The 49768-nt window shown below is 40.6% G+C and carries 64 protein-coding genes; 56 read left to right on the top strand and 8 right to left on the bottom strand.

Translation table 11 applies throughout. The annotated features are described in order from the left end of the window. The 33 genes from KHM83_RS16205 to rplQ all read left to right on the top strand — a co-directional run. Nucleotides 1-131: EF-Tu C-terminal domain-related protein (locus KHM83_RS16205; protein WP_459251412.1), on the top strand; the 131-nt coding region annotated here is incomplete at its 5' end. A 325-nt stretch (nt 132-456) separates the two neighbouring features. After that, nucleotides 457-768 carry a 30S ribosomal protein S10 gene (gene rpsJ, locus KHM83_RS16200; RefSeq protein ID WP_213238091.1) on the top strand — a complete coding sequence of 104 codons (312 nt, stop codon included), beginning with the start codon at nt 457-459 and terminating at the stop codon, nt 766-768. Between the two features lie 98 nt (nt 769-866). Continuing rightward, on the top strand, nt 867-1499 hold the full coding sequence (rplC, locus tag KHM83_RS16195; RefSeq protein ID WP_213238090.1) for a 50S ribosomal protein L3: 633 nt from the start codon (nt 867-869) through the stop codon (nt 1497-1499). A gap of 24 nt (nt 1500-1523) precedes the next feature. Then, nucleotides 1524-2150 (top strand): 50S ribosomal protein L4, encoded by a 627-nt coding sequence (rplD, locus tag KHM83_RS16190; protein ID WP_213238089.1) that lies wholly within the window; start codon nt 1524-1526, stop codon nt 2148-2150. Beyond that, entirely contained in the window at nt 2150-2440 is a 291-nt protein-coding gene (gene rplW / locus KHM83_RS16185; protein WP_213238088.1) for a 50S ribosomal protein L23, read from the top strand. Before rplD ends, rplW begins: the two co-directional genes overlap by 1 nt. Nucleotides 2441-2465: 25 nt before the next feature. Next, nucleotides 2466-3296 (top strand): 50S ribosomal protein L2, encoded by an 831-nt coding sequence (gene rplB / locus KHM83_RS16180; protein WP_213238087.1) that lies wholly within the window; start codon nt 2466-2468, stop codon nt 3294-3296. 32 nt (nt 3297-3328) lie between these two features. Continuing rightward, the gene (gene rpsS / locus KHM83_RS16175) at nt 3329-3601 is read left to right on the top strand and encodes a 30S ribosomal protein S19 (RefSeq protein WP_213238086.1); all 273 of its coding nucleotides are present in this window, start codon (nt 3329-3331) and stop codon (nt 3599-3601) included. 33 nt (nt 3602-3634) lie between these two features. Further along, nucleotides 3635-3970, top strand: a complete 336-nt coding sequence (gene rplV, locus KHM83_RS16170) for a 50S ribosomal protein L22 (protein ID WP_213238085.1) — start codon at nt 3635-3637, stop codon at nt 3968-3970. A 15-nt stretch (nt 3971-3985) separates the two neighbouring features. Further along, complete coding sequence (gene rpsC / locus KHM83_RS16165; protein WP_213238084.1) at nt 3986-4750, top strand: 30S ribosomal protein S3; 765 nt, start codon at nt 3986-3988, stop codon at nt 4748-4750. Nucleotides 4751-4776: 26 nt separating this feature from the next. After that, the gene (gene rplP / locus KHM83_RS16160) at nt 4777-5208 is read left to right on the top strand and encodes a 50S ribosomal protein L16 (protein ID WP_213238083.1); all 432 of its coding nucleotides are present in this window, start codon (nt 4777-4779) and stop codon (nt 5206-5208) included. Nucleotide 5209: 1 nt separating this feature from the next. Further along, nucleotides 5210-5404 (top strand): 50S ribosomal protein L29, encoded by a 195-nt coding sequence (rpmC, locus tag KHM83_RS16155; protein WP_213238082.1) that lies wholly within the window; start codon nt 5210-5212, stop codon nt 5402-5404. A 17-nt stretch (nt 5405-5421) separates the two neighbouring features. Next, nucleotides 5422-5676 carry a 30S ribosomal protein S17 gene (gene rpsQ, locus KHM83_RS16150; protein WP_213238081.1) on the top strand — a complete coding sequence of 85 codons (255 nt, stop codon included), beginning with the start codon at nt 5422-5424 and terminating at the stop codon, nt 5674-5676. A 25-nt stretch (nt 5677-5701) separates the two neighbouring features. After that, nucleotides 5702-6070, top strand: coding sequence for a 50S ribosomal protein L14 (gene rplN, locus KHM83_RS16145; RefSeq protein ID WP_213238080.1), 369 nt, complete (start codon nt 5702-5704; stop codon nt 6068-6070). Between the two features lie 17 nt (nt 6071-6087). Continuing rightward, entirely contained in the window at nt 6088-6399 is a 312-nt protein-coding gene (rplX, locus tag KHM83_RS16140; protein ID WP_213238079.1) for a 50S ribosomal protein L24, read from the top strand. 26 nt (nt 6400-6425) lie between these two features. Further along, on the top strand, nt 6426-6965 hold the full coding sequence (gene rplE / locus KHM83_RS16135) for a 50S ribosomal protein L5 (RefSeq protein ID WP_213238078.1): 540 nt from the start codon (nt 6426-6428) through the stop codon (nt 6963-6965). A 12-nt stretch (nt 6966-6977) separates the two neighbouring features. Then, nucleotides 6978-7163, top strand: a complete 186-nt coding sequence (locus KHM83_RS16130) for a type Z 30S ribosomal protein S14 (protein WP_213238077.1) — start codon at nt 6978-6980, stop codon at nt 7161-7163. A gap of 23 nt (nt 7164-7186) precedes the next feature. Next, nucleotides 7187-7585, top strand: coding sequence for a 30S ribosomal protein S8 (gene rpsH, locus KHM83_RS16125; RefSeq protein ID WP_213238076.1), 399 nt, complete (start codon nt 7187-7189; stop codon nt 7583-7585). Between the two features lie 25 nt (nt 7586-7610). Next, a complete protein-coding gene (gene rplF / locus KHM83_RS16120; RefSeq protein WP_213238075.1) occupies nt 7611-8156 on the top strand; it encodes a 50S ribosomal protein L6 in 546 nt (181 codons plus the stop codon). A 19-nt stretch (nt 8157-8175) separates the two neighbouring features. Further along, the gene (gene rplR, locus KHM83_RS16115; protein WP_213238074.1) at nt 8176-8535 is read left to right on the top strand and encodes a 50S ribosomal protein L18; all 360 of its coding nucleotides are present in this window, start codon (nt 8176-8178) and stop codon (nt 8533-8535) included. 16 nt (nt 8536-8551) lie between these two features. Continuing rightward, nucleotides 8552-9058, top strand: a complete 507-nt coding sequence (gene rpsE, locus KHM83_RS16110) for a 30S ribosomal protein S5 (protein ID WP_213238073.1) — start codon at nt 8552-8554, stop codon at nt 9056-9058. A gap of 12 nt (nt 9059-9070) precedes the next feature. Continuing rightward, complete coding sequence (gene rpmD, locus KHM83_RS16105; RefSeq protein WP_213238072.1) at nt 9071-9247, top strand: 50S ribosomal protein L30; 177 nt, start codon at nt 9071-9073, stop codon at nt 9245-9247. Nucleotides 9248-9266: 19 nt separating this feature from the next. Next, nucleotides 9267-9707: a 50S ribosomal protein L15 gene (gene rplO, locus KHM83_RS16100; RefSeq protein WP_213238071.1), complete on the top strand. Its 441-nt coding sequence runs from the start codon at nt 9267-9269 to the stop codon at nt 9705-9707. Then, nucleotides 9708-10973, top strand: a complete 1266-nt coding sequence (gene secY, locus KHM83_RS16095; RefSeq protein ID WP_213238070.1) for a preprotein translocase subunit SecY — start codon at nt 9708-9710, stop codon at nt 10971-10973. Nucleotides 10974-10984: 11 nt separating this feature from the next. Next, entirely contained in the window at nt 10985-11629 is a 645-nt protein-coding gene (locus KHM83_RS16090) for an adenylate kinase (protein WP_213238069.1), read from the top strand. Between the two features lie 3 nt (nt 11630-11632). Continuing rightward, the gene (gene map / locus KHM83_RS16085; protein ID WP_213238068.1) at nt 11633-12394 is read left to right on the top strand and encodes a type I methionyl aminopeptidase; all 762 of its coding nucleotides are present in this window, start codon (nt 11633-11635) and stop codon (nt 12392-12394) included. Nucleotide 12395: 1 nt separating this feature from the next. Next, nucleotides 12396-12677, top strand: a complete 282-nt coding sequence (locus KHM83_RS16080; RefSeq protein WP_213238067.1) for a KOW domain-containing RNA-binding protein — start codon at nt 12396-12398, stop codon at nt 12675-12677. Nucleotides 12678-12695: 18 nt separating this feature from the next. After that, nucleotides 12696-12917, top strand: a complete 222-nt coding sequence (infA, locus tag KHM83_RS16075; protein WP_213238066.1) for a translation initiation factor IF-1 — start codon at nt 12696-12698, stop codon at nt 12915-12917. Nucleotides 12918-12929: 12 nt separating this feature from the next. Beyond that, nucleotides 12930-13043, top strand: coding sequence for a 50S ribosomal protein L36 (gene rpmJ, locus KHM83_RS16070; protein ID WP_213238065.1), 114 nt, complete (start codon nt 12930-12932; stop codon nt 13041-13043). Nucleotides 13044-13144: 101 nt separating this feature from the next. Beyond that, entirely contained in the window at nt 13145-13516 is a 372-nt protein-coding gene (gene rpsM, locus KHM83_RS16065) for a 30S ribosomal protein S13 (RefSeq protein WP_213238064.1), read from the top strand. Nucleotides 13517-13535: 19 nt separating this feature from the next. Beyond that, nucleotides 13536-13934 (top strand): 30S ribosomal protein S11, encoded by a 399-nt coding sequence (gene rpsK, locus KHM83_RS16060; protein WP_213238063.1) that lies wholly within the window; start codon nt 13536-13538, stop codon nt 13932-13934. A gap of 27 nt (nt 13935-13961) precedes the next feature. Further along, nucleotides 13962-14582: a 30S ribosomal protein S4 gene (gene rpsD, locus KHM83_RS16055; protein WP_213238062.1), complete on the top strand. Its 621-nt coding sequence runs from the start codon at nt 13962-13964 to the stop codon at nt 14580-14582. A 72-nt stretch (nt 14583-14654) separates the two neighbouring features. Next, a complete protein-coding gene (locus tag KHM83_RS16050) occupies nt 14655-15605 on the top strand; it encodes a DNA-directed RNA polymerase subunit alpha (protein WP_213238061.1) in 951 nt (316 codons plus the stop codon). Between the two features lie 12 nt (nt 15606-15617). Continuing rightward, on the top strand, nt 15618-15959 hold the full coding sequence (rplQ, locus tag KHM83_RS16045) for a 50S ribosomal protein L17 (RefSeq protein WP_213238060.1): 342 nt from the start codon (nt 15618-15620) through the stop codon (nt 15957-15959). 147 nt (nt 15960-16106) lie between these two features. On the opposite strand, the gene KHM83_RS16040 is transcribed toward rplQ, so the two are convergent. The 4 genes from KHM83_RS16040 to KHM83_RS16025 form a co-directional block, all read right to left on the bottom strand. After that, nucleotides 16107-16598 (bottom strand): LeuD/DmdB family oxidoreductase small subunit, encoded by a 492-nt coding sequence (locus tag KHM83_RS16040; protein ID WP_213238059.1) that lies wholly within the window; start codon nt 16596-16598, stop codon nt 16107-16109. Further along, the gene (locus tag KHM83_RS16035; RefSeq protein WP_213238058.1) at nt 16591-17874 is read right to left on the bottom strand and encodes a 3-isopropylmalate dehydratase large subunit; all 1284 of its coding nucleotides are present in this window, start codon (nt 17872-17874) and stop codon (nt 16591-16593) included. The genes KHM83_RS16040 and KHM83_RS16035 overlap by 8 nt, the downstream gene beginning before the upstream one ends. 117 nt (nt 17875-17991) lie before the next feature. Beyond that, a complete protein-coding gene (locus tag KHM83_RS16030) occupies nt 17992-19245 on the bottom strand; it encodes an SLC13 family permease (protein WP_213238057.1) in 1254 nt (417 codons plus the stop codon). Between the two features lie 191 nt (nt 19246-19436). Beyond that, nucleotides 19437-21389, bottom strand: a complete 1953-nt coding sequence (locus tag KHM83_RS16025; protein ID WP_213238056.1) for a sigma 54-interacting transcriptional regulator — start codon at nt 21387-21389, stop codon at nt 19437-19439. Between the two features lie 298 nt (nt 21390-21687). On the opposite strand from KHM83_RS16025, the gene KHM83_RS16020 reads away from it, so the two are divergent. The 12 genes from KHM83_RS16020 (at nt 21688) to KHM83_RS15965 (ending at nt 31031) form a co-directional block, all read left to right on the top strand. Further along, entirely contained in the window at nt 21688-22518 is an 831-nt protein-coding gene (locus KHM83_RS16020; RefSeq protein ID WP_213238055.1) for an energy-coupling factor transporter ATPase, read from the top strand. Then, on the top strand, nt 22503-23408 hold the full coding sequence (locus tag KHM83_RS16015) for an energy-coupling factor transporter ATPase (protein ID WP_213238054.1): 906 nt from the start codon (nt 22503-22505) through the stop codon (nt 23406-23408). The genes KHM83_RS16020 and KHM83_RS16015 overlap by 16 nt, the downstream gene beginning before the upstream one ends. Next, nucleotides 23408-24196 carry an energy-coupling factor transporter transmembrane component T family protein gene (locus tag KHM83_RS16010; protein ID WP_213238053.1) on the top strand — a complete coding sequence of 263 codons (789 nt, stop codon included), beginning with the start codon at nt 23408-23410 and terminating at the stop codon, nt 24194-24196. The genes KHM83_RS16015 and KHM83_RS16010 overlap by 1 nt, the downstream gene beginning before the upstream one ends. 185 nt (nt 24197-24381) lie before the next feature. Beyond that, entirely contained in the window at nt 24382-25119 is a 738-nt protein-coding gene (truA, locus tag KHM83_RS16005; protein WP_213238052.1) for a tRNA pseudouridine(38-40) synthase TruA, read from the top strand. Nucleotides 25120-25266: 147 nt separating this feature from the next. After that, complete coding sequence (gene rplM / locus KHM83_RS16000) at nt 25267-25701, top strand: 50S ribosomal protein L13 (RefSeq protein ID WP_213238051.1); 435 nt, start codon at nt 25267-25269, stop codon at nt 25699-25701. A gap of 12 nt (nt 25702-25713) precedes the next feature. Continuing rightward, nucleotides 25714-26109 carry a 30S ribosomal protein S9 gene (gene rpsI, locus KHM83_RS15995; RefSeq protein ID WP_213238050.1) on the top strand — a complete coding sequence of 132 codons (396 nt, stop codon included), beginning with the start codon at nt 25714-25716 and terminating at the stop codon, nt 26107-26109. A gap of 225 nt (nt 26110-26334) precedes the next feature. Continuing rightward, nucleotides 26335-26787 carry a MarR family winged helix-turn-helix transcriptional regulator gene (locus KHM83_RS15990; protein WP_213238049.1) on the top strand — a complete coding sequence of 151 codons (453 nt, stop codon included), beginning with the start codon at nt 26335-26337 and terminating at the stop codon, nt 26785-26787. Between the two features lie 6 nt (nt 26788-26793). Beyond that, a complete protein-coding gene (locus KHM83_RS15985; protein ID WP_213238048.1) occupies nt 26794-28296 on the top strand; it encodes an IMP dehydrogenase in 1503 nt (500 codons plus the stop codon). A 550-nt stretch (nt 28297-28846) separates the two neighbouring features. Beyond that, nucleotides 28847-29113 (top strand): CD3324 family protein, encoded by a 267-nt coding sequence (locus KHM83_RS15980; RefSeq protein ID WP_213238047.1) that lies wholly within the window; start codon nt 28847-28849, stop codon nt 29111-29113. Between the two features lie 238 nt (nt 29114-29351). Beyond that, nucleotides 29352-29954, top strand: a complete 603-nt coding sequence (locus KHM83_RS15975; protein WP_213238046.1) for a DUF1062 domain-containing protein — start codon at nt 29352-29354, stop codon at nt 29952-29954. A gap of 236 nt (nt 29955-30190) precedes the next feature. Then, entirely contained in the window at nt 30191-30517 is a 327-nt protein-coding gene (locus tag KHM83_RS15970; protein ID WP_213238093.1) for a PadR family transcriptional regulator, read from the top strand. Continuing rightward, on the top strand, nt 30510-31031 hold the full coding sequence (locus KHM83_RS15965) for a DUF2812 domain-containing protein (protein WP_213238045.1): 522 nt from the start codon (nt 30510-30512) through the stop codon (nt 31029-31031). The genes KHM83_RS15970 and KHM83_RS15965 overlap by 8 nt, the downstream gene beginning before the upstream one ends. Before the next feature lie 210 nt (nt 31032-31241). Here KHM83_RS15965 and KHM83_RS15960 read toward each other — a convergent pair whose 3' ends face one another. Together KHM83_RS15960 and KHM83_RS15955 are read right to left on the bottom strand one after the other, a co-directional pair. Continuing rightward, nucleotides 31242-32438 (bottom strand): mandelate racemase/muconate lactonizing enzyme family protein, encoded by a 1197-nt coding sequence (locus KHM83_RS15960; RefSeq protein ID WP_213238044.1) that lies wholly within the window; start codon nt 32436-32438, stop codon nt 31242-31244. 15 nt (nt 32439-32453) lie between these two features. Next, nucleotides 32454-33629 (bottom strand): mandelate racemase/muconate lactonizing enzyme family protein, encoded by a 1176-nt coding sequence (locus KHM83_RS15955; protein ID WP_213238043.1) that lies wholly within the window; start codon nt 33627-33629, stop codon nt 32454-32456. Nucleotides 33630-33973: 344 nt separating this feature from the next. On the opposite strand from KHM83_RS15955, the gene KHM83_RS15950 reads away from it, so the two are divergent. The 7 genes from KHM83_RS15950 (at nt 33974) to KHM83_RS15920 (ending at nt 42575) form a co-directional block, all read left to right on the top strand. Beyond that, the gene (locus KHM83_RS15950; RefSeq protein WP_213238042.1) at nt 33974-35320 is read left to right on the top strand and encodes an APC family permease; all 1347 of its coding nucleotides are present in this window, start codon (nt 33974-33976) and stop codon (nt 35318-35320) included. A gap of 59 nt (nt 35321-35379) precedes the next feature. Continuing rightward, complete coding sequence (locus tag KHM83_RS15945) at nt 35380-36183, top strand: DUF169 domain-containing protein (RefSeq protein ID WP_213238041.1); 804 nt, start codon at nt 35380-35382, stop codon at nt 36181-36183. A gap of 153 nt (nt 36184-36336) precedes the next feature. Continuing rightward, nucleotides 36337-37062 (top strand): FadR/GntR family transcriptional regulator, encoded by a 726-nt coding sequence (locus KHM83_RS15940; RefSeq protein ID WP_213238040.1) that lies wholly within the window; start codon nt 36337-36339, stop codon nt 37060-37062. A gap of 200 nt (nt 37063-37262) precedes the next feature. After that, a complete protein-coding gene (gene amrB, locus KHM83_RS15935) occupies nt 37263-38708 on the top strand; it encodes an AmmeMemoRadiSam system protein B (protein WP_213238039.1) in 1446 nt (481 codons plus the stop codon). 187 nt (nt 38709-38895) lie between these two features. Continuing rightward, entirely contained in the window at nt 38896-40641 is a 1746-nt protein-coding gene (locus tag KHM83_RS15930; protein ID WP_213238038.1) for a glycosyl hydrolase family 18 protein, read from the top strand. A 36-nt stretch (nt 40642-40677) separates the two neighbouring features. Then, nucleotides 40678-40902: a hypothetical protein gene (locus tag KHM83_RS15925; RefSeq protein WP_213238037.1), complete on the top strand. Its 225-nt coding sequence runs from the start codon at nt 40678-40680 to the stop codon at nt 40900-40902. Then, nucleotides 40899-42575, top strand: a complete 1677-nt coding sequence (locus KHM83_RS15920) for an NAD(P)/FAD-dependent oxidoreductase (protein ID WP_213238036.1) — start codon at nt 40899-40901, stop codon at nt 42573-42575. The genes KHM83_RS15925 and KHM83_RS15920 overlap by 4 nt, the downstream gene beginning before the upstream one ends. Nucleotides 42576-42660: 85 nt before the next feature. On the opposite strand, the gene KHM83_RS15915 is transcribed toward KHM83_RS15920, so the two are convergent. Together KHM83_RS15915 and pyrB are read right to left on the bottom strand one after the other, a co-directional pair. Then, nucleotides 42661-43089, bottom strand: a complete 429-nt coding sequence (locus tag KHM83_RS15915; RefSeq protein WP_213238035.1) for an aspartate carbamoyltransferase regulatory subunit — start codon at nt 43087-43089, stop codon at nt 42661-42663. Further along, nucleotides 43076-44005, bottom strand: a complete 930-nt coding sequence (pyrB, locus tag KHM83_RS15910; protein WP_213238034.1) for an aspartate carbamoyltransferase — start codon at nt 44003-44005, stop codon at nt 43076-43078. The genes KHM83_RS15915 and pyrB overlap by 14 nt, the downstream gene beginning before the upstream one ends. 658 nt (nt 44006-44663) lie before the next feature. Here pyrB and KHM83_RS15905 point away from each other — a divergent pair. From KHM83_RS15905 to KHM83_RS15890, 4 genes are all read left to right on the top strand, one after another. After that, on the top strand, nt 44664-45920 hold the full coding sequence (locus tag KHM83_RS15905; RefSeq protein WP_213238033.1) for a dihydroorotase: 1257 nt from the start codon (nt 44664-44666) through the stop codon (nt 45918-45920). A 1-nt stretch (nt 45921) separates the two neighbouring features. Further along, nucleotides 45922-46854: an orotidine-5'-phosphate decarboxylase gene (pyrF, locus tag KHM83_RS15900; protein WP_246543156.1), complete on the top strand. Its 933-nt coding sequence runs from the start codon at nt 45922-45924 to the stop codon at nt 46852-46854. Nucleotides 46855-46997: 143 nt separating this feature from the next. Further along, nucleotides 46998-47780 (top strand): dihydroorotate dehydrogenase electron transfer subunit, encoded by a 783-nt coding sequence (locus KHM83_RS15895; RefSeq protein WP_213238032.1) that lies wholly within the window; start codon nt 46998-47000, stop codon nt 47778-47780. Next, a complete protein-coding gene (locus KHM83_RS15890) occupies nt 47773-48690 on the top strand; it encodes a dihydroorotate dehydrogenase (RefSeq protein ID WP_213238031.1) in 918 nt (305 codons plus the stop codon). Before KHM83_RS15895 ends, KHM83_RS15890 begins: the two co-directional genes overlap by 8 nt. Nucleotides 48691-49768 lie beyond the last annotated feature (1078 nt).

Genomic DNA, 49768 nt, shown 5'->3' with positions numbered 1-49768 from the left:
TGCCTGGTGATAACGTTGAAATGGACATTGAGCTTATTTCACCAATCGCGATAGAAGAGGGCTTAAGATTTTCAATTCGTGAAGGCGGCAGAACTGTTGGCGCTGGTTCCGTTATCAAAATTACTGAATAATTAAAACCATTGAGGTTAATTGTTACAGTATAAATTTAAGAATAGCAGGACGTCTTTTGACGTCCTGTTTCTTATGAAAAAAGTTTGATTTCATGAAAATAATCCCTTGCATATTGTAAGGGGCTATTATATAATGTATTGGTGCACTAATGCGATGACGTGGAAAGTTACTTAGCTGTGAGAGAATTTCCACTGAGAATTGTCCGCACAAGATGTGGGCGACGAGTTTTTGCGTCCGTCAAACTATGAAACACACGGCGTAGTGGACGACATGCTCGGTCGTATGATCGCAGTCAACGTACGATAAAAAAAGGAGGTTAGACAAATGGCTAACAAGCAAAAAATTAGAATCAGATTAAAGTCTTTTGATCACAAAATTCTAGACAATACTGCAACAAAGATTGTTGAAGCAGCTAAATTGACAGGTGCCGATGTTGCAGGTCCGATTCCACTTCCTACTAAAAAGGAAGTTGTTACGATCTTAAGAGCGGTACACAAGTACAAAGACTCGAGAGAGCAATTTGAAATCAGAACACACAAACGTTTAATTGACATCCTTAACCCAGGTCAAAAAACGGTTGATGCGTTGATGAAGCTTGAACTCCCTGCTGGTGTAGATGTAGAAATCAAGCTCTAAGAACAGAAAACTAAGATTTCGGTTTAAATAGATAAACCTGATTTTTTAGGATGATTACGTAGGTAATCCGCTGTAAGAATATTAGGAGGTGCAAAGGCATGATCGGAATTATCGGTAAAAAAATCGGTATGACCCAAGTATTTAACGAAGCTGGTATCGTAACGCCGGTTACAGTTGTTGAAGTAGCGCCAATGATCGTTACACAAATTAAAACAATTGAAACTGACGGCTACAATGCAATCCAAGTTGCAACTGGCGAAGTAAAAGAAAAGCACGTCAACAAGCCTGTTAAAGGTCACTTTGACAAAGCTGGTGTTGCGTACAAGAAAACACTTAAAGAGTTTAGAGTTGAAAATCCTTCAGAATTTACAATTGGCCAAGAAATTACAGCTGATATTTTGTCAGAAGGACAAAAAATTGATGTAATTGGCACGTCAAAAGGTAAAGGAACTGCTGGTACAATCAAACGTTACAACAACTCCAGAGGACCAGAAACACATGGTTCTAAATATCATAGAGGCGCTGGTTCACTCGGTGGTGCTTCATATCCTGCACGCGTCATTAAAGGGATGCAAATGGCAGGTAAAATGGGTAATGAGCAAGTGACGGTACTTAACCTGGAAGTCGTTCGAGTTGACCTCGAAAGAAGCTTCATATTAGTAAAGGGTGCAGTGCCAGGTCCTAAAGGTGGCCAAATCGTAATTAGAGAAGCCGTTAAGGCGACAAACTAATAGCGGACGAAAGGAGGAAGCACAGTGCCTAAATTAGAAGTATTGAACGTTTCGGGACAAAAAGTCAGTGAAATAGAATTAAATGAAAGCATTTTTGGCATCGAGCCAAATGTACCGGTTATGCACGAAGTTGTTAAAAATTATTTAGCAAACCAGCGTCAAGGTACACAATCAGCTAAAACGAGATCCGAAGTTAGAGGCGGTGGTAGAAAACCGTTTCGTCAAAAGGGAACTGGTAACGCAAGACAAGGTTCCATCAGAGCGCCTCATTATGTAGGTGGCGGTATCAGCTTTGCGCCAAAACCAAGAAGCTACCGTTATTCTCTGCCTAAAAAAGTTAAGAGATTAGCGTTTAAATCAGCGCTTAGTGCAAAAGTTAGAGACAATGAAATCATCGTATTGGATGAACTTGCATTAGATACACCAAAGACAAAAGATATGATTAAAATCTTAACCAACATCAATGTCTACGGCAAGAAAACAATTGTTGTTACAGGTGATAAAAACGAGAATGTCGTCATTGCATCTGGCAATATCAAAGGTGTGAGTACTTCTTTTGTTGGTGAAGTCAATGTTTATGAACTCTTAAACCATGACTATTGCATTATGACAAAAAATGCAATTGAGAAATTAGAGGAGGTATACGCGTAATGAAAACCTCTTATGATATTATTATCAAACCGATCGTTACGGAAAACTCAATGATGCAGTCTGCGGACAAAAAGTACACTTTCGAAGTGCACAAGGACGCAAACAAATCACAAATTAAAACAGCTATTGAAGAAATCTTTGGCGTAAAAGTTGAAAAAGTAAACACTTTAAATGTCAAAGGCAAACTTAAAAGAATGGGTAGAACTTCTGGCTATACGAGAAGCTGGAAAAAAGCTGTCGTTAAATTAACGGCGGACAGCAAAACTATCGAATTCTTTGAAGGTATGTAATTAAAAACTCGAAGGAGGTAAGATCATGGGTATCAGAGGCTATAAACCGACTTCACCTGCTCTCAGACAAATGACAGTGTCTACTTTTGAAGAAGTTACCAAGAAACAGCCAGAGAAGTCGTTAGTCGTTACTATAAAGAAAAATTCTGGTCGAAACAACCAAGGTAGAATCACTGTACGTCATAGAGGTGGCGGTGCTACAAAAAAATATAGAATCATCGACTTCAAACGTTTGAAGGACGATGTACCGGCAAAAGTTGTTGCCGTAGAATACGATCCAAACAGATCGGCGAACATCGCACTTTTGGCATATGCTGATGGTGAGAAGAGATACATTCTTCATCCAAATGGCTTAAAAGTCGGTGATGTGGTCACATCTGGCACACAAGTCGATATTAAAGTAGGCAATGCAATGCCGCTTATGAATATGCCGGTTGGTACAATTGTACACAACATTGAAATGAAGCCAGGCAAAGGTGCTCAGCTTGTAAGATCTGCTGGTAACTCGGCGCAGCTCATGGCAAAAGAAGGTAAACATGCGCTTCTTAGATTGCCATCAGGCGAAACGAGACTCGTCAGAAAAGAGTGCCGTGCCACTGTAGGTCAAGTTGGCAATATTGATCACGAAAACATTACAATTGGTAAAGCTGGCCGTAAACGCCATATGGGTATCCGACCAACTGTCAGAGGCTCGGTTATGAACCCTAACGATCACCCTCATGGTGGTGGTGAAGGTCGTTCGCCAGTAGGTCGTCCAAGTCCAATGACACCTTGGGGCAAACCTGCACTTGGTTACAAAACAAGAAAGAAAAATAAACATTCTGATAAGTATATTGTTTCTAAGAGAAAGAAATAATAAGTTCTGAGATTTGGAAGGAGGACAATTAAATGGGAAGATCTCTTAAAAAAGGGCCTTTCGTCCACGAAGGACTATTGAAAAAAATTGAAGAGATGAATGCCAACAATGAAAAGAAAGTCATTAAAGTTTGGTCAAGATCATCTACAATATTCCCTCAAATGGTTGGTCATACGATCGCCGTTCACGATGGTAGAAAACATGTTCCTGTCTATATTACAGAAGACATGATCGGTCATAAACTAGGAGAATTTTCGCCGACGAGAACTTTTAGAGGTCACGCAGGCGATAAGAAGAGCAAGTAATTCGATTAATCAATCCGAAAGGAGGCGCTGAGAATGCAAGCGAAAGCGGAAGCTAAACACATGCGAATCTCACCAAGAAAGATGAAGCCGATAGCTGATTTGGTAAGAGGTAAAAACGTCAAAGAAGCGCAGGCAATATTAAAATTCACACCGAGAAAAGGTGCAGAAATATTTCTTAAAGTTTTGAACTCAGCTGTAGCAAATGCTGAAAATAACCATCACCTTGATGTAGAGAGCCTTTACGTAAAAGAGATTTACGCAAACCAAGGCCCTACAATGAAAAGATGGAATGCCGGTTCCATGGGGAGAGCAAACCCTGTGCTAAAAAGATCAAGCCATGTTGGCGTAGTCGTAGCTGAGAGAGAGTAAAGGAGGGTGCACTGAATGGGTCAAAAAGTTAGCCCACACGGACTCAGAGTTGGAGTAATCAAAGATTGGGACTCGAAGTGGTATGCAAATAAGAAAAATTTCTCTGATTTATTGATTGAAGATCATGACATTAGAAAATATGTTAAGAAAAGACTTTTTACAGCAGGCATCTCAAGAATTTACATTGACAGAGCTGCAAATGACAGAGTACACATCAATATCTTCACTGCTAAACCAGGTATGGTTGTTGGTAAAGGCGGCGAAAATATCAAAGTATTAAGAGAAGAACTTGAAAAAATGACAAAAAAGTCCATTCAATTGGATATTTCTGAAGTCGACAATATTGATTTAGACGCACAACTCGTTGCCGAAAACGTTGCATTTTCATTAGAACGCAGAATTTCATTCCGTAGAGCCATGAAACAAGTCATTGGCCGCACGATGAAATCTGGTGCCGAAGGGATTAAAGTGCAAACTTCAGGTCGTTTGGGCGGTGCCGAAATGGCGAGAACAGAAGGCTATTCAGAAGGTAATGTGCCACTTTCTACACTCAGAGCTGATATTGATTACGGTTTTGCAGAAGCAGATACAACATACGGCAAAATCGGCGTGAAAGTCTGGATCAATAAAGGCGAAGTATTGCCAAGTGTCAGTGAAGAAACGAGACTTAAAAGAAAAGAAGCTCGTAAAGCGCCAGAAAAGAGACCTTCAAGAAATAAAAGAAATGGTCAAGGCAATAACCGAGGCCCTAGAAGACCTAGAAATGCGAACAATCAATAAGAGTTTTGTGAAAGGAGGCAATTACGATGTTAATGCCTAAAAGAGTAAAACGCCGTAGAGTTCACAGAGGTAGAATGAGTGGTACAGCTCAAAAGGGTAATACCGTGACTTACGGAGATTACGGTTTAGTTGCTTTGGAACCGGCGTGGATTACTGCAAATCAAATTGAAGCAGCCAGGATTGCTATTAATAGAAGAATCAAAAGGGGCGGTAAAGTTTGGATTAAGATTTTCCCGCACAAACCTGTTACACAAAAACCTGCTGAAACACGTATGGGTGCTGGTAAAGGTTCACCTGAGTACTGGGTAGCCGTTGTAAAGCCAGGCAGAGTTATGTTTGAACTTTCAGGGGTTGATGAAGAGCTTGCAAGAGAAGCAATCAGGCTTGCAGCGAATAAGTTGCCAATCAAATGTAAATTTGTCAAGAAAGAAGACACTATCGAAAAGGGTGGTGAATAAGTTGAAAGCAAATAAGATGCAAGAAATGACATCTCAAGAACTGAACGAAAAAGTGGTTGAACTTAAGAATGAGCTCTTCAACTTAAGATTTCAATTAGCGACAGGGCAGTTAGATAACCCAATGAAAATTAAAGCGGTTAAGAAAGACATCGCACGTTGTAAAACGATCTTAAGAGATAAAGAGATCAAGGCATAAGCGGAGGAGGTTACGCTGTGGAAAGAGGCAATAGAAAGGTAAGAGTAGGCTTCGTCACTAGCGACAAGATGGACAAAACTATCGTCGTTAAAGTTGAAGACTTCGTACGTCATCCACTTTATGGAAAGCGCGTTAAACGTACAAAGAAATTTAAAGCACATGATGAAAACAACACATGTGGTATTGGTGATAGAGTAAGAATTATGGAAACTAGACCACTTAGTAGAGACAAGAGATGGAGACTAGTTGAAATCGTAGAGAAAGCTAAGTAATATTAGCCGAGAGGAGGAAAAAAGCATGATACAAAACGAAACCCGTTTAAAAGTTGCTGACAACTCTGGTGCGAAAGAAATACTTTGTATCCGCGTATTAGGTGGTTCTAAAAGAAAATACGGTAATATCGGAGATGTAATAGTCGCCAGCGTTAAAAATGCAACACCCGGTGGAGTTGTCAAGAAAGGCGATGTCGTTAAAGCGGTTATCGTAAGAAGCAACTATGGGATTAGAAGACCAGATGGCAGCTATTTGAAATTTGATGAAAACGCTGCTGTTATCATAAAAGATGATTTATCTCCAATCGGTACACGTATTTTTGGACCGGTTGCAAGAGAGTTAAGAGACAAGAAGTTCATGAAAATCGTATCTCTAGCTCCAGAAGTTCTCTAAGCTTAGGAGGTGTAGGAATGCATATTAAAAAAGGCGATACAGTAATCGTAATTGCTGGTAAAGATAAAGGTAAAAAAGGAAAAGTACTAAGCGTTGATCCTAAGGCGAACAGAGTCATTGTTGAAAACGTTAATATGGTGACAAAGCATCAAAAGCCATCTGTTAAGGTTCAACAAGGCGGCAGAGTCCATATGGAAGCGCCTGTAAATGCTTCAAATGTTCAGCTCTTTGATGCAAAAGCGAACGCGGGCACAAGAGTCAAAATGAAGACATTGGAAGATGGCAAAAAAGTAAGAGTATCCGTCAAAACAGGCGAGGTAGTGGATTAACATCAGTCTGAAAGGAGGTATAACGCATGGCGAGATTTAAAGATAAATACAAAAATGAAGCAGCAAAAGCTTTAATGGATAAATTCCAATATAAAAATGTAATGCAAATTCCAAAGATCGATAAGATCGTCATCAATATGGGTCTTGGCGACGCTAAAGACAATCCAAAGGCATTAAAAGTGGCCGTTGATGAATTGGCGATTATAGCCGGACAACAACCGGTGATTACAAAAGCAAAAAAATCAGTTGCAAACTTCAAGGTTAGAGCTGGTATGAACGTTGGTGCTAAAGTAACTCTGAGAGGCGATAAAATGTATGAATTTATGGATAGATTCATCACCATTGCGCTTCCAAGGGTAAGAGACTTTAGAGGTGTAAATGCAAATGCATTTGACGGAAGAGGCAACTATACCTTAGGTGTTAAAGAGCAATTGATCTTCCCTGAAATCAACATTGATAAAGTTGAGATCGTAAGAGGCATGGACATCACTTTCGTTACAACTGCTAAAACAGACGAAGAGGCAAGAGAACTGTTAAAATTAATGGGCATGCCATTTAGCAAGTAAGGAGGGATTACAGTGGCTAAAACATCTTTAAAGGTTAAACAATCTCGAAAACAAAAATATTCATCCCGTGAATACAATAGATGTAAAATCTGTGGAAGACCACATGCTTATTTGAGAAAATATGGTATTTGCCGTATTTGCTTTAGAGAATTGGCATACAAAGGTCAAATCCCAGGTGTTAGAAAAGCAAGCTGGTAGGATAACGAAAGGAGGTAATATTCATGGCAATGACAGATCCAATCGCTGATTTATTGACACGTGTTCGCAACGCCAATATGGTGAAACATACAAGTGTAGATGTACCGTCGTCAAATGTTAAGAAGAGAATCGTCGAGATTCTTTTAGGTGAAGGTTATATTAAAGGCTTCGATGTCATCGAAGATGGCAAGCAGGGCATCATTCGAATAGAACTTAAATACGGTGACAGTAAAGAACGTGTCATTACAGGTCTTAAGAGAATATCAAAACCAGGTTTAAGAGTATACGCAAAGAAAACAGATGTACCAAAAGTCCTTGGTGGTTTGGGAGTCGCAATTATCTCTACATCAAACGGCATCATCACTGACAAAGAAGCTAGAAAATTAGGCGTCGGTGGCGAAGTCATCTGTTACATTTGGTAATCATAGAAACTTAGGAGGTGTGACAATGTCAAGAGTAGGTAGATTGCCTATTACAATACCTCAAGGTGTGACTGTAAGCGTTTCTAATACAAATTTAGTAACGGTTAAGGGACCACTGGGAGAGTTGTCAGAGCAAATCGATAAAGACATTAAAGTAGAAATTGATGGAGAGACACTTACCGTGTTGAGACCATCAGATAATAAAAGACACAGAGCGTTACACGGTTTATCCAGAGCGCTTGTCAACAATATGGTCGTCGGCGTTACAAAAGGTTTTGAGAAAAAGCTTCAAATCGTAGGCGTCGGCTACAAAGCTGCAAAGAATGGCAAAAAATTAGAGCTTTCGCTAGGCCATTCGCATCCTGTCGTGATGGAAGATCCAGCTGGCATTACAACTGAAGTGCCAACGCAGACTGAAATCGTCGTCAAAGGGATTGATAAACAGCAAGTCGGCAACTATGCGTCTGTTATCAGAGACTGGAGACGTCCTGAACCTTATAAAGGTAAAGGTGTTCGCTACGTTGATGAATATGTAAGACGTAAAGAAGGTAAGACTGGTAAGAAAAAATAAGAAAGGAGTGGCATTATAAATGGCAAGTAGAGATGCAAGTAGAAAAGCGCGCCATATGAGAGTGCGTAAAAAAATATCTGGAACAGCTGCTAAGCCAAGACTTAACGTCTTTAGATCCAATACAAATGTCTATGCTCAAATCATCGACGATGTAACGGGTACGACGTTAGTTGCTGCTTCTAGCCTTGATAAAGATGTTAAAGAAAAATTCCCGAATGCTGGCAATAAAGCGGCTGCAAAATTTGTCGGCGAATTGGTTGCTAAAAAAGCAATTGAAAAGGGCATTGAAGATGTAGTTTTTGACAGAGGCGGTTACCTCTACCATGGCAGAGTGAAAGAACTTGCTGAGGGCGCTAGAGAAGCTGGCTTAAAATTCTAGATAGGGAGGTATGCAGATGAGTCGTCAATTAATTGATGCGAGTAAGTTAGACCTCAAAGAACAGGTTATTAATATAAATCGCGTTACGAAAGTTGTTAAGGGTGGTAGAAATTTCAGATTTAGCGCACTCGTTGTCGTCGGCGATGAGAACGGCCATGTCGGTATTGGTACCGGTAAAGCTAAAGAGGTGCCTGAAGCCATCTCAAAAGCAATTGAAGATGCGAAAAAAAGATTAATCTTTGTTCCGCGAGTTGGTACGTCAGTACCTCACAACATTGAAGGACGTTTTGGTTCAGGCTCTGTTAGAATTATGACAGCGCTCGAAGGTACTGGTGTCATCGCCGGCGGTCCTGTCCGCGCAGTCTTAGAACTCGCAGGCATCAAAGACGTCAGAGCGAAATCATTAGGCAGCAATAACCCAAGAAACATGGTTAATGCAACGTTGGATGGTCTTAAGAATCTTAAAACTGCTGAAAGTGTAGCAAAATTAAGAGGCAAGACTGTAGAAGAAATTTTAGGTTAGGGGGTATAAACCTTGGCTACAGTGAAAGTAAAACTCGTAAAAAGCACAATCGGCGCATTGCCGAAACATAGAAAAACGATTGAAGCATTAGGCCTCAAAAAAATTGGTCAAGTGGTTGAGAAACAGGATAATCCTCAAATGAGAGGCATGGTTAATCAAGTTTGTCATTTAGTAGAAATCGTAGAGTAATCTTTAAGGAGGTGTGACCATGAGACTTCATGATTTAAGACCGGCTGAAGGTTCTACCAAATCCAAAAAGAGAGTTGGTAGAGGTCCGGGTTCAGGTTTAGGCACAACAGCCGGAAGAGGTATGAATGGCCAAAATTCACGTTCAGGCGGCGGCGTAAGACCGGGCTTTGAAGGTGGTCAAATGCCATTGTTCAGACGTATCCCTAAACGTGGCTTTAATAATGTATTTAAAAAAGAATGGACAATCGTCAATGTCGAAGCACTTAACAGTTTCGAAGACGGTGTAGAAATAACGCCAGAACTCTTGTTAGAATCAGGTATCGTGAGCAAAATTAACTATGGAATTAAAATTTTAGGCGATGGAGAATTGAATAAAAAGCTTACCGTAAAAGCGAATAAGTTCACTCAGTCAGCGATCACGAAAATCGAAGCTGCTGGAGGAAAGGCAGAGGTGATTTAATTGTTTTCGACACTGAGTAACGCTTGGAAAATACCTGATCTGAAAAATCGTATTCTCTATACTTTTCTGATGATTGCAATTTTCAGACTGGGTTCTGCAGTACCTGTTCCCGGCATTAACAGTGAAGCGCTTGCAGCGGCTTTTAGTAATTCCGAGGATGGATTGTTGGGGCTCTTCAACTTAATGAGTGGTGGTAACTTTAAGACATTTACCATCTTTGCGCTCGGGATTAGCCCTTATATCACAGCATCAATCATTTTAAATCTACTGCAAATCGCTTTCCCGTCGCTAGAGGCACTTGCGAGAGAAGGCGAAGTTGGCAGAAAGAAAATCGTTCAGTATACACGTTATCTGACGGTTGCCTTAGCTTTAATTCAAGGTGTTGGATTTAGCTTGGGATATTTCCAGAGATTTTTTACAAACCCTGGTTTGTGGTCAACGGCATTAGCGGTTTTAACCCTTACTGCAGGCACGGCGTTCTTGATGTATCTAGGTGAGAAAATAACTGAAAACGGTATTGGCAATGGTATTTCACTGTTTATCTTTGCAGGGATTATTGCCAGAATACCATCAGCGACTTTTGCAACGATAACCAATCTGAGGATCGGTCAGGTGAATCCGATATCACTCATTATCTTTTGTGTGATTGCCGTGATTATCATCATGGGTGTTATCTTCATACAACAAGGACAGCGTAAGGTACCGGTACAATATGCGAAACGTATGGTTGGGCGTAAAATGTACGGCGGACAAACAACGCATATTCCGTTGAAAGTTAACCAAGCGGGTGTCATCCCAGTTATCTTTGCCATTTCAATTCTTATGTTTCCAATGACCATAGCACAGTTCTTCCCATCAAGCGGATTTGCAATTTTTATTGGGAAATGGTTAAGTTCAACATCTGTTGCATATAACGTACTCTATGCGTTGCTCATTATATTCTTTACTTACTTCTATACGAACATCACGTTTAATCCGATTGATGTTGCGGATAGACTTAAGACGAACGGCGGTTTTATACCCGGCATTAGACCTGGTAGACCAACAGCGGATTTTCTCAGAAAATCACTGAACCGCATTACCATTGTCGGTGCAATATTCCTTGCAGCAATTGCAATATTACCAAACTTTATGGGTGCACTGACAAACACCAACTTCAGTTTTGGTGGGACGTCATTACTGATCGTAGTCTCAGTATCGCTTGAAACGACAAAACAAATTGAAGCACAAATGATGATGAGACATTACGAAGGTTTTCTAAGCTAGGAGGTTGCACCATGAGATTAATCTTACTAGGCCCTCCGGGTGCTGGCAAGGGAACACAAGCAGAATTCATCGTTGAGAAGTATGGTATACCACACATCTCAACGGGGGATATCTTCCGTAAAAATATCAAAGAGGGAACTGAGCTCGGCAATCGTGCAAAAGCCTTTATGGACAAAGGAGAGCTCGTGCCTGATTCGTTGGTCGTCGAACTGGTTGCAGACCGATTAAACCAAGCGGATTGCAAAGCTGGTTTTCTCTTAGATGGTTTTCCAAGAACTGTTTTTCAAGCACAATCGCTTGACGGCATTCTTGAAAGGTTGAAAGTAACACTTAATGCAGTCATCAATATTAATGTCAATCCGAAAGTGCTGGTATCCAGAGCTGTCGGCAGACGCATCTGCAAAAACTGCGGTGCAACCTATCACGTTGAAAACAATAAACCAAAGGTTGACGGCGTTTGTGACAAATGCGGCGGCGAACTCTATCAAAGAAGCGACGACGTTGCAGAAACGGTTGAAAACCGCATTAGTGTCTATATGAATGAAACAATGCCATTGATTAATTATTATGATGCGCAAGATAAACTCGTCAACATTGAGGGCGAGCAAAATATTAATGACGTATTCTCTGACATTGTGGATGCTTTGAAGGGCTGACACATGATAAGCATAAAATCGAAGCATGAAATTGAGCTTATGCAAGAGTCGGGACGCATTGTTGCATTGGCTCACGAAAAAATTAAAGAAGCAATTAAGCCTGGCATAACGACAGGCGAACTTGATCAAATAGCGGAAGCACTTATCAAAGCGCAGGGTGCAATACCTTCCTTTAAAGGGTATGGCGGTTTTCCGGCCGCTATATGTACTTCGATTAATGATCAGGTTATTCACGGGATCCCAGGGACGACAGTGCTCAGGGATGGTGATATCATCAGCATAGATATTGGTGCCGTCAAAAATGGCTACCATGGTGATGCCGCCAGGACACACCCCGTTGGCAAAGTGAGCGAAGATGCTTTAAAACTTATCAAAATTACTGAAGAGAGCTTTTTTGAAGGGTTAAAATACTGTCGAGTCGGTTATCGACTGTCCGATGTTTCAAATGCGATCCAAAGATACGCTGAAGCGAGCGGCTACGGCGTTGTCCGGGATTACGTTGGACACGGCATTGGCAGAAAACTTCATGAAGCACCTCAAATTCCCAACTATGGTAAAGCGGGCAGAGGCCCTAGACTGACACCTGGGATGGTGTTGGCTATTGAGCCGATGATCAATGATGGTGATTTTGAAGTAAGAACATTGGAAGACAATTGGACTGTTGTTACCATTGACGGTGGAAACTCTGCACATTACGAACACACGGTTGTGATAACTGACAGTGATCCAATACTTCTAACGCATTTAGAGAATCGAGGTGACTGAGATGCTAATATCATCGAAGGAACTTGAAATCGGTCAATTTGTCAAATCAAAAGCAGGACGTGATAAGGATAGACTTTTTCTCGTCATTGCACATGTAGATGCGCAATATGTTCTCGTTGCAGACGGTGATCTTCGTAAAGTTGAGACACCCAAGCGAAAAAAAGTAAAACATCTGATGAAAATTAATCAAGTCAGTGAAGAAATACGAGAAAAAATTCTTACGGATAAAAAGGTATCCAATGCCTTGGTAAGAAAGACACTTGAAAAAGGAAACCTTATTTAGCTAGGAGGGATGAGTCGAATGGCGAAAAGTGATTCAATTGAAGTAGAAGGTGTTGTTGTTGAAGCATTGCCAAATGCAATGTTCAAAGTAAAACTCGAAAATGGGCACGTTGTTTTGGCACATATCTCAGGAAAGCTTAGAATGAACTTCATTCGAATTTTACCTGGCGATAAAGTGACGATGGAATTGTCACCATACGATCTCACAAGAGGCAGAATCGTATGGCGCGGAAAGTCATAAGGAGGGATAACAATGAAAGTTAGACCATCAGTGAAGCCTATGTGCGAAAAATGCAAAATCATCAAACGCAAAGGTAAAGTTATGGTGATTTGCGAAAATCCAAAGCATAAGCAAACACAAGGTTAATCAACTCAAAGGTTACAAATATAAAGCGCGGCTGAACTATCTTTGTATTTGTGATGATATAAAGACACATCATATTTATTACACATAGGAGGTGTGATTGAATGGCAAGAATTGCAGGTGTTGACTTGCCTAGAGAGAAGAGAGCTGTTATCGGCTTGACTTACATCTACGGAATAGGTAAACCAAGTTCACAAGCGTTGTTGGCAAAAGCTGGCATAAGCGAAGATACAAGAATCAAAGACCTCACTGAAGATGAAGTGAGTAAATTAAGAAATATTATTGAAGAAGAATACCTTGTTGAAGGTGATTTAAGAAGAGATATCGCGATGAACATCAAACGTCTCAAAGAAATCGGTTGCTTCAGAGGTATCCGCCATAGAAAAGGCCTTCCTGTTCGTGGTCAAAAGACGAAAACGAATGCAAGAACACGTAAGGGACCTAAGAAAACTGTAAGCCGTAAGAAGAAAAAATAGGTAACAAAGGAGGGTAAACATGGCTGCTGTTAAAAAAGCACGTAGAACGCGTAAAAGACGTGAACGTAAAAATGTGGAGCGTGGACAAGCACATATCCAAGCGACATTTAACAATACAATCGTAACTTTAACTGATCCAGATGGCAATGCACTCGCTTGGTCAAGTGCCGGAAGCTTGGGATTTAAAGGCTCCAGAAAGTCAACTCCTTATGCTGCCCAAATGGCTGCAGAAGCTGCTGCTAAAAGTGGCATGGAGCATGGTCTCAGATCAGTTGCGGTATTTGTCAAAGGCCCTGGTTCTGGTCGTGAAGCGGCTATCAGAGCATTGCAGGCATCAGGTCTTGAAATTACAGCGATTGCGGACGTAACACCAATCCCGCACAATGGCTGTAGACCGCCAAAGAGAAGAAGAGTATAATCGATCAGGAATTAGGAGGTGTTTTAATTGGCAAGATATACCGGACCATCTTGTAGAATTTGCCGTCGAGAAGGCCAAAAGCTTTATCTAAAAGGCGACAGATGCTATAGTGATAAATGTGCACTGACAAGAAGACAAAGTGCACCAGGACAACACGGCGCCAGAAAAGGCAAGCTTTCAGGCTATGGCGTTCAATTAAGAGAAAAACAAAAGGTTAAGCGTTACTATGGTCTTTTAGAAGGCCAATTCTATGCAACGTATGAACGTGCAGAGAATATGAAAGGTATCGCCGGCGAAAACCTGTTGCAATTATTAGAATTAAGATTAGACAACGTCGTTTACAGAGCTGGTTTTGCGAACTCAAGAAAAGAAGCAAGACAATTTGTAACACACGGTCACTTTACTTTAAATGGTCATAAGGCAGATATTCCTTCAATGACACTTAGCGTTGGTGATGTCATTACCTTAAAAGACAAAAGCAAAGCTTCAGAAAAATTCAAAGGCATTCAAGAAGTCGCTAAAAATGCACCAGGCTGGTTAGAAATCGACTTCGAAAAAATGGAAGGGAAGATTACAGCGTTGCCTGTGAGAGAAGATATTGATTTACCAATCGAAGAGCATCTTATTGTCGAGTTGTACTCTAAATAGATTAGGGAATGGTATTTTTTCTACCCTCATGTATGTGTGTATTGATTTTTGAGAGAAGGAGGGTCTTAAGTAGTGATTGAAATCGAAAAACCAACGATTGAATGTGCGGAACTCAGTGACGGTGGCAAGTACGGTAAATTCGTAGTCGAACCGCTGGAGCGAGGCTATGCAACAACATTGGGCAATAGTTTAAGAAGAATTCTATTGTCATCATTGCCAGGTACAGCGGTCAGATGGATCAAGATTGAAAACGTGCTGCATGAATTTTCAACAATTCCAGGCGTAAAAGAAGATGTTATCGAAATCATCTTAAATCTTAAAAATCTTTCGGCAAAAATTCACTCGGACGAAGACGCAAAGATTATTCGAATCGAGGCGACGGAAGCTGGTGAAATTACAGCGGGAGATATTATTGCCGACATGGATGTTGAAATTCTCAACACAGATCTTCACATTTGTACACTTGATGAAAATGCAAGGCTGTATATGGAAATTGCACTTGGACAAGGTCGTGGTTATATCACCGCGGAAAACAATAAAGAAGTTGGCTTGCCAATTGGCATTATTCCTGTTGACTCCATCTACACCCCTGTCCGTAAAGTTAACTTCGCAGTGGATAAGACAAGAGTTGGTAAAGTTGCTGATTATGACAAGCTGACTCTTGAAGTGTGGACAGATGGCACCATCAAGGCTGATGAAGCGACTTCACTTGGTGCAAAGATCATGTCGGAACACCTTAACCTGTTCATTGATATGACGGACAGCGTTAACGGTGTTGAAATCATGGTTGAAAAAGAGGAAGACATCAAAGAGAAAGTCCTTGAAATGACCATCGAAGAGCTCGATTTATCCGTTAGATCTTATAACTGTTTAAAACGCGCTGGCATCAATACTGTAGAAGAACTTACGAATAGAAGTGAAGAAGATATGATGAAGGTGAGAAACCTTGGTAAGAAGTCGCTTGACGAAGTGAAGCAAAAGCTTGCCGAGCTCGACCTTGGACTTAGATCAGAAGACGAGTAAAGGAGGTAAAAGATGGCAGGTTACCGTAAACTAGGACGTCCAACATCTCATAGAAACCTTATGCTTAGAAACCAAGTGACATCACTGTTAAAGCATGGACGTATAGAGACGACTGTCACCAGAGCAAAAGAAACGAGAAAGCTCGCTGAAAAAATGATTACACTCGGCAAACGAGGCGATCTTCATGCGAGAAGACAAGTGCTGGCGTTCGTGACAGAAGAAACTGTGGTCAAAAAATTATTTGATGAAATCGCTCCATCTTATAAAGAGAGAGAAGGCGGTTATACAAGATTAATTCAAACTGGTCCTCGTAGAGGCGATGCAGCTCCTATGTGCAAATTGGAATTAGTATAATTGAAAATCATTATGACCATAAAAAGGCGTCCATTCACTGGACGCCTTTTAGATTGCTCAAAAATTTATACTGCTAAAGTAAGATGTGATGTTGTCTGTACGTATGGCATTTTAGGTGATGACCTCATTTCAAGAGATCATGTGCGCTTAAGTCGTTTTTAGTTCAACATCTTTAAGGTATTGAATTAAACCGCCATGATTGATAATCGCCATAATATGCTCCGGTATTTTATGACAGCTATAGTGTGCCTTAGTCGTTTGATTGTATATCATACCATTAAGATAATCAACTTCAATGACATCATCCTGACGGATCTTATCTGTTGATGCACATTCAATTGCCAAGATGCCAATATTGATGCAGTTGCGATAAAAGATTCTGGCAAAGTCTTTGGCAATCACAGTGCGAACACCAAGTGCCTTTAACATCAACGGTGCGGTTTCACGGCTGGAGCCTGAACCTAAATTGTGTTCAGCGACAAAGAGATCACCAATTTGATATGCCTTTGCAAAGTTTGGATCAATCGGTGCCATGGTGTACTGAGCGGCATCTTTAATAGAAAGTTCTAAATATGCCGGTGGTGAGATAATGTCCGTGTTAATATTATCGCCGTATTTCCATACTTTTCCCTTAATCATTGATGCCTCCTGAAATTGCATTTGGGTCCGTGATATAACCAGTTACAGCGGAAGCTGCAACTGTTAATGGCGATGCAAGGTAGACTTCCGAAGATTTGCTGCCCATTCTACCGAGAAAATTACGATTGGTTGTGGAGATGCAGACTTCACCGCTTGCCAGCGTACCGGAATGTATGCCGAGACACGCACCGCAGCTTGAGGCCAGTATTGTGGCACCTGCATCGGCAAGGATGGTTAAAATCCCTTCTTTTAAACAACGATCATAAACTTCTTTAGAAGCAGGTGAGACGAGCAGGCGAATGCCCTTTGCAATGGTCTTTCCCTCTAAGAGTGTGGCCGCCGCGAGTAAATCGTTGTATCGACCACCGGTACAAGAACCGATATAGGCCTGATGAATGGCCACATGACTGACATCTGAAACTGCTTTAACATTGTCGACTTCATGAGGACAGGCAACTTGTGGGACGAGTTCTTGTGCATCAAATGAGAGGACTGTTTCATAATTTGCATCCTCATCAGGATTGATATGCTCAAAAGTCTCCGTAACGCCAAATTTTTCAAGGTATGCTGCAGTGATCGCGTCATAGCGGATGAGACCGGCTTTAGCACCTGCCTCAACCGCCATATTGGATAGGCAAAGGCGTTCGTCCATTATGAGACTGTCAATCGTTTCGCCGCAGTACTCAATGGTTTTGTAAGTGGCGCCTGCATGTCCCAAAACACTAATCGTTTTCAAAGAAATATCTTTAGCCATGACCATAGCGTTTAGGTCACCGTGCCACTGCGCTTTTATGGTTCTTGGTACCTTCATCCAAGTTATTCCGGTTGCAAGCACACCGGCCATCTCAGTAGAGCCGACACCTGTACCAAGTGCGGCAAGTGCGCCGTAAGTACATGTATGCGAATCTGTTCCAACAATAATCTCACCCGGCAGCACATGTCCTTTTTCAACCATTACCTGATGGCAGGGGCCTGCAAATTCATAATAATGATCTACTTGATGCGTATTCGCCCAGTCCCTCGTAAATTTTACGATATCCGCCTGATTGACATTTGCAGGCGGTGTATAATGATCTGAAATAATGACAACGCGGTCCTTATCCCAGATAGAAGCATTTAGGTCAGTCAAAATATCATCTATTTCAAGTCTTGGACCAAGGACATCATCCATCATGGCTTTGCTTATACGAACCCAGATGATGTCATCAGCATGAACATTGATACCATCATTGGCAGAAGCCATTGCCATAATTTTTTCTGACATAGTAAATCCCATTGTGATCTCCTTCATTTTTTGATTTTTACGCAGTGAATGCGCATAACGAAAACTTAATGATTGAGGATAATCAGTGTAATCAGTGATTATCCTACGGAAAGCGTTTCAAAGAAACGTTTATAGAAAAACCGTATAAATGCCGGTCATACCTAAGAGCGCAATCGTGATAACACCGCCAATTGAAACCATAAAAAGTTCAATAAAGAGTTTTGATCGTTCCTCTTCTGTAGGGTTTGCAATTTGTGAATAAGCGGATAAGCCCATCGAACCGCCCGTTGATATTGGGCTCATGCCGGCGGCACTTGCAGTATTTGTGATAGCTGAAATCAGTGCGACAACTGAAACGCCGCCAACGTTAGTTGCAACATCTGAGACAGTAGGAATCAGGGTCGGCATAACGACACCTGAGGTAGAGCTAAACCAAGACATCATACCCGCTGTAAGGCCCATAATTCCAGTTGCCGTAATAGGATTCATTAGAGTAGAAAGCGCTGTTGCAAGCAAGTCGATGCCGCCCAGTTGGATAACAAGGGACATTAGCATATTGATGCCGCCGATCATCAGCAGCGTTCCCCATGGGATGGATGCAACCGATTTTTTCTCATCAGCGACTTTGAACAGCAATAGAACCATAGCAATTGAAAATGATGTTAGGCCAACGTCAAACCCTAAAAAGATGACGGCAATGACTAGAATGAGCATACCGACGAGTGTAATTTTTTGATCTTTATTAAATTGAACTTTTTCATTTTTCCCCATCTCTACAGCAGATTTCATTTTATAGCCTTTCAGCACAATATAGATGATGATGAAATAGACAGTCATGGCAATCACCATATTCATAGCATATGGAAATTCAATGCCGACAATGCCTTGTTCCTCTGCTAAGGAGAGTCCCAAAATACCTGTTGGCGCAACAGGTGTCAATCCGCCTGCAGCAGCACCTAAAACAGAAGTTGCTGAGAGAAGGATGGGCGAAATTTTCATTTCAGCGGCTAAAGAACAAGTAAAGACAGCCATTAGACTCATCACGGGCACTGTTCCAGGGCCGATCCCTGCGAGGACAGCAGAAAAAACATAGACAATGATAGGAATTAAGTGAGTGCGGTTGCCTGCAAGTGCAACGATACGCCTTGCCAGTAACTCAAGGGTCTTGTTTTCTTGTGCCATACTGAATAAAAACATGACGCCTAATAGCGTTACAAAGAGCTTTGTTGGAAAACCAGCCATAACGGATTTAGCACTAATATCAGCAGCAGTAGCCAGGATGAGTGCTAAACCAAAGGCGACAAGTCCCATATTGACTTTACGAAAGAACCCCAATGCGATAGAGCCAATGAGAACCAATAAAGAAAGAATTGCAAAATTCATAACCTAATCCTCCTGTTAATTTTGTGTGTGCGCACATAGACAAATAATAGAGCAAAAATGGTGCCAAGAGATAACTTTGGCTATTTTAGAGGTTTTCCAGTTTTTCATAAAAGAAAAAACGTTTCAAATCTTCAATCGGCAAAATGAGATGAAACGTTTTGTAGAGACGTTATGTTTCGAATACAGATAAGCTATAGGTCATATAGGTTATATTGTCGCATGAGACGCCATAAAGTGCTCCTTGAGATGCCAAGGGCCTTTGCTGTATTTTGTTTATTGTATTGATTTTGAATAAGTGCATTAAGAAGCTGATCCCGATCTAGCGTCTTAGCGGTACTTTTAGAATGGCCATTTGCGATTCCATTTTTAGCAGATGGTGATTTAGCGGCCGTTTCAGAAGGCATATCAATAAGCAACTCAATATCGGGGGTCATCGGAAATTCATTGTCGAGTAATATGGTGACACGTTCCATGACACCAAGCAATTCACGAATATTGCCGGGCCATAAATACGCGTCTAATGCAGGATAGAGAACATCCATATAATCCAAAATGCGCTTTTGTGTTTTTGCAGGGAGATGTGCAATCGCGTGTTCAACGATAAGTGGAATATCTTCTCGACGATCTCTTAAAGGTGGAATTGTCAATTTTAGAACATTGATTCTATAAAAGAGATCCATGCGAAAGCGACGCTGTTGGACTTCAATACTTAAATCTTTGTTGGTCGCACAAATGACGCGTACATCAATGGGGATAACTTTATCGCTGCTCAAGCGTCTGACTTCTTTTTCCTGCAGCACGCGAAGCAGCTGAATCTGCGTTTCAGGTGGGATTTCACCGATTTCATCCAAGAAAATCGTACCGCCGTGAGCCACTTCGAAAATACCTGCTTTGCCGCCTTTAACAGCACCAGAAAAAGCCCCTTCTTCATAACCGAATAGTTCACTGCTTAGCAGTTCTTTTGGCAGTGCAGCACAATTTATTGCGACAAAGGGTCCATTGCATCGCGCACTTCGCTTGTGTATGCTCTGCGCAAAGAGTTCCTTGCCAGTGCCGGTTTCGCCTACGATGAGAATTGAAGAAGCAGTTGCTGCATAATTGGTCGCAATTTGTTTGGTTCGACTGATTCGCTCACTGTTGCCGATAATGTCATCAAAATCGTACTTAGCCGAGTGTCCTTTATTGTATAAATGAAGCCTGATTTCTTTTTCACTATTTTGAATATCACGAATATCCTGAAGCAACAAGATGACACCTTCAAAGCGATTGTTGACGACTATGGGCATCTCATTGACAGAAAGTATTGTATCATTGAGTTTTATAATCTTGTTTAGCATAACGTGTTTTGATGTTTTCATTTGGACAAAATCAAGCATTGGCAGGGTTTCGCGAATATTCCCACCTTGTTTGTAAGCGAGTTTAAGAAGCTGTCTTGCACGCTTGTTGCTGATGATGATATCGCCATGTGCATCGATACTCAAGATTGCATCATTGGAATAGTTGACGACGGCTGAATACTGTTCGTATTGAATTTTGTAATGACGCTTCTGATCGGCTTCATCTTTCTGAACCTTTAAAAGCTGTATGGCGGTATCAATGGCGAGATTGACGGATTGCTCTGTATTCTCAACGACTGTATGAGGAATACTTAAACGCTTTGCTTCCTTTGGCAATGATTCCCCACCACCTAAGAGGATACTCGGATGGCTGCTTAGTGCATTATGCACACAGATTTCATAATTTTCCGCATTGCTGTAACTGAAGATTTCTGCATCTTGCACACCTAAGTATTCGCATAGTTTGCGAAGTTCGGGCAGAAAGGAAATATACTCCACAATGGCGAGCTTGCCATTATGCTGCTTCATCAGATTAAGATGGCGCAGATAATCATTGAGCGTCGTGTTGATTTTGGCGACATTAAAGCCGTTTTCAATTAGAAGTGCTGCGGTACCTTTTCGACTGATAAAAATTTTAGCGCCTTGTTTAGCGAGTTCACCGGCAACGCGAACACCCTCATCCAAGACACCGGTATAGATGCCAATATCAATGTGTCTAGCGGCAGCAATTTCGCGCACGAGCTCTGCAAGAGCCGATGAAGGTGCAACAAGACATATTTCTGGCACCGTTATCACTTTGGCTTTCATTATCTATCACTCCGATCTGCTTTTAAGTTATTGCTATTATAGCATAGGATGCTGTAAAATATTAAATGCAAAAAAGTATTTGATGATATGCCGTTTATTGAACGCTTTTTTCAAGCGATATCTTTATGGAGGGCATTCATCAGTCAGCCCGAAAATGGAAAGTGCACAGAGAGGGTCTTAAAATCAATTGTTAACTTTAACATATAAATAGGTAAACGTATTGTAAAAGACACTGGAATTCAGTATAATTTTAATAATGTCACAAGTTGTGAAATCGTGAGAAAGTCAGGTAGTAACGTTGATAAAAGCAGAAAATCTCTACTTTAGATATACTGAAGGTGAAGCGGAAACGCCTTTTGCACTCAATGGTGTAAACCTTGAAATAAAAGAAGGCGAATTTGTTGTAATTATTGGACACAATGGTTCTGGCAAATCGACACTTTCAAAACTTATGAATGGTATTCATACGCCGACAGAAGGGCGCATTGTCATTGACGGCATTGATACATCAAATGAAGATCAGATTTGGGAAATTAGAAAACGTGCCGGAATGGTTTTCCAAAATCCTGATAACCAGCTGGTTGCCACAATAGTGGAAGAGGACGTTGCCTTTGGACCGGAAAATCTCGGATTGCCGTCGGAGGAAATTCGCCATCGCGTTGATGAAGCGCTAGATACTGTTCATATGTCAGCCTATAAGCGAAAAGCGCCGCATCATTTGTCGGGCGGACAGAAACAGCGCGTCGCAATTGCAGGCATATTGGCGATGAAACCAAAGTGTATTATTTTTGATGAGCCGACAGCGATGCTTGATCCGTCAGGTCGTAAAGAAGTCGTTCAGACCATAGAGCACCTTAATAAAAATGAGAAAATAACCGTTATTCACATTACACATTATATGGATGAAGCCATTCATGCAGATCGCGTACTGGTTATGGATCGTGGCAAGATAGTCATGGAAGGTACGCCAAAACAGGTTTTTTCCAAAGTGGATGAACTGAGAGCTTTGGGATTGGATGTGCCTCAAGTAACTTTGGTGTCACATAAGCTCAAAACGATGGGCTATGCTGTTTCAGATGAGAATTTAACGGTTGATGAATTGGTGGCGGAATTATGTCGATTATCATAAAAGCACTCACACATATTTACGATAAAGGAACCCCTAACGAGACAGTCGCGCTGGATCATATTGATCTTGAAATCGCCAGTGGCGAGTTTGTTGGACTTATCGGACATACGGGTTCGGGAAAATCTACGTTAATTCAACAGATGAATGGATTGCTAAAGCCGACTGCAGGGGACATTATCGTCAATAATCTTGAAATTACAAAAGGGCTGGAGCTTCCTAAAAAACAGCGAAAAAAATATGCGGCCGAACGGAAGAAGCAGTTGATTGAAGTTCGCAAAAAAGTAGGTTTGGTTTTCCAATATCCTGAATATCAGCTCTTTGAGGAAACTGTTGAAAAGGATATTGCTTTTGGACCGCAAAATTTAGGACTTGTTGAGAGCCATGTCAAACAGCGCGTCATGGATGCCATGGCACTGGTGGGGATGGACTATGAAACCTATAAAGATAAATCGCCTTTTGAACTTAGTGGGGGACAGAAGCGTCGTGTTGCCATTGCAGGCGTACTTGCGATGAAACCGGACGTTCTGATTTTAGATGAACCGACCGCGGGACTTGATCCTCAAGGCAGAGATGAGATACTGGGACAATTAAAAACGCTTCATGACCAAGAGCAGTTAACGGTGATTATCGTTTCTCACAGCATGGAGGATATGGCGAAAATCGCCAATCGCCTGATTGTTATGAATCAGGGGAAAGTTGTTTTAGATGGGACGCCAAAAGATGTTTTTAAGGAGATAGAAACCCTTGAAGCCATTGGTCTCGCCGTGCCTCAAATTTCGTATCTCATCCGTGCACTTAATGAAAAAGGGTTCGCGTTGCCGGATGATATCATTACGGTACAAGGGGCTATAGATGCCATACAAAATGTTTTGGAAAAGAGGGCAAAATAATGCTGAGAGATATTACCATTGGGCAGTACTATAGCGTTGATTCGCCCGTGCATCGAATGGATCCGCGATTTAAGATTATCGCATCAATGCTTTTTTTAGTCTCCCTGTTCTTAATAGAAGATATGTTGGCCTATCTATTGGTAATTGCCTTTATAGGCGCTGTTATTTACAAATCGAAAATTCCAGTGAAATATGTGATCCGAGGTCTTAAGCCTGTATTTATGCTCATTATTTTCGCATTTCTCATTAATATATTCTTGACGCCGGGTGAGGAAAAAGTGTCCTTTTGGATTTTTACAGTATCCATCGAGGGGATAACGAGGGCTTTTTTTATGGCTTTTCGCTTGATTTTGCTCATTGTTGGAACATCGTTACTAACACTTTGTACAAGTCCGATTGAATTGACAGATGGTATTGAATATCTGCTAAACCCAATGAAACGTATTGGGCTTCCGGCACATGAACTCGCCATGATGATGACCATCGCACTGCGATTTATCCCAACGTTGCTGGAAGAGACCGATAAGATTATGAAAGCACAAATGGCGCGTGGTGCCGATTTTGAAAGCGGCAATATTATGAAGCGGGCTAAAGCGCTTATTCCACTGTTGGTGCCGCTGTTCATTAGCGCATTCAGACGTGCCGACGAACTTGCCATGGCAATGGAAGCTAGATGTTACCGCGGTGGCGAAGGCAGAACGCGGTTGAAGGTATTAAAGTACACGTCACTTGATGCTATAGGCGCAGGGATTGTGGCGGTTTACTTCGTTGCCTGTATTATTGTGTAATCGTAATGTAATCGTAACAGGATATGTACGAACAAGCCATATCAGCGGTTTTTCAGGTTTAAGGCGGCTTTTGCTATTGGACAACGGCATTGCATGATTGGATTGGATGTTTTAAAGAAGACTGTATGAAACGAAATGGTTAAGAGCAGTTTTTAGGCAGTATAGAAATAAGGAGAAAATGTCGAATGAACTACTTGCTTTCAATAGCCTATGACGGTTCAGGATTTTGCGGATGGCAGCGATTGCCAAACGCGCGAACCGTGCAGGGGGTTATCGAACAGGCGCTGACGAAAATGCTTCGTGAAACCATTACCATTGATGGTGCTGGCAGAACGGATGCTGGCGTCCACGCGCTGAATCAGACGGCTACTTTTCAAACCACAAAACCCATAACGGCTGAACAACTTGCCTATGCGCTTAATCATTTCTTGCCGTCAGATATCAGTATTGAAAAAGTCAATGCGGCAGCTGATGATTTTCACGCGCGATACAGTGCTGTGGGCAAGCGATATGGTTATAAGCTTTTTATCAGTCCCGTACAGCGTCCGTTTCAAGAGCGCTATGAAAGTCGCATTAAAGAGGCGTTGGACGAAGGGCGCGTTCGAGAGGCAATGTGCTATTTTTGCGGCCGACATGATTTTAAAGCACTGATGGCATCGGGTAGTCACGTTAAAGACACCATTCGCACGATTTCTAAGTTTGAACTGGATCGGCAAGGTGATTCATGGTACTTTGGCATTGAAGGCGATGGCTTCCTTTATCATATGGTGAGGATTATCATTGGCACACTCATTGATATTGGTCGAGGGCGAATTGAACCCAACCAAGTGCCGATGATCATTGAAAGTGGACAACGGCATATGGCAAAGCGAACAGCGCCGGCAAATGGGCTCTATCTAGAAAACGTTTTTTACGATGTATAAGTATTTTATGCTTGACAGTGGACAGAAGTTCATATAAAATAGATTGTGGTCCATCTTGTTTGGAGGATCTAAAATGAGTGATTTACAAAGATCTGCCCCGGGTTTTTGTGAGATAAACGGTGAAATATGATTATAGGAGGTCGTTCCATGAAGTCTTACGTAGCGAAGCCGCTTGAAGTCGAAAGAAAGTGGTATGTAGTAGATGCTGAAGGCAAAACTCTTGGTAGATTAGCTTCAGAAGTAGCAAAAATCTTAAGAGGTAAACATAAACCAATTTATACACCTCACGTTGATACTGGTGATTTTGTCATCATTGTTAATGCAGAGAAAGTTGTATTGACAGGTAAAAAATTAGACCAAAAAATGTTCAGATGGCATACAGGTTATATCGGACATATGAAAGAAATTTCGTACAGAGATATGATGGCGACAAGACCTGTTAAAGTTGTTGAAGCGGCTATTAAAGGTATGTTACCACACAATAGCTTGGGAAGACAAATGGGTAAGAAGCTTAAAGTATACGCAGGTCCTGAGCATGCACATCAGGCACAAGTGCCAGAAGTGCTGGAATTGGATATATAAGGAGGGTAACTAATGGCTAAGTCGGTTCAATATCAAGGAACAGGTAGAAGAAAACTTGCAGTTGCCAGAGTGCGATTAGTGCCTGGTACTGGTAAATTTATCGTTAACGGCAGAGATGTCGATGAATATTTTAACTTTGAAACACTTCGTAAAGAAGTAAGAAGACCACTTGTAATGACGAATACATCAAGCAAGTATGATGTTATCGTAAGAGTACATGGCGGCGGCTTTACGGGCCAAGCTGGTGCGGTAAGACATGGTCTGTCAAGAGCGCTTCTTCAAGTAGATGCTGAATTTAGACCTACTCTTAAATCAGCAGGCTTCTTAACAAGAGATTCTAGAATGAAAGAAAGAAAAAAATACGGTCTCAAAGCAGCTCGTCGTGCACCACAGTTCTCAAAACGTTAATCAACCTATTCGAGATTTCAATACAAACATCAAATCCTCAAAACAGAAATGTTTTGGGGATTTTTTTATTTAGATCTCAAGGATTTTTATAAGACATTTTTTAGTGAAGCAATTTACAGGAAAGTGTCGATTGTGTTTGATATATAAATTGACAAAAGATAACTGGTTATGTTATTCTTAAAAAGATAACTGGTTACCTAAAAGAATAGAGGAGATTATTAATCAATGAAATTTCCAAACGAAAAATTAACTAAAAAAGCATATATTTATGGCGCTATTTTTTCACTTTCAAATCAATTGCAATTATTGGGCGATCGAAGAGAGGAATTAATTACAACAAAGCAATGGTTCTTGCTTGCTAATGTTGCACTATTTGATGATTTTGAATTGATGTTAAAAGATATTTCGAAAATAGTAGGCACGTCAAGTCAGAATACAAAGAAAATCGTAAATATTTTAGTGGACAAAGAATATATGATTGTAAAAAAGGAAGAGACAGATGGAAGAGTTCTTAGAATAGCGCTTACTGATAATGGGAAAAAATACTATGAAATGAGAGCAGAAAAAGAGTTTCAATATCTTGAAGCATTATTTGATGGATTGAATGATGAAGCTATTTCAAGTTTATATGATGGGTTACGACAATTTTCACAAGTTATAAGACGAAACAAGGAGTAAAATAATATGGCAACATATATAACAGAACCATCATACACATTTGGCGAATATCTCCTTTTGCCGGGATATTCATCAAAAGAGTGCATTCCCAAAAGGGTTGATTTGCAAACACCACTGGTCAAGTTTATGAGAGGAGAAAAACCAGCAATAAGTTTAAATATACCAATGACTTCAGCTATCATGCAAGCTGTATCAGATGACCGTATGGCAATCGCTTTAGCTAAAGAAGGGGGAATGTCCTTTATATATGGCTCACAGTCGATTGAAAATCAGGCACAAATGATCGCAAGCGTAAAAGCATATCGCGCTGGATTTGTAATAAGTGATTCGAATATCATTCAAGATGCAACAATAGAGGATTTACTTAAATTAAAAGAACGCACAGGTCATTCTACAGTGGCTGTTACTTCAGATGGAACTGCAAATGGACGCCTCTTAGGTTTGGTTACAAGTAAAGATTATAGAATGAGTCGTTTGCCTTTGACAATGCAAATAAAAGATTTTATGACAAAATTTGAAAATCTAATCTGTGCTCAACAAGAGGTTACGCTTAAAGAAGCAAATGATATTATATGGGAAAATAAATTAAACTGTCTCCCCATTATTGATAATAATCAAAGATTGATTTCAATGGTTTTTCGTAAAGACTACAATTTCCATAAGAAAAATGAAAATGAATTAATTGATCGTTCAAAACGATTCATGGTTGGAGCAGGAATAAATACAAGGGATTATGCAGAGAGAATCCCAGCATTGATCAAAGCTGGTGCAGATATTTTTTGTATAGATAGCTCAGAAGGATATTCCGAATGGCAAAAAATTGTACTTGAATACGTAAGAAAAAATTATGGTGATAAAGTCAAGATAGGTGCTGGTAATGTTGTAGATGGTGATGGCTTTCGGTTTTTAGCACAAGCAGGTGCAGATTTTGTAAAAGTTGGTATTGGCGGTGGTGCAATCTGCATTACCAGGGAACAGAAAGGCATTGGTAGAGGGCAAGCAACAGCTGTAATCGAAGTGGTGAAAGCCCGTGATGCGTATTTTTATGAAACGGGCATTTATATTCCGATCTGTTCTGATGGTGGTATTGTGCACGATTATCATATGACACTAGCACTCGCTATGGGGGCTGACTTTTTGATGTTAGGAAGGTATTTTGCACGTTTTGATGAGAGTCCGACGAACAAAATAAATATTAATGGAAATTATATGAAAGAATATTGGGGGGAAGGAAGTGCAAGGGCAAAAAACTGGCAAAGATATGACTTAGGAGAAGATGAAAAAATGTCTTTTGAAGAAGGCGTCGATTCATTCGTTCCTTATGCGGGAAAACTGAAAGATAATGTTGCGCTCTCTCTAAGTAAAGTGCGCTCGACAATGTGTAATTGTGGATGTCTTACCATATCAGCATTACAAAAAAATGCTAAAATTACACGAGTGTCTGCTACAAGCATAATAGAAGGAAGTGCACATGATGTACTACTAAGAGAAAGCAGAAATAGACGATAAACCATTAATTTAAAGCATTTCAGACGTTTAATCAGTGCCTAAAACGCTAATTGGGATACAACAACAAATACAAACAAAAGAGTCACGTTGCGTGGCGCTTTTATTTTTGCCTAAACCGGGCTTTGAATGGTATCGTGCATAAATGACGACTATTCACTGGAAAGGTATTATCATTTTTGACGAATCGGGATATTATCCAAAGCATGGGTTTAAAACTTGTGACCTGTTTGGCATTACAACAAAGGAAGGTAAGCATTTTGATTCGTAAAACATTAGCTGATATGTTATAAGTGAATCGGTTTAAAAAGCCGTATAAAGCAAAACATTCATATTATGAAATTGCGGCTATTTCTGATATAATATTGCACAGATCGGTTACCATGACCTTATAATGATTAAGCGATAATTGACAACAATATCTTGTCATTATGATTAGAGGAGGCATTTTTTATATGAGAAAATTCATTATGATTGCATAGCATTAGCTATTGCAATTTTGATAAGAGATAGCTATTGCTAACCTAAAGACATTAAATTTTAGGAGGCAAGAATGGGCTATAGAAAAGCAGAAGAGATACTGCCAATGGCATTAATCACGTTAATACAAAAATATGTGGATGGCGAAAGTATTTATATTCCCAGAAAAGAAAATCAAAGAAAAGAGTGGGGGCATAAAACGTCAATCCGACAAGAACTTCAAGAGCGAAATAAGCAGATACTGAATGATTTCCGAAAGGGCTGTAGCGTTCAGGACTTATCGACGATGTATTTTTTATCTGAAAAAAGCATTCAGCGTATTTTACGGAAAATGAAATGAATAGGATTTTATTTGAGCCAATGCAGGATTGCAGTTGGCTCAAATTTTTTTAGAAAAATGTTTAAGGTGGCAATCAAAAGGCATGTCGACTACACTTAAATAAGCAATTCAATTAAGGAGGACATATTGATGACGACACCCGTTTTGTTTGCATAGCAAAGGCTATTGCAAATAAAAATCAAAAGAGACTGTAATAGCGCTTTGCAAATCCATTTATCAATCTTTAAGGAGATGCAAGATGGGCTATTCGAGAATAATAGAATATGTAATCATACCAGAGGGAGCCTTTAAAGTGCTGCAAAACTGCTCTGGTTGCCACTGTAAAACAACTTTTCATAGCACAAACAGATTTCGAGTCAATGCAAACGGCAATAAAATTGATGTATGGCTTATTTATCAATGTGAAAAATGCAAACATACGTATAACATGACAATCTATGAAAGATGCAGCATACAGATGATAACGAGGGAAGCTTACGAAGGTTTTACTAAAAATTCAACTGAATTGGCATTTGCGTATGGAACCGATCAAAGTTTTTTTGCTGAAAATAGAGCAGAAGTTGATTGGTCAAATACCCTGTATCACATTAAAAGGAAAAGCAATTTGCCATTTGAAGAGGAGCAGTTTTTTCATGAAGAGGATCTGTTAATTGTTTATAATCACTATGCGATCAAAGTTCGAACGGATAAAATAGTCGCGGAAATATTAAATCTCACGAGATCTGAGGTTAAAAGATTAGAAAAATCGGGCTTGATTGTTTTGTCGGAATCAAGACAAGAACACAAGCTATCTATTGAGATAAAAGGAGATTTGTATAATAGCCGTCGATACAATCGTTAGGAGACAAAATTGGTTTTTAAAAGTCCAGAATGCTTGCATTCATGGACTTTTTTGTTTTTGTAGATTTTGTTAAATGAGCGTCACCGGGTACAGTATTTTCGTTTGTAAAAAAAGTAATGGAAGTTACAAAAAGCCAAATAGTACGTTGACAAATATATCGCGCGACGATATAATGTGAAAGTGATATATCGGTTGGCGATATAAATGAACTGACGGCGATAAAGGAGTTGCAGATGATTGATAAAAATGTGCCGCTGACAGAAGTCGTGTTTTACATATTGTTGGCATTAAGACATCCGAATCATGGATATGGCATTATACAGGAAGTCGAGCATATGACTGACAATCGCGTTACACTAGGTGCGGGTACTTTATATGGGGCGATCCAAACACTTGAGAAGAAACAGTGGATTCGCATCTATCATGTGGATAAAGAATCTCGAAGAAAAAAAGAATATCTTATAACACCATTGGGGCGCGCTGTATTTGAAGAAGAGCGATTGCGCTTGTCAGAATTATTGAAAAATGGAAAGTTAATCGAGGAGGTTCAAGCGTATGATTAAGTTTCGCCTTTATTTTGATAAAGATTTAGAAACGGAATGGCTTAATGAAATGGCGGCAAAAGGATATGCCATGACAGGATTTTTTGCGGGATTTTATATGTTTGAAAACTGTGAACCCGGAAAGTATATTTACCAAGTTGATCTCGGTAGCAGATTTTTTTCAGTCAGCAATGATTATCGAGAATTTATGAGTGATACAGGTGTCGAGATTGTTCAAACTTGGGGATTTTGGATTATTTTAAGAAGGTTATCCTCTGCTGGAAAATTTGAGCTCTACACAGATGTAGATTCGAGTATTGCACATTATACGAAAATCAGAAGGATGTTTATTGTCGTGCTTGCGATTGAGATCTGCTGTTTCTTCATAGAATTAGCTGGTGCCATGGCAGGAAGTCATGTTGCACAAGTGTTTGTGTTCCTATTTATCTTTATTGTCGCGGCATTTGTGCAGATTATCCTCAAAACCAGCCAAACCATCGCCAAACTGGAAGAGCGAAAAGGCGGGCGGTATTAGTCGCTGGTAATGATAGCTGTCTTAATGAGATCAAGTAAAAAGTTCAAAGAGAGAACGCTTTATAATAAAGCATTTGAAGGCGTTATGGCTCAGCTAAATAGCTGATATTGCCATAACGCCTTTTCCAGTGATGTTAAAGAAATGAGCTCATGCTTGTTGCGTGATAATCGGTAACTGTGCCGTCATCATGCGATCATTACAGGAAAATCCTTATTTAACGGTTTCACAGTAAGCGGTTTTAATGGCATAATCACTGAGTTCCTGCCCAATTCCTGGTCGCTCAGGCACAATAAAACTGCCGTTGACAGGTGCCATATCATACATGCCGAGTTCCCTGATGAAAAGCATTTTATTCATGACATGATGCTCGTGGATGAGGAAGTTGGGAATAGCGGCTTCAACTTGCAGTGCGGCAGCGAGGCTAATTGGTGAGCCGCAGACGTGCACTTGGACGGCGGCATCGAAAATATGTGCTAAGTCACATATCTTTTTACACTCTGTTAAGCCGCCGCAATTGGATATTTCCGGCTGAATGACTTGAATAGAATCGTCGAGCATGAAAGGAAGGTATTTCCATCTCGTAAAAATGCGCTCGCCATTTGCAATTGGAATCTTCACCTTGTTGGAAACCGATTTGGAGGTCGTTGGATTAAGTGGATTTGTTGCTTCTTCATAGTAGTAAACATTGTATGTTTCGATGGCGCGGCCAAACTGTGTGCCTGAAATAGCATCGGTATTGCCATGGTTTTCGACAATAATATCAACATCGGGACCGACGGCTTCTCTGGTCGCACGAAGTCTTTCGACCCCCATTCTAAGCGTTTCTTGGTCAAGAATACCTGTCAGGGCATCAAAAGGACGAACCGTTTTGGTCTTGCCGTCAACGGCGAGAAAGTCAGTCTTAATAGCAGTGTAGCCTTCCTTAACGGCTTTTTCAGCTTCACGTGCATAATCTTCTGGTGTGAATTGGAGTTTAAAGCCTTGATCGTCATCGTTCATCCATCCAAGCTGCAGTTGACTTGCATAGGCACGCAGCGAATCGCGCTGTTTACCGCCTAATAATTGATAACAGGGAACGCCAAGTGCTTTGCCTTTGATATCCATCAGGGCAATGTCAATTGCACTCATAGCAGCATAGAAAACGGCGCCTCCGGAAACACCCCAAAATGTATTTTTCAACATGCTTTCCCAAAGGTATTCCGTACGCATCGGATCTTGTCCAATGATGAGTGGCGCGAGTTCTTTAATCATGTGGAATCCCGCCATTGATCCTTTCCCGTAAGAGAGTGCTGCTTCGCCATATCCGTAGAGGCCTTCATCGGTATTGATTCGACAGACGATTCCCCGCATGGTATGTGCGACATATCTAGGTTTTAAAGCGAAAATGTCAATACTTGTAACTTTCATGAATAATGATCTCCTTTACTTAACTGTGAATGTTGTTGCTTCTGACAGTGCCTTTTCTGACCATTCATTGCCAATGCCCGGTTTATCTGGAATGCTTATGCTGCCATTGATTGGCTGGTAGTCGTAAAGGCATAAATCTTTATTGTACTGGTGTAGAAAACATAAATGATGCTCATGAATAATAAAATTAGGAATAGCCGCTTCCAAATGCAGTGAAAGTGCTAATGAAAGGGGACTCCCGCAAACGTGTGCTTGAATAGCAACATCATAAGCATGTGCCATGTCGCAGATTTTTTTAGCTTCTGTGACGCCGCCGCAAGTGCCGATATCGGGCTGTGCAATTTGCAGTGACATGTTTTCAAAATAAGGTGCGTATTGCCACCTGGAGAAAATTCGTTCACCGTTTGCAATTGGAATACTCGTATTTTCAGAGATATACTTGCAAGTTTTTGGCGAAGGCGTATTGGGCTCTTCGAAATAAAAAATATTGTACTTTTCTGCCGCTTGAGCAAATTGGACAGCAGAAAGTGCGTCTAAGTTTGAGTGGTTCTCAATGATAATATCAACTTTACTGCCGACTGCTTCACGAGTTGCGATGAGGCGGTCCATTGCCAGAGAGAGGGTAGCGTTATCCATTTTGCATAACCTGCGGTCTTGGCCAATCATATTGCCGATTTCATCGTAGCAGAGAAAATCGACCTTAACGGCATCATAGCCTTCGCGAACGACTTGTTTTGCAATGGCGGCATAATCGTCAGGCGTTACTTTCTTTTCGTGCTTTGGTCCGAAGCCAGATTGTATTTGGCTTGCATAGCAGCGAAGGCTATCTCTTTTCTTGCCGCCTAATAATTTATAAATTGGGACGTTGAAAGACTTTCCTTTAATATCCCATAGGGCACTGTCAATAGCAGAGATTCCAGAGAAAACAACAGGTCCCCCATTTTGTCCCCAAAATGTTGTCTTGTGCAGTTTATCCCAAATGACTTCGTTATCAAGTGGGTCCATGCCAATGATGAGTCTTGCTAGATCTTTTATCATTCCTGCCGCGGCTGAAGATCCGACGCCATAGCTTAAAGCTGCTTCACCATCACCATAGATGCCTTCATCAGTATAGATCCGACACCCAATTGGATTGTAGGGAAAGGGTAAATGGCAGTCAAAAAGCATCATATCTACTTGTGTTATTTTCATTTTTCGCTCCTTTTGACAAATAAACGAAGAAGATACATCATCATAATAACGATAAACCTGTATAACAGATGTGATGATTTAATTATAGTGATGGTTCTGTATAAATGTCAATAGCTATCTAGATTATTTAGATGACAATTGTTGAAATGTTAAAATTAAAATTGCTTTATGGTTGAAATTGCTGATTCTTGGCATGTTGGACAAAGATAAAGAGAATTTATTAAGGTCAATTGTTGACAGCATAAAAGTGTGATGTTACAATCTATCTGTATAACAGGTGTGGAGTGATTAGATTATTCGTAAATATTTCATAACAAAATTAAATTTTTGAGGAGGAATATATAATGCAAAAGATTGTCAACACACCAACCCCACCCCCAGGGAAATTAGGAAAAGGTGAATTATATGCCATTGCGCTTGGTCAAGTCATTGGTGTAGGCGTTATCACACTAGTGGGACCAATGATTGGGCTAACGGGTTATTCTGTATGGCTAGCTTATGCAATTGCAGTTGTTCTTGGATTTATATCACTGCTGCCATATGTTTTTATAACGAGTTCGCTGCGTTTTGGTGCAGGTCCGTATTCTTTAGTTGCCAGCACACTTGATTATCGGATTTCAGGAATGCTGGCGCTCGCTTTTATTCCGACGACGCTGGGCATGGCAGCGATGGGATTATCTTTTGGCGTCTACACAAATTCGTTAATACCTGCAATTGATTCGAGGGTAGCGGGTTCTGCATTGATTATGATTTTTGTCATTATTAATAGTTTTGGGGTAAATATGATGGCAAAAATACAAAAGGTATGCTCTTGGCTTTTGATATCAGCGCTTGTGCTTTTCTCGATAGCAGGCTTTTTCCAAATAAACAATCCGCTGTTTGATGTGATGGCAGATAATTTTATGGCAAATGGCAATACGTCATTTGTACGTACGATTTCAATATTTATGTACTCGACGATTGGTTACTCTTTGACGATGACTTATGGTAAATTTGCTAAAAATGCTAAGCGCGATATTCCGTGGGCTTATATTGCGACGGCAATCAGCTTGCTTATTTTGTATACGAGCGTAGCAATTACTGCTGCGGGTGTATTACCACTGGCAGATGTCGCTGGAAAACCGATGACGGCTGTTGCAAGGGCGATTTTACCGGCGCCGCTCTTTGTTTACTTTATTGTGGCAGGGCCTATGATAGCGCTCGTCACAACGATCAACGCGAGTATTGCTTATTATCAAATACCATTTAAACAGGCTTGTATTGACGGTTGGCTGCCAAAATCATGGAATATCACCAATAAACACGGTGCAAGTATTCCGATGCTGATTTTGGTATCTCTATCAGGTGTTTTACCGCAGTTATTTAACTTTTCCATTGTTGAAATTACCAGTAATCTGCAATTAATGACTTCTTGTATGTCCTTTATCTATTTTGCTGCTTTCTTTAAATTTCCGAAAAAATTTGCATCAGCATGGCAGCGATCACATATGCATGTCACAGACGGCTTATATTATTTCTTGACGTTTATAGCGCTGTGTATCCAATTCTTTATTTTCTATAATTCGATTAAAACAGCAAAACTTTCAATGGTGATCATTAGTATGATTGCAATGCTCGTATGTATGAGCTATGGTTTTTTCAGAGCAAAGAGCCCACAGGTTCAGATTCAGACATCGGTTTGGGAAGACTAATCACGGGTTAGAAATCATTTGGGAAAAGACCATTTTGATATTGGATAAAGGAGAATTGAATGGTAAATAATGAAAATGCAGTGCTTTTTAAGTTAATAAAGGAAGCGGCTAATCAACGCTATGATGCAATGGCGGTAAAACTTGCTGAAAAAGATACGGAAATTTCAACAGATTTTATACGCCCGCTAAAGACGATGGGAAAGCATATTGCACTGTGTCAAGCATTTGCAATGGCGCGAAGAGAAGGCAAGATGGTTTACATGGAAAAAAAGGATCATTGGTGCTGGGCGCCGCTTGTAGCATTTGGTCATATTCGGTGTGAACGGGGTGATGAGGCATTTGAAGAAATCAGTCGCATGATTGGCATTGAGGACATTGGAAAGGCGAAGGATTTTTTTGAAAATATACCACGGTTGCCACACGAAAAATACACGGGAATTATGGTGGCGCCGTTGGCAAAAGCACCATTTACGCCGGACATTATTCTCGTTAACTGTAATAATGCTCAGCTAAGAACGTTGCTGTTGGGAATTAAAAGTCAAAAAGGTGCTCTAGTAGAAAGTCGTTTTGATCCGATTGATTCCTGTGTCTGGTCGATTATACCGTCGCTTTTAGGTGGCGACTACCGTATAACATTGCCGGATCCGGGGGATTATGCCCGTGCGTTAACAGATGAAAACGATATTATTCTTTCGATTCCAAAAGCGCAGTACGATGCATTTACTCGAGGGTTAGAGTGGCAACTTAAAAAAGGTATGACCAGTGAATCGTTTGTTTACGACATGGAAGGCGATTTTGCACGCCCGCCATTTTACAACAAGTTGTATAGTGCTTGGGGATTAGATCAAGGCAAGGATTGGTAAAATACAGTATTGTTATATTTTCTGACTGGCAAATGTTAAGAATGAAAATAGACGGGGGATTCTCCCGTCTATTTTTACTTATCGGGCACCGTCTTGTACCGTAATTAACCATGTGATAAAATGAAAAGAAAATCCGAGTATGGAGAAATTGGAATGGCAAACGCAAAACAGACTAAAAATATTGTTCATAAGAATATTACAGATAAAATTTTTTTTGATTTGAAAGAGAGACTTGAAAAAAAAGAATGGCTTCCAAATGATCGACTACCCTCAGAAAATGAATTGGCACAGTATTTTGGCGCCAGTAGAATGTCGGTGCGAATGGCACTGCACAAATTGGTTGCACTCGGTATGCTGGAAGCAAAAGATGGTGGGGGATACTTTGTTCTTGATTTCAAATTTTACAATATCGTCAACCATGTTTCGGGCATGATGCTTCACAATATTGATTATGATGACTTTAATCAATTTAGAGGCCTTATTGAAACGGAATCATTAAAAATATTATCTGGGAAAAACATTCGCCCTAAGGATTTGAAGACGCTGATTCTCTGTTGTGAAAAAATGGCGGTTGCCGGAAAGGCAAAAGATAAAAAGACATTTGCAGAAGCCGATTACGAATTTCATAGGCAAATATGTAAAATGTCAGGCAACAGTATGTTCGTTTATTCATATGACCTTATTGGATCGATATTTTTAGAATACTTAGAACAGCATTATACAGTGGAGAAATATCCGGAAAATCAGAAAATTGATCTTCATGATGAAGATTATTATAAAAAAGCAGTTGACTTTCATGCTGAAATTGTTAATTCAATTAAATCTGATAACATTGAAGAGGCTGTTAAAATTGTTAAGAAGTTAACGCATATGCTTTAGAATCAGGTATTCTTCGAGTTTGACAATTGGGTGGTCAATCAATGAATAGATTATTGAAAGCTCTGGCTATTTAGCCGGAGCTTTTTGCACGATCTGATCTCTTATGATTTCATGAAATGCATCGTCATCATATTGTCATCAAAAAGCTTACAATAGATTTGATATAATGGGTATAAGCATCAATGCAAAGGAGAAATGTCATGAAAAATTACTTTATGCCGCATGCACCGGTTTTTTTGCCGAATATTGGCATATCAGAAGCACCGCAGGTTAAAATGACGTTTGAGGCGATGCACGAAGTGGGAAAGCGCGTTGCAGAAATGGCACCGGAAACGATTGTCGTCATATCACCCCATGGGCCGAGGTTTACAGATGCCATTGCCATTTATGATCAAAATGACTATCGTGGCGACTTGAAAGCATTTGGTGATTTTGATCATACCTTTTCTTTTGAAAAGGACATAAAATACATTGATGCGCTGATGCAATGCAATCGAACGGCCAATAAAAGGTTTTATACACTGAAAGAAAATCAGTTCAAGCAGTTTGAACTCGATACAGCGTTGGATCATGGCGTGTTAGTACCGCTGTATTTTATAACACGTCATTACCATAATTTTAAACTTGTATGTTTGTCAGATGCTGATTTTTCACCAGCAGAACTTATCGAATCAGGTGCTTTACTTAGAAAAGCGGCCGAACAAGTTAACAGAAAAGTACTTTTTATCGCCAGTGGCGATTTATCACATACACTCAATGATCAAGGACCTTATCAATATAAACCGGCAGGTAAAGTTGTTGACAATGCTGTTTGTGAAGCTTTTGAAAAAAGTGATATTGAACGTTTGGCAATATTGGCGCCTGAGACAATCGCCGAGGCGGCGATTTGTGGTTTAGGGCCTCTATGGCTGCTGCTTGGGGTTTACGAATGTCAAGCATATCAAACAAATCGGTTGAGCTATCAAGGTCCTTTTGGCGTAGGTTATGCTGTTGCTGAATTTGAAAAAATCGATGGTGTGGGCGCTCGGAGAGCTGTCCTTTTTAAAGCGAAAATGAAAACACGAACAGATGCAGTGCGAAAGCGGATGTCGCCAATTGCGACTTATGCACTTCGCGTATTAAAAGCACGCCTGCAAGATTCATTGCCGCCGCGGATTGAAATCAGAGCGAATGCCTATATCATTAATCATGAAAAATTTAAAATAGATGAAGCGGTAAGCAAACAGCTTTTAACGAAAACAGCTGACGTCTTTGTTTCAATTAAATCAGATGGGGCGCTAAGAGGCTGTATTGGCAGTGTAGGGAGTGACACGAAAGCACCACTGTATGAAAAAATTGCCTATTATGTTGCGCAAGCCGCTTCTCACGATTCTCGTTTTGAACCAATCGGAATGAGTGAGTATGAATTGCTGACCATTTCGGTAGATGTTTTGTCACCGCTTGAAGCAATCACATCAACAGCACTGCTCGACTCTAGAAAGTATGGTATCTTTGTGACGGATGGCCTAAATAGTGGTGTCTTGCTGCCTGCTATTGAAGGTGTGGATAGTGTTGTGGAACAAATGCGGATTGCTGCGCATAAAGGCGGTTTTCTTGTGGAGGATATTAAAGAAACGTATCGATTCACTGTGGATAGATATCTTTGAGTATCCCGACAAACTGTGTGTAAGATGTGTATAGTGGGGATAAAATCTAAAAACCGCTGTTGGCCTTTGATCGACAGATCAATTTTATCAACAGCAAATGTGGAAATCAGACAACTTATCCACATGCCTTTCGATAAATGATGCGACTCGGCTATATGGCCTAATGATCTTTTTGATAGGAGCCTATATGAAAAAATTGAATGTATTGTTGGTGATAATTTGTATCGTTAGTTTGGTTCTGGCGATTAATCTAAACTTGAATATTGAACTGCGACAATGGCTTAAAGATCACTTTGAACAACATGCGGTTGTTCCCTCAACAAATGAAGTCATTTTAGCGACTGGGAATCAAATTCTTGTTGACGATCTGTCTGAAGCAGTATTGGGAAAGATGGCAGATGATGGGCACGTTTTTATGAAACTCAGATGGTTTAAAGATTTAAACTGGACATTTCATTATGATGCCGAAAAAGGACAGCTGAACCTTGTTGGCAAGGATCAATTTGTTACCATAATGGACGATGGCAGCGTCACTTGGAATGGCGTAGCTGTGGAAAATACCGTCAGCATGCAAATGATTAATGGTGAACGTTATCTTGCGATGGATGAGTGGCAGAATATTGATGTAAATGGGCGTTTAGATCTAACAATGCAATATGATGAAGCGCGACGAATGCTTATCTTTGGCATTGGAACCCCAAATGATGTTTTGAAGTCGGGTAAAGGGATTTATCGATCGCCTGACGATGTGTCGGATCATTTAAATGTTGTTGAAGAAATGACGCAATTTAAAGCACTATTTACAGGACCAGACTTTGTTGAAAAGATTGAAACAAACCAAACTGTTTATGCGCAGGCGATTGATGATGCGGTAGCTATGGTAGTGACGAAAAGCGGTAACGTCGGTTATATATCACTTGATGCAGTTGCTTTTCATGAAACGGAAATGGTTGAACAAAATAAGACTGAACCCGTACATATGATCTGGGAATACGTTGGACAGCACAATCCAAACGTCAATAAGATTACCAATCTCGTTGGGATTAATGTCGTGTCACCGACATGGTATGAAATGGAAGATGCCTTTGGCAATTTCACTGATAAGTCTGGCGATCGCTATCTCGAGTGGGCAAAGGAGCAGGGCTATGAAATATGGCCGTTAATTACCAATCGTTTTGACCCGGATTTAACGCATGAATTTCTTGCGAGTTCAGATGCGCGTATGAATTTCATTGAACAAATTGTCAGTATATCATTGGCAAAAAATTATGACGGCATTAATATTGACTTTGAAAATATTTACTTAGAGGATCGAGATGCTCTTTCGAATTTTATCAATGAGTTGTCTTGGTACTTAAAGCCGCTTGATATCACGTTGTCAATGGATGTTACTGTTATAGCAGAGAGTGATAACTGGTCCAAATGTTTTGATCGGGCAGTACTTGGGCGCATCGTTGATTATCTCGTCGTTATGACTTATGATGAATATTGGAGTTCAAGTCCAATTAGCGGCCCGGTTGCCTCATATGATTGGGCAGAACGAAGTTTGAAAGTAATTGCTGAACTGGTGCCGAGCGAGAAAATGATCATGGGAATCCCGCTTTACACGAGGGTGTGGTCAGAAAAGCCCAATGCTGAAGCGATTGATCAGATGTCCGTGAGTTCGACCGCTATTGGCATTGCGACTCAAGATGCGCTCATCGAAGAAAAAGGGCTTTCGCCGACATGGTCTGATATAGATCGGCTCTATTTTGTATCCTATGTTGAAGATGATCTCATCAAAAAGATATGGATTGAAAACATTGAAACCATTGTGCATAAAATTAAATTATCTGAATCGATGTCACTTGGCGGCTATGCGTTCTGGCGACGAGGTTTTGAAGCAGAGAATTTTTTCAGAACGTTGCAGACGGAGCTAAACGCGGAGAAGTGATGCGGATTTTACAATAATGAATGTAAGGAGTTGCTCGTGGAAAACTTAGGACTTGTAGTCAATACGAAAAAAATTATGCGTGCATTAATTTTGCTGGTTGCGGGACTTTCGTTGATGTTTTATGGTATTATTGGATACTTTGCAGATTATGTTAGCACACATCAAAGAATTGCTGATACCGAGATTATTGAACGCGCAAAAGAATTAGGGATGGTAGAGCCGAGAGATATTATCCTGGATGAGCAGGAGCAATTAAAATGATTAGGGTAACAGAGATTAAGTTTAAAGTTGATGAGATGGCAACAGATGCAAAGTGGCGATCTAAAATTGCACAGAAGCTAGGGATTCCAACTGATGCCGTTAAAGCCTATTATATAAGACGTGAATCTATTGATGCCAGAAAAGGCGTTGTATATACTTACAGCCTCGATGTTGAAACGACGATGGAAGCAAAACTGCTGCGCAAAGGCTTCAAAGAATCGCCACCGCCTTATGAGGCAACACTCATTAACCGTTTCAGAGAAAAGCTGCAAAACCAAAAGGATAAAAAATTGTTATCAGAGCGACCGATTGTCGTTGGATTTGGACCGGCGGGAATGTTTGCCGCTTTGACATTAGCGGAAGCAGGACTTAATCCCATTGTATTGGAAATGGGTGAGGCTGTAGATGAACGGACGAAAACCGTTGAACACTTTTGGCAGACAGGTGAACTGAATGAAACATCAAATGTTCAGTTTGGCGAAGGCGGTGCAGGGACTTTTTCCGATGGTAAGTTAACCACTCGTGTGAAAGATGAACGCATTCAGTACGTCATTGAAACGTTTATTGCTGCTGGTGCACCAGAAGTGATACGCTATAAACAAAAACCACATATTGGAACGGATTATTTAAAATGTGTCGTCAAGCATATACGCAATAGCATTATTGCACTGGGTGGGGAAGTACGCTTTCAATCTGAGGTAGCCGAGATCCTATTGGAAGATGCGACCGTGTCGGGTGTTAAGCTGGCGAATGGTGATATTGTAAAAGGGAGCGCGGTGATTATCGCAACCGGTCATAGTGCCAGAAAACTGTTTTATCAACTATATCGGCAAGGTGTTGCGATGTCGGCAAAACCTTTTGCAGTTGGTGTGCGAATAGAACATCCGCAGCGGATGATTGATCATATTCAATATGGTGACAGTGTATTGGCAGCTAAACTGGGGGCTGCTGAGTACAAGCTAACCCATACAACATCTGGGGGGCGTAGTGTCTATAGTTTCTGCATGTGCCCAGGAGGCGAAGTGGTTGCTTCTGCCTCGGAGGCAGGACATCTTGTGGTAAATGGCATGAGTCAGTATGCACGGGCACTTTCTAACAGTAATAGCGCATTGCTCGTCAATGTGACGCCGGATGATTTTCCATCAGAACACCCGCTTGCCGGCATTGAATTCCAGCGGCAAATTGAAGCCAAAGCGTTTCGGGCTGATGCACAATACGCGGCGCCATGCTGCCGCTTAGAAGATTTTTTAGAGGGGTGCGATACAGAGCGCGTTGCTTCGAAACAGGCTGTAGAAGCGCGTCTTGTACAAAAACGCTTTACGAATTTAACTGATTTTGAGATGCTTGAGCCGACATATCGACCAAAAACAGTAAAAAATGATTTTTCAGATATTTTACCGATCCCCGTGCTTGAAGCGCTTAAAGAAGCAATCCCTGTATTTGGAAGAAAAATTCCGGGTTTCGATCATCCGATGGCGATTATAACGGGCGTTGAGACGCGAAGTTCGTCACCGGTACGGATTCATCGAGATCCTGTGACACTTGTCAGTGTAGCTTATCGTGATTTGTATCCTTGCGGTGAAGGTGCCGGATATGCAGGTGGGATAACGTCATCAGCGATTGATGGCATAAAAGTAGCCGAAAGCATTTTATTGAAATGCCTCAACCATTAAGCAACGTTTATTTTGAAAGTTGATACTGTGCTGATGTAAAAGACCCAGCAAGGAGCATTGGAGATGCCCTGCTGGGTCTAATCATTTAAAGCTTATAGACAGTAATCTCTTCGCAATATGAACACTCATACTCGAGTTTGCCATTTGCGCTGATCAGTTTGAACTCTGGTTCTGCATAATCGTCTGTATGCGTAATACAGCGCGGATTCTGACATTGTAAGCCGCCTTTTAGAGATTTAGGGATCTCTGCTTTCAGTTTTTCAACGAGCTTGTTGTTCTTGATGATATTAACGGTGATATTAGGATCGATAATCCCTAAAATATCCATATTGACATCAAACGTATTTTCAATTTTGATAATGTCTTTTCGCCCAAGCTGTTTGCTGGTGACATTCATCAGAAGTACAACGGAATTATCGGTTGCACTAAAGAGTCTGTTGAAAACTTTCAGACCTTTGCCTGCTTGGATGTGATCAATGACAATACCATTTTCAATTCCCTTAACTTCTAGCATATGGACCCACCTCCAACATCATGCTGATTAAAGCCATCCGTACGTAAACGCCCATTTCCGCCTGTTCGAAATAGACAGCGCGCTTGTCGTCGTCTACATCGTAACCGATTTCGTTAACACGCGGTAGCGGATGCATGACGATCATATCTGGTTTTGCATTTTTTAACTTTTCACGTGTCAATTTATAGGAATTCTTAAGTTTGAGATAATCTTCTTCATTAAAGAAACGTTCTTTTTGGATTCGCGTCATATAGAGAATATCGATGTCGTCAATAACGTCTTCCATGCTGGTTACTTCGACGAGTTCGACACCGTATTGATTGATGAGCTGACGTTTTAACGCTGAGGGCAGTTTTAATTCATCAGGAGAGATTAAAATAAACTTTGTGTTGCCAAATCGGGCAAGGGTTCGAATAAGTGAGTGAACCGTACGTCCGTATTTTAAATCACCGCAAAAAGCGACGTTGTGTCCATTGACGGTTTCTTTAAAACGTTTGATGGTAATAAGGTCGGTCAATGTTTGCGTTGGATGTTGATGGCCGCCGTCGCCGCCGTTGATAATTGGCAATCTTGAATATTGAGAAGCGAGCTTCGGTGCACCTTCCTTTGGGTGCCGCATGACGATGATGTCAGCATAAGCCCCCATGACTTTAATCGTATCTGCAAGGCTTTCACCTTTTGAAGTCGATGAGGTCGAAGCGTCTGCAAATCCGATAACATTGCCGCCTAGACGCATCATAGCGCTATCAAAACTGAATTTGGTGCGTGTGCTGGGTTCAAAAAAAAGTGATGCCAATATTTTACCGTCACAGATTTTGTTGTAGACCTTTGGGTTATTGTACATGTCTAAACCCACTTCGACGAGACGATTGATCTCATCAATAGTCAAATCCTCCGGCTCAATAAGATGTCTCATTAAATTCCTCCTTGTGATTTCACTGAATCTCTTAAAGTTTGGAAAACAAGATTCGAGCGGCCAACGCTGCTGAAGTTATTTTTAAAGAACCATATAAACGGGTTGCTCGATTCTTTTTGATAATAAAAACCCTTCACGTTAAGTCGCAAAGGGTTGTTGTATTAAAAATGATGATTATAAGCGTTATTAATTCAGTGGATAAAAAGAGATGCATCGCACTTAAGCGCATACTATATCCCACTATTATTCACTCGGCTTATAAAGAATTCCTTTTCGACCTCACGGATCAAATTAAAGGCTATTTTGTTTTCATCAACATCATAACACAGGGATATTTCAGGGTCAACTTAAATGCGATGACATTTATATTAATTAAATGATCGATTTTGACATGATAGGCTGTGCGATACTAATCCCAATACTTGGCCGAGGATGAGATTGTTTTTAAATGAGGATGAGTGTGATTTCACCTTGACACGATGCGGAGGCTGTGTTAAATTGAAGAAAATCCTTTAATCAGGTACGAGAGACCTGCAAGGTAATGAACACGACATCACACGTATTTTTTGTGACGAACACCTAGCAGGCGCTATGGTGTTTTTTTATGCGTCAAAATACGGTGGATATCGTAATGGAACGGATTAGACGGGAGGCAAATGTGAAAACACTTTTAAAAGGTGGCTGGTTAATAGATCCTGCACAGAAAATCAATCAAAAGGCAGATGTGCTTATTTGTGATGGTGCTGTCGAAGCAATTGTTAAGGAAGATACTTCCGCGGCATGCGATGATGTCATTGATGTTACAGGCTATATTGTCTGTCCGGGATTTATTGATTTGCACGTTCACCTAAGAGAGCCGGGGTTATCACACAAAGAAACCATTTATCAAGGAAGTCGAGCTTGTGCAAAAGGCGGCTATACAACGGTAGCATGTATGGCCAATACGAACCCTGTTGTCGATAATGTCGAAGTGCTAAAGAAATTGCAGACAATAGCGTGGCGTGACGGCATCATTGACATTAAGCCAATTGCAGCCACAACAGTTGGATTAGCAGGTCAAGCGTTGACAGATCATAATGCCCTCGTGAAAGCAGGTGCCATAGCATTTTCCGATGATGGACGTACCACGATGCGTGACACATGGATGATTGAGGCGCTTGAAACATCAAAACGCTTTGGCGTTCCGATTATCACGCATTCAGAAGACCATGAGATAACGGATCACTACCAGGATGAGGTTTATCCCATTGAAGCGGAATACAAAATTGTTAAACGTGATTTGGCGCTTTGCGAACAATATGGCGGGCATCTTCACGTAGCGCATGTTAGTGGTGAACAAACACTGGCGTATATTCGCGAGGCAAAAGAACAGGGGATTCACGTGACGTGTGAGGTGACGCCGCACCATTTTGGTCTTAATGATGAAATGGTTAATACACTTTCGCCAATGTCAAAGGTTAACCCGCCAATCAGATCGCCAAAGGCACAGCAAGCGGTCATCAAGGCATTAATTGACGGAACCGTAGATATCATTGCAACAGATCATGCACCACATGAAGAATCCAGTAAAAAAGGAACATATCGGCAAGCCAGCTATGGGATTTCCGGCATTGAAACCGCATTTTCCGTCGGATATACATCATTAGTAGATGCAGGTTATATGGACTTGGAAAATTTAATTGTCAAAATGAGTACAAGACCAGCTGAAATTGCAGGTTTTAAAGATGTTGGTGCGCTTAAGCCGGGTTTTGCAGCCAATATTGCTGTTTTAGACATTGGAAGTAGGTATGAAATTGATCGAATGCAGTTCGTTTCGAAAGGGAAAAATACACCTTTTCACGGAATGAAAGTAAAAGGGGAAGTTGTGATGACTTTTTATCAAGGCAAGCGTGTATACATGAGAACGGAGGCATAGGATGATAATTGATCAATTAATTGAGGCAATCATTCAAAAGAAAAGTCCGATTGTCGTAGGACTTGATCCAAGATTTAATCAAATACCACAGGCAATTAAAGAAAAGTGTCTCGCGGAATACGGTGAGACACTGGAAGCGGTAGCCGCGGCAATCAAAATTTTTAACCGCGGCATTATTGACGCCGTTGCGGATGAAGTGCCGGCAGTTAAGCCGCAGGTTGCCTTTTATGAACAATATGGATTGCCGGGGATGGCTGCTTATCTAGATGCCTGTCAATATGCAGCCTCAAAAGGTCTGGTTGTCATCGCAGATGTAAAGCGCGGCGATATTGGTTCCACATCAAAAGCCTATGCGAAAGCACACCTGGGACAGGTTCAAGTTGGCAATAAAAACTATCAGGGGTTTCCGGCAGATTTTGCAACCATTAATCCGTATTTAGGCGATGATTGTATGAAAGAATTTGAAGCTGAAATCGTGCAGGAAGATAAAGGGATCTTCATACTGGTGAAGACATCTAACCCAACATCAGGCCAGCTTCAAGACTTGGTAATGGCTGATGGGAAACATCTTTATGAGAAAACAGCAGAAATTGTCGCTGGCTGGAATGATAAAATATGTGGTAAATTCGGCTATTCACCAGTGGGCGCTGTTGTGGGTGCTACGTATCCGGAAGAACTGTCGGCGCTGAGAGCGCAGATGCCAAAAGCGATGCTGCTCGTACCAGGATATGGTGCGCAAGGCGGCGGCGCAAAAGATGTTATCAACGCTTTTGATACGAAAGGGCTTGGTGCGATTGTCAATAACTCAAGAGGGATCATTTTTGCTTATGAAAAGATAGGCGGTGATTACCAAGAAGCAGCAAGAAAAGCGGTAATCGCCATGAAGCAAGATATTAATGATACGTTGTCTTCTGTAGGCAAGCAATATTGGTAATGTTTGTATTGGCCGCTGCTTTCGCTTAAAAATGAAACGCATCTGGTTAAATGCACCATAACCTGAACGAACCGTATGCTGTATGCTAATGAACCGTATGCTTTATGTTGAGGTTCACAATTAAATTATAAAGAGGTTGATACATGAAGTTTCAAGGTCTGGTTAGAATAATCTCAAAAAAAGAGATAAACGATGAAGTATTTACGTTATGTGTTGAACGGCCTAAGGCTATTGAAAGCATTAAAGCGGGGCAGTTCTTTAATATCAAGACGTCAGCATATGGCAGCCCGATGCTGAGACGTCCGATATCCGTCAGCGGCTATGATAAAGATAGCATTGAATTTACCATTAAAGTAATAGGCGATGGCACAAAGCAGCTTCATCAATATGAAGTGGATGAAAAAATAGATATTATGGGGCCGCTTGGCAATGGTTTTGAATACAGCAATGAGCAGGAAATTCTGGTTATTGGCGGCGGTATCGGCATAGCGCCAGTAAAGGGATTGCTTGAGGTGTTAAAAAGAGAAAACCCGAATATTAAGGTGACGACGATTTTAGGGTTTAAGGATGAGCCGTATTTGGAAGAAACCTTTAATGCTTTATCAGATACACTAAAGATCGTATCAGAGACAGATAGCCGATACGAAAAAGGATTTGTAACAGAACCTTTAAAGTCGATTATTTGGAAACCGTTCCAAATGACGTATGCTTGTGGACCAACGCCGATGCTTAAAGCCATAACGCCGGTGCTGAATGCAGCAAAAATGCCGGTACAATTACTTATGGAAGAAAAAATGGCCTGTGGCATTGGTGCATGCCTTGTTTGCACCTGCAAGATTAAAGAAGGCGACTTCGGTTATAAGCATCAGCGTATGTGCAAAGACGGTCCGATGTTTTATGGAAGTGAGGTGATTTTTGATGCATAATCAGTCATTGAAACTGGGCGTTGATCTCAACGGATTAACGCTGCACAATCCGATTACCGTTGCATCGGGGACTTTTGGATTTGGTAGAGAGTACAGTGAATACATTGATTTAAACCAAATTGGTGCCATTTCGGTAAAAGGTCTTACATTAGAGCCAAGATCGGGAAATGAAGGGATACGCATTGTAGAGACCCCAATGGGAATGCTCAACAGTGTTGGGCTTCAGAATCCCGGTGTACATGCCTTTATAAAAGAAGAAATTCCTTTTTTGCGACAATATCAAACAAAGATTATTGCGAATATTAATGGCAATAATATTGAAGAGTATTGTGAAATGGCACAAATTCTCTCTAATGAAGATGTGGATTCGCTGGAACTGAACATATCGTGTCCGAATGTTAAAAACGGTGGATTGGCATTTGGAACGAACCCAGAAGTTGTTAAAGAAGTCGTATCAAAAGTGCGTAAGCATGCAAAGAAGCATCTAATTGTGAAATTGTCCCCAAATGTGACAGACATAAAGGCAATTGCCAAAATCGTTGAACAGGAAGGCGCGGACTGTATCGCGCTCATCAACACACTCTCAGGCATGGCTATTGACATCTACAAACGAAAACCGGTTCTTAACCGTATTAGTGGCGGTTTGTCAGGGCCGGCGGTAAAACCGGTAGCGCTGCGGATGGTATATGATGTTGCTCAAACAGTAAAAATTCCTGTGCTCGGAATGGGCGGCATTAGCAATACTGCAGATGCAATTGAGTTTTTGCTGGCCGGTGCAACTGCACTGGCGATTGGGACGGCTAATTTTGCCAATCCAAAAGTAACAGCGGAAATACTAAATGGGATCGAAACATACATGCGTACCTATCAGTATGATGATATCAATCAATTGATCGGAGATTTGAGATAGTGCTCTTATAGTGCACGTTGCTAAAATGTAAGATTATTAGCTAACACTAAAAACCGTTCTTTATACTCACAACTTTTTTTAACAAAAAGTGCTGAAACGGAAAGCTTCCGCTGTTTGTCATACCAATTGTGAAATGATTTTTAAGAATTGTAATTTCGTTTTTCATGAAACATAAAAGAGCAAGGGCGCTGTTCCCTTGCTCTTTTATGATCTTGAGCATCTATTGAAGAATGGTTCTTATTTTAGATTGCTTTAACCGAAAAAACAAGATTGAAAAAGCGGCAACCATGATAGCAAAGGTGTCATTTCAAGAGCATACAATCTATAAAATAAGGATTGAAAAAAGATTTCAATATCGTTAACTTGATCTTTTGGAGAACATTTATGATAATGGCTATATTTTAAACTAAAGTGAATACTGCGGTAAAAAGTCGTATAAAAACCTATATATAAGAAGAAAAGGTATCTTAAACACTATATACGGGAATATGTAAATAGTCAGAAATATTTTACTTTATAAAAAAGGGTTGACGTGCTCTTATTGTGATGTTATTATAGCAAAGCAGTCTTGAAAAACTTCAAAAAAATAATGATGTTTAGCAAAGAATGTGACTGTTTCGACAGTCTAAATTAATCAAAAATCTTATGAAAAAGATATTGACAATGAAAAAGAGGTTTGATATAATTTAGAAGCTGTCGCACATTGTAAACACTGAGTTTGAAGGGTGTTAAGGATGTGTAAAGAACAATCGGAATGATGATCGGCGAATACCGAAAAACGTTCGTGAAAAGACTTTGAGACGGTGAAGAAATACAATGAGAAATAAGGAAGGATTTTGACTAACGTCAAAACCGTTTTTCAAACTCATAACTTTTCTGTGAAAAGTTACTGTATTGAAAAGAAGTAAGAAATAGCAAATGTAAGATTTTTAGCTAACGCTAAAAACCGCTTTTCGTACTCGCAACTTTTTCTAGCGAAAAAGTGCTGAAACGAAAAGCTTCTAAGGACCTTGAAAATTGAATAGCGCAAATGAATTAAAACACGCAATTCTTTGAGTTTGTGAAATCGAAAGAGGAA

Origin of the sequence: Fusibacter paucivorans (assembly GCF_018390735.1) — a bacterium.
GTDB classification, from domain to species: domain Bacteria; phylum Bacillota; class Clostridia; order Peptostreptococcales; family Acidaminobacteraceae; genus Fusibacter; species Fusibacter paucivorans.
Note: the sequence above shows the minus strand (reverse complement) of the source record. Positions and strands in the feature narration are given on the sequence as shown.

What these genes read in the sequence shown, in the direction of transcription:
- amrB (WP_213238039.1), top strand. Translation starts at nt 37,263, where the DNA reads ATGAAAAATTACTTTATGCCGCATGCACCGGTTTTTTTGCCGAATATT.
- pyrB (WP_213238034.1), bottom strand. Translation starts at nt 44,005, where the DNA reads ATGAGACATCTTATTGAGCCGGAGGATTTGACTATTGATGAGATCAAT.
- rpmJ (WP_213238065.1), top strand. Translation starts at nt 12,930, where the DNA reads ATGAAAGTTAGACCATCAGTGAAGCCTATGTGCGAAAAATGCAAAATC.
- KHM83_RS16025 (WP_213238056.1), bottom strand. Translation starts at nt 21,389, where the DNA reads ATGAAAGCCAAAGTGATAACGGTGCCAGAAATATGTCTTGTTGCACCT.
- KHM83_RS15990 (WP_213238049.1), top strand. Translation starts at nt 26,335, where the DNA reads ATGAAATTTCCAAACGAAAAATTAACTAAAAAAGCATATATTTATGGC.
- KHM83_RS15915 (WP_213238035.1), bottom strand. Translation starts at nt 43,089, where the DNA reads ATGCTAGAAGTTAAGGGAATTGAAAATGGTATTGTCATTGATCACATC.
- KHM83_RS16040 (WP_213238059.1), bottom strand. Translation starts at nt 16,598, where the DNA reads ATGATTAAGGGAAAAGTATGGAAATACGGCGATAATATTAACACGGAC.
- KHM83_RS15985 (WP_213238048.1), top strand. Translation starts at nt 26,794, where the DNA reads ATGGCAACATATATAACAGAACCATCATACACATTTGGCGAATATCTC.
- rplF (WP_213238075.1), top strand. Translation starts at nt 7,611, where the DNA reads ATGTCAAGAGTAGGTAGATTGCCTATTACAATACCTCAAGGTGTGACT.
- rpsM (WP_213238064.1), top strand. Translation starts at nt 13,145, where the DNA reads ATGGCAAGAATTGCAGGTGTTGACTTGCCTAGAGAGAAGAGAGCTGTT.
- KHM83_RS15895 (WP_213238032.1), top strand. Translation starts at nt 46,998, where the DNA reads ATGAAGTTTCAAGGTCTGGTTAGAATAATCTCAAAAAAAGAGATAAAC.
- KHM83_RS16015 (WP_213238054.1), top strand. Translation starts at nt 22,503, where the DNA reads ATGTCGATTATCATAAAAGCACTCACACATATTTACGATAAAGGAACC.
- rplE (WP_213238078.1), top strand. Translation starts at nt 6,426, where the DNA reads ATGGCGAGATTTAAAGATAAATACAAAAATGAAGCAGCAAAAGCTTTA.
- rplW (WP_213238088.1), top strand. Translation starts at nt 2,150, where the DNA reads ATGAAAACCTCTTATGATATTATTATCAAACCGATCGTTACGGAAAAC.
- KHM83_RS16080 (WP_213238067.1), top strand. Translation starts at nt 12,396, where the DNA reads ATGCTAATATCATCGAAGGAACTTGAAATCGGTCAATTTGTCAAATCA.
- map (WP_213238068.1), top strand. Translation starts at nt 11,633, where the DNA reads ATGATAAGCATAAAATCGAAGCATGAAATTGAGCTTATGCAAGAGTCG.
- rplR (WP_213238074.1), top strand. Translation starts at nt 8,176, where the DNA reads ATGGCAAGTAGAGATGCAAGTAGAAAAGCGCGCCATATGAGAGTGCGT.
- rplV (WP_213238085.1), top strand. Translation starts at nt 3,635, where the DNA reads ATGCAAGCGAAAGCGGAAGCTAAACACATGCGAATCTCACCAAGAAAG.
- rplB (WP_213238087.1), top strand. Translation starts at nt 2,466, where the DNA reads ATGGGTATCAGAGGCTATAAACCGACTTCACCTGCTCTCAGACAAATG.
- KHM83_RS15975 (WP_213238046.1), top strand. Translation starts at nt 29,352, where the DNA reads ATGGGCTATTCGAGAATAATAGAATATGTAATCATACCAGAGGGAGCC.
- rplX (WP_213238079.1), top strand. Translation starts at nt 6,088, where the DNA reads ATGCATATTAAAAAAGGCGATACAGTAATCGTAATTGCTGGTAAAGAT.
- rpsC (WP_213238084.1), top strand. Translation starts at nt 3,986, where the DNA reads ATGGGTCAAAAAGTTAGCCCACACGGACTCAGAGTTGGAGTAATCAAA.
- KHM83_RS15980 (WP_213238047.1), top strand. Translation starts at nt 28,847, where the DNA reads ATGGGCTATAGAAAAGCAGAAGAGATACTGCCAATGGCATTAATCACG.
- rpsH (WP_213238076.1), top strand. Translation starts at nt 7,187, where the DNA reads ATGGCAATGACAGATCCAATCGCTGATTTATTGACACGTGTTCGCAAC.
- truA (WP_213238052.1), top strand. Translation starts at nt 24,382, where the DNA reads ATGAACTACTTGCTTTCAATAGCCTATGACGGTTCAGGATTTTGCGGA.
- rplC (WP_213238090.1), top strand. Translation starts at nt 867, where the DNA reads ATGATCGGAATTATCGGTAAAAAAATCGGTATGACCCAAGTATTTAAC.
- rpsK (WP_213238063.1), top strand. Translation starts at nt 13,536, where the DNA reads ATGGCTGCTGTTAAAAAAGCACGTAGAACGCGTAAAAGACGTGAACGT.
- rpsJ (WP_213238091.1), top strand. Translation starts at nt 457, where the DNA reads ATGGCTAACAAGCAAAAAATTAGAATCAGATTAAAGTCTTTTGATCAC.
- KHM83_RS15890 (WP_213238031.1), top strand. Translation starts at nt 47,773, where the DNA reads ATGCATAATCAGTCATTGAAACTGGGCGTTGATCTCAACGGATTAACG.
- rplO (WP_213238071.1), top strand. Translation starts at nt 9,267, where the DNA reads ATGAGACTTCATGATTTAAGACCGGCTGAAGGTTCTACCAAATCCAAA.
- KHM83_RS15965 (WP_213238045.1), top strand. Translation starts at nt 30,510, where the DNA reads ATGATTAAGTTTCGCCTTTATTTTGATAAAGATTTAGAAACGGAATGG.
- KHM83_RS15960 (WP_213238044.1), bottom strand. Translation starts at nt 32,438, where the DNA reads ATGAAAGTTACAAGTATTGACATTTTCGCTTTAAAACCTAGATATGTC.
- KHM83_RS16030 (WP_213238057.1), bottom strand. Translation starts at nt 19,245, where the DNA reads ATGAATTTTGCAATTCTTTCTTTATTGGTTCTCATTGGCTCTATCGCA.
- pyrF (WP_246543156.1), top strand. Translation starts at nt 45,922, where the DNA reads ATGATAATTGATCAATTAATTGAGGCAATCATTCAAAAGAAAAGTCCG.
- KHM83_RS15955 (WP_213238043.1), bottom strand. Translation starts at nt 33,629, where the DNA reads ATGAAAATAACACAAGTAGATATGATGCTTTTTGACTGCCATTTACCC.
- KHM83_RS16090 (WP_213238069.1), top strand. Translation starts at nt 10,985, where the DNA reads ATGAGATTAATCTTACTAGGCCCTCCGGGTGCTGGCAAGGGAACACAA.
- rplP (WP_213238083.1), top strand. Translation starts at nt 4,777, where the DNA reads ATGTTAATGCCTAAAAGAGTAAAACGCCGTAGAGTTCACAGAGGTAGA.
- rpsI (WP_213238050.1), top strand. Translation starts at nt 25,714, where the DNA reads ATGGCTAAGTCGGTTCAATATCAAGGAACAGGTAGAAGAAAACTTGCA.
- rpsS (WP_213238086.1), top strand. Translation starts at nt 3,329, where the DNA reads ATGGGAAGATCTCTTAAAAAAGGGCCTTTCGTCCACGAAGGACTATTG.
- rplM (WP_213238051.1), top strand. Translation starts at nt 25,267, where the DNA reads ATGAAGTCTTACGTAGCGAAGCCGCTTGAAGTCGAAAGAAAGTGGTAT.
- infA (WP_213238066.1), top strand. Translation starts at nt 12,696, where the DNA reads ATGGCGAAAAGTGATTCAATTGAAGTAGAAGGTGTTGTTGTTGAAGCA.
- KHM83_RS15945 (WP_213238041.1), top strand. Translation starts at nt 35,380, where the DNA reads ATGGTAAATAATGAAAATGCAGTGCTTTTTAAGTTAATAAAGGAAGCG.
- KHM83_RS15920 (WP_213238036.1), top strand. Translation starts at nt 40,899, where the DNA reads ATGATTAGGGTAACAGAGATTAAGTTTAAAGTTGATGAGATGGCAACA.
- KHM83_RS15930 (WP_213238038.1), top strand. Translation starts at nt 38,896, where the DNA reads ATGAAAAAATTGAATGTATTGTTGGTGATAATTTGTATCGTTAGTTTG.
- KHM83_RS15940 (WP_213238040.1), top strand. Translation starts at nt 36,337, where the DNA reads ATGGCAAACGCAAAACAGACTAAAAATATTGTTCATAAGAATATTACA.
- KHM83_RS16035 (WP_213238058.1), bottom strand. Translation starts at nt 17,874, where the DNA reads ATGGGATTTACTATGTCAGAAAAAATTATGGCAATGGCTTCTGCCAAT.
- KHM83_RS15950 (WP_213238042.1), top strand. Translation starts at nt 33,974, where the DNA reads ATGCAAAAGATTGTCAACACACCAACCCCACCCCCAGGGAAATTAGGA.
- rplQ (WP_213238060.1), top strand. Translation starts at nt 15,618, where the DNA reads ATGGCAGGTTACCGTAAACTAGGACGTCCAACATCTCATAGAAACCTT.
- rplN (WP_213238080.1), top strand. Translation starts at nt 5,702, where the DNA reads ATGATACAAAACGAAACCCGTTTAAAAGTTGCTGACAACTCTGGTGCG.
- rpsE (WP_213238073.1), top strand. Translation starts at nt 8,552, where the DNA reads ATGAGTCGTCAATTAATTGATGCGAGTAAGTTAGACCTCAAAGAACAG.
- KHM83_RS16010 (WP_213238053.1), top strand. Translation starts at nt 23,408, where the DNA reads ATGCTGAGAGATATTACCATTGGGCAGTACTATAGCGTTGATTCGCCC.